We start from the raw sequence: 57,671 nt of genomic DNA, 5'->3' as shown, positions 1-57,671 counted from the left end.
GCATCCGCGCGGGCCATCCGCTGTTTGCACGCGTGCGCGCGGCCATCGGCGGGACGGACGACACGATTTACCATGCGCGGCGCTGCGTCTATCGCCGCCATCAAGGCCTGCTCCTGGTCACCGAGGTATTCTTGCCCGAGGTCTTGACTCTGCAGCCGGCCAAACCCAAACAGAACACGACATAATATGAACGTATTTTTTGAAGAGTCGGGCGACTTCAAGGTCGGCACCGTGCTGTCGCAGGCGGGCGAGGCCTACCAGGTGGAGCTGGCCAGCGGCAAGCGCAGCAAGGTCAAGGCCAAGGACGTGCTGATCCAGTTCGCCAATCCCGAGCCGGAAGCATTGATGAGCGCCGCGAAGGCCATCGCCGCCGAGGTCGACCTCGACTTCCTGTGGGAAGTCGCGGGCCAGGAGGAATTCGGCTTCGCGGAACTCGGCGCCGAATATTTCGGCCATGCGCCGCTGCCGTCCGAGGCGGCCGGCCTGGTGCTGGCCCTGCACGCGGCGCCGATCTACTTCCACAAGAAGGGCCGCGGACGCTACAAGGCCGCGCCCGAGCAGACTCTCAAGGCGGCCCTGGCCGGCATCGAGAAGAAGAAGCAGCAGGCCATCATCCAGGCCGGCTACGTCGAGGAGCTCAAGGCCGGCAAACTCCCCGCCTCGATGCAGTCGATCGTGCAGCAGCTGTTGTTCAAGCCGGACAAGAACACCATCGAGTACAAGGCGCTCGAAGCCGCCGCTTCCGACATGCAGACCACGGCCCCGCGCCTGATGCTGAACACCGGCGGCCTGGCTTCGCCCAAGGAACTGCACATGGCGCGCTTCCTGTTCGAGCATTTCCCGCGCGGCGCCGGTTTCCCGCAAGTGGAGGTGCCGAAGGCGCCGGCCGACCTGCCGCTGGCCGACGTCGCCGCCTTCTCGATCGACGACGTGACCACGACCGAGATCGACGACGCCTTCTCGGTGGTGAAGCTGGACGACGGCACCGTGCGAGTGGGCATCCACATCGCGGCGCCGGGCCTGGGCATCCGCCCGGACGACGCCATCGACAAGATCGCGCGCGCCCGCATGTCGACCGTCTACATGCCGGGCGATAAGATCACCATGCTGCCGGACGAGGTGGTGAACGCCTTCACCCTGGCCGAAGGGAACGACTGCCCGGCGCTGTCGCTGTACGCCGTGCTGAACCCGCAGGACTGGACCGTGGTCTCGACCACCACCCGCGCCGAGCGCGTGCCGGTGAAATCGAACCTGCGCCACAACGACCTCGATGACCTGGTCAACGAGGAAACCCTGAACAGCGGCGAGGGCGAATATCCGCACAAGGACGAACTGGGCTTCCTGTGGCAGTGGGCGCTGCAGCTGGAAGCGGGCCGCATGAAGAAGCGCGAAGCCTTCGGCCTGAAACCCGAGCAGGCCAACCGCGTCGACTTCAACTTCTACGTCGAAGACGACGTGGTCAGCATCGTGCGCCGCAAGCGCGGCGCGCCGCTCGACAAGATCGTGGCCGAGCTGATGATCTTCGCGAACAGCACCTGGGGCAAGCTGCTGCACGACTCGGGCGTGCCGGGCATCTACCGCTCGCAGGGTCCGGGCGCGGGTGGCTGGAATGCCAAGATCCAGGTCCGCATGGTGACCCACGCCGCCCCGCACCAGGGCCTGGGCGTGGACCAGTACGCGTGGAGCACGTCGCCACTGCGCCGCTACACCGACCTGGTGAACCAGTGGCAGATCCTGGCCTGCGCCGCCAATGGCGTGACCGCGCCGCTGGTGGCCCCGTTCAAGCACCGCGACGCGACGCTGTTCGCCATCGTCTCGAGCTTTGACGCGGCGTATGCGGCCTACAACGACTTCCAGCAGAACATGGAACGCTACTGGTGCCTGCGCTGGCTGGGCCAGGAACAGGCCAAGCAGGTCGATGCCGTGGTGCTGAAGGACGAGATCGTGCGCCTGGTCGAGATTCCGCTGGTGGTGCGCCTGACCGGCATGCCCTCGGCGCCCCGCGGTGCCCAGGTCAAGCTCGATATCGTGCGCTGGGACGAAGTCGACCTGTCGCTGGAAGCGCGCCTGCTTGAGGTGGCGGCGGTGGCGCCGGATGCCTCGCTCGAACTCGAGGAAGAGGAAGAGGGCGATACCGGGGAAGCGGCGCTGGCCGAAGTCGTGGAGGCGGAGGGTGTGGTTGCCGCCGTCACGACGGAAGATGGCGTCGAGGTGCCCGCCAACGCGGGAACAGCCTAATACGTAGGGTGGACGGCTCCGCCGTCCGCGCGTTCAAACCATGCATGAACGCGGGGCAAGGACCGCTCATTCTACGAACTGACTTCCTGCAGATCAACTGCAGGTCAGGTGCGGATCCGCCGGCAGCAGGGTAGCGCCGCAACTGGTTTTGTGTCCCTCGTATGCTGCGCGCACGCCGTCGATGGTGTGGCGTGCTTCCCCCTCGATGATGCTACCAGGGCCGTGGATCGGGCAACTGGTCTTGTCGCCGATCCGGGCGACAGCGACTCCTCTCACTGTGAAATGAGTCGCGGCAACCTCCACGACCTTTCCACCATGGCTAGTAGTGTCGTTCAGACGAATGATCTTGCGCATGGAGCCTCCAGGGCGTGATATCGGTTTACTGATAATTGCCGGGATCGATATTGGGCGTTCCGCGATGTGCGAACACGTCGCCGCCACGAGGGTGCCTCTGGTTCTTGCGCTGCTCGTCCGTGGGCGGGCTGATCAGGACGATGCTGGCCTCGTCTTCGCCGCGCAGATTGACGGCGGCACTCACGCCGCCGTCCCGGTAACTACCCATCACACCAATCGCCATCTGCACGAATAGGGTAGCGGCGCCGGTATCGCCCAGGCGCTTGTCGGTATCGATGAACCGGCTCGACTTGCTGCTGTCGATCTCGGGACCGCCAGCCGCAGCCTGGGCATCGAGTACGCCGTGCAGGGCGATTAGTTGAGCGGCCTTGCCGCCGGTGGCGACGACCACGCGCGCCGCGCCATCCTTGCGCCGGGCTTCGGGCAGGTTCTGGAGCGCGGCTTGCCAGCCGGCCTGCAGCAGCTTTTGCCGCTCGGCACGCCGGGTCACCGGCTTGCCATATTCGTCGGTAAATTTCACGAAGACCGGACGGTGCAGGTAGCCAAGCGTAGGGAGGCGGTCGAAGGTCTCGAGCTGCTCGCGGTTCCAGGGAATCGGGAACCAGGGAGTCGGCTTCCAGTCCTTTGGCGGGTAGTGTTTGAACGGATTGACCGTGGCCAGCATGCCGCTGACGCCGGTGCCGCGCAGATCGGGGCGCTGGGTAAAAGCGGCGGCGGCTTCGAGCCATTCGCTGATCAGGGGCTGGCGCTCGCCGTGGGGGTTGTACAGTTCCTGCCGAGTCATGTCGGCCCCGATTTGTGTCGGCGTCTGCAAGGCTTGCTTGCGCATCCAATTCGGAACAGACGCCCTCATGTTGCCGTACATCCAGCGGAACTCATTCTGTACGAAATCGTTTTCCGGATCGTCCCACACGAAGGGCCGCACCGGGTCGACGCGCTCGCGACGGGCCAGCACGAAGAGAGCGGAGGCATCCGGTTTTTCGGTCACGTAGTTGCCGTCCTTGAGCAGGCGCGGCGTACCTGGCGGCCGATTGCTGTCGCGCGTACCAAGACTATCTTCCGAATTCAACACGATGTAGGGCACGTCTGGGTTCGCATCGAAAAAATCGAACACGTCCTCGAGGATGCGATCGGGCTGCTCACCAAAGCGGCGTGGGCCCACTACGAACAGGTGCCAGGCCATGCCGGCGCCGATCGCACCGCCCGCGAGGCCAGGGGTAGGGCTTTCGGGAGTATCGGCGCGGCCTTCATTGTGCGCCTCGGGCTCGGCGTTGAAAACGGGGATCGCGAAATACATGGGTGTGAACGAAGCCCCGTTTTCGAGCGCATCGCCGCCGCGTTCGCCGCTCAGTCCACCCTTGTCACTCTCACTCCATGGGTACTTTTTAGGGTCCTGCTCGCGAATCGTGACATGTGGATTGCCGGCCTGCAGCGCTTCCCACAGCTTGCCCTGGCGGTACTTGTCTAGTGTGACACCAAGTCCGATGATTTCGAGTACGTATTCGCGCTTTTGCTGTTCGCTCAGGTTTGCTGCTTGGGCCTGGAGCGTCTCATTACGCTGCGCCGGACTCTCGCCTTTCGACATCTTCACCCAATATACGCCGAACAGTGTTACTACCAGCACAACCGGTCCCAGCACCCACCATAGAATTCGATTTCCCATCGTCTGCTCCCTTAGAGTTAAGCTTGCCGGCTCGATGACAGTCATTACGAAAGCAGTCCAGATCGGGATTAAGATAAAAAGCGCCAAAATAGCGCCGCTGAGGTATTTCCATGTCTTAACTCTACGGGTCAACTCCGTGGTCCTCATCGCGCCTCCCTTTTTACTCCTTGCGTCGCCGGTCGACTGACAGCAATCCGATTCCCTGCCACCGTTTCGCAGACGACAAGCTTTGGCAAGCCTAAATGCAGGGCAGGCACGCAGGTCGGCAGAATGCCGGACCCATAGTAGGCGGCGTTGCCCATGATTAGCTCCCGGCGCTCGGCCGGTTCGGCGGCCCAATATATGTTGAACTTTTCGACGAATTCATCCCAGCGCATAATAGAAGATCGCCTCTCGGACTTTTTGTCGGTTTGCAGCCGCCAATCCGCCACCGCGCACAGATAGGCGTAGAACGCCGGATCGCTCGACGCTCTCCCTCCGCCGATGGACAGGTCATAGGCCGTCACGTTCCGATGATTCTTCACGCTGCCAAAGATGGAGCCGTGAAAGGACTTCGGGCTGACTTCGTTCTGCCAGCGCCGGCGCGCCTCGTTCGGGCTTTCCTGGATCTGGGCCATGACCTTGCCATTGGTCTGGCGCGTGGCGCCGAGTACCCGGCATCGTGCGTTATCGCCGTCCTTGTCGAGCTTGCGTTCACGGTTGTAGCGTTCTTCAATGCGCTTGCATTCCGCCGGCGGCAGCACCTCGAACTGTTCCGGGTAGCGCGGTGCACCGGACGGGTCGGGTACCTCTTCGTACCGGGAATCAAGCCCCTTGCCACTGGTGATGGCGATCGCGGCGTCGATCGGATCGATCTCTTCGCACGGCCCCTGGTCCTCGGCCGACACCTTGGCCTGCTTCGAGCCCTTTGGGATATTCTTTGGATCGATCTGGCCGCTGCCGCGCAGATCCGCCGGTACCGGCGTGCGTAGGGGTTCGCCGTTGATCGTACGCAGGCCTTCGCGCTTGTCCGCCTCGGACTTCATGAAATCCAGCATGCCAGGCTTCGCGGGCCACGCCACCTCCGGGTGGTGCGTGCGCGCAGTCCGGTTGGCGTCCGCCACGTGCGCGTGGTCGTCTTCGTCCTCGAGGCGCAGGGCGAATTCATGAGGCGCCTGTCCGACCAGCACCGGGGCAACGGCCTTTCTGACCGGATCGTAGCGCTGCTTGGCGGTGAACACCCGCTGGAAAAAGCCTCGACCCAGTTCGGCCAGCGGCTTGCGCTCCTGCTGTTCGGTGGCGACCTGCCTGGTCGAGTTGCCCCAGCCGCCATGCACCTGGCTGTGCCCGTCCTTTGGCACCGCACTGCCGCGCATGAAGTCTGGCACGCCTTGCCAGCCGATCCCTTTCATATTGTCCAGCGCCACCGTCATGTCCTCGGGACAGAAGTAGAGATAAACCTTGCCACGGTTGTCGCGGTCGGCTCCCGCGCTCCACTTCGCGCCGACCATGCCATGGTGCTTCGCGTGATCGGATAACGCGGTGAAGGCGGGCGTCGTATGCTTGCGTGCGGCGACACCCTGCACGATGTTCGCCAGCGTACGCAGGCGCGCATCGAAGGTCTGGCGCGACTTGAGCGAGGCATACTGGCCTTCCATGGCGCGGTCGCTGCCGCTCTTGACGGTTTCCGCTATGCCCAAGAGGGCGGCATGCTCTTCCAGGCTATAAGGGGGATGGGTCAGTATCAGGGTGTCGGCTGGGCGCTTGCCCTCATCGAGCAGGAAGGCCTGGGCAAGAAGGCTGACCAGGCAGCCCTGGCTATGGGCGACGATGTTGACAGCCTCATTGGCGTCGTAGTCGCGGATCATGGCGACCAGGGCGGCCAGGCGCTTGGCGGCAAGCACCATGTACATGCGGCCGGGCGCACTGTAGACAGGGCGAACCGGATCGCCGCCGATATCCACCGGCGAACAGATGCCCCGGTTCCACATGTCCGGCAGGGTGCTGGTGGCGTTGGCAAAGGGACCGCCGCCTTTCGACAGGTCCTTGTCGAGCCGGTTGCCGTAGCGGTCGATACGCTGCCCGTTCTTCGTCCCTGCCTTGTTGAACTCTTCCCGGTAGCCCCAGTAGAACGGGATTACCGGGCTGTGGGTCGCCTCCTGAATGCTGCGTTTGAAGAACACCGCATCCGGATCCGGTTCGACGACGTTCTTGTCCGCCGCGGTCGGCATGCGGTAGCTTCCCGGCACGAAGCGTCCTGGTTTGCCATGCAGGCGATGATCGAGGCCGCCGCACAGTCCTTCCTCGACCGCATTGAAACTGGTCCCGACGTCGTTGACGCCGTGGATGACAATGACGTTGCAGGGAAGGTCGGGCCGCACGTCGACGGTCTTGTCGAACTTGCGGCCGCACTGCAGCACACTGGTGTCGTTTCCGATGCAGCTGGCCTGTCGTGGATAGCGCATGGAGTCTCCTCAGGATTCGTCGCTCAGGATGCGGATGCCGCATCGCGTTCCAGCAAGTCGGCTTTGCCGGCGGCGTCGCTGGTGCCGCTCGAGGACGGGTTCTACCGATAGCTGCCGGGATCGATCGCCGGCGTGCCGCGATGCGCGAACACGTCGCCGCCGCGCGGATGCCTCTGGCTTTTTCTCTGCTCGTCCGTGGGCGGACTGATCAGGACAATGCTGGCCTCGTCTTCGCCGCGCAGATTGACGGCGGCACTCACGCCGCCGTCCCGGTAACTACCCATCACACCAATCGCCATCTGCACGAATAAGGTAGCGGCGCCGGTATCGCCCAGGCGCTTGTCGGTATCGATGAACTGGCTCGACTTGCTGCTGTCGATCTCGGGACCGCCAGCCGCAGCCTGGGCATCGAGTACGCCGTGCAGGGCGATTAGTTGAGCGGCCTTGCCGCCGGTGGCGACGACCACGCGCGCCGCGCCATCCTTGCGCCGGGCTTCGGGCAGGTTCTGGAGCGCGGCTTGCCAGCCGGCCTGCAGCAGCTTTTGCCGCTCGGCACGCCGGGTCACCGGCTTGCCATGTTCGTCGGTAAATTTCACGAAGACCGGACGGTGCAGGTAGCCAAGCGTAGGGAGGCTGTCGAAAGTCTCGAGCTGCTCGCGGTTCCAGGGAATCGGGAACCAGGGCGTCGGTTTCCAGTCCTTGGGCGGGTAGTGTTTGAACGGATTGACCGTGGCCAGCATGCCGCTGACGCCGGTGCCGCGCAGGTCGGGGCGCTGGGTGAAGGCGGCGGCGGCTTCGAGCCATTCGCTGATGAGAGGCTGGCGCTCGAGCTCTCCATATAGCTGCTGGTGCGTCATGTCGGCGCCGACCTGGGCCGGGGTTTGCAGAGCGTGTTTGCGGATCGAATTGGGAACCGCGAACAGTAGCTGGCAGTACATCCAGCGAAATTCCTTTTGCACGAACTCATTGTCCGGATCGTCCCACACGAAAGGCCGCACCGGATCGACGCGCTCGCGCCGTGCCAGCACGAAGAGGGCAGATGCGTCCGGTCTTTCCGTGACATAGTTGCCATTCCTTAGCAGGGATGGCGAATTCGGAGGGCTATTGCTGTCGCGCGTGCCAAGACTGTCTTCCGAGTTCAACACGATGTAGGGCACGTCGGGGTGGGCGTCGAAAAAGGCGAACACGTCCTCAAGGATGCGGTCGGGCCGCTCGCCGAAGCGGCGTGGGCCTACTACGAACAGGTGCCAGGCCATGCCCGCTCCGATCGCGCCGCCGGCCAGGCCAGGCGTAGGGCTTTGGGGGGTATCAGCACGTCCTTCATTGTGTGCCTCTGATTCTGCGTTGAATACTGGCACCGCGAAATACATGGGCGTGAACGACGCCCCGTTCTCAAGAGTATCGCCACCACGTCCGCCACTCATTCCATCCTTGTCCAGCGCACTCCATGGATATTTGTTGGGATCTTGCTCGCGGATTGTGGAATGAGAATTTCCGGCCTGCAGCGCTTCCCAGAGTTTGCCCTGTCGATACTTGTCCAGGGTGACACCGAGTCCGATTACTTCCAGGACGTATTCGCGCTTCTGCTGTTCACTCAGACCTGCGGGCTGCAGCGCTTCACCGTTCTGTGCTGGACCTCCGCTTTTTGACGTCTTCGTCCAGTGCGTACCAAAAAGCGTTGCCACCAGCACGACCGGCCCAAGCACCCACCAGAAGATGCGATTGCCCATTGTCTGCTCCTCCATTGTTAAACTTTTTGGCTCGATGACCGTCATTACAAATACGGTCCAGATCGGAATGAGGACCGCAAGCGTAAGGCCGACGCTGATGAGGTATGCGACTGGCCTGGGCTGACTACGCACTTCTTTGCTTATCATTGTTTCTCCTTTTTTCCACTCTGCGTTCCAGATGGATTGGCCATGACGCGGTCTCCGGCCACGGTTTCGCAAATGACGAGCTTCGGCAGCCCGACATGTAGTGCAGGCACGCAGGACGGCAGATTCCCGGAGCTGTAATAGATCGAGTTCGCCTTGATGAGCTCCTTGCGCTCCGCAGATTCAGCCGACCAGTAGACGCCATGAAGCTTTTCAAACCGTTCCCAACGCAAGACAGATGACCGCTTTTCAGCTTTTTCGTCGGACTGCAGCCGCCAGTCCGCCACCGCGCACAGGTACGCATAAAACGCCGGATCGCTTGACGCCAGCCCGCCGCCGATCGCCAGGTCATATGCCGTTACATTCCGGTGATTCTTCACGCTGCCGAAGATCGATCCGTGAAATGATTTCGGGCTGACTTCGTTCTGCCAGCGTCTGCGCGCTTCATTCGGACTTTCCTGGATATGGGCTATGACCTTGCCGTTGGTCTGGCGTGTCGCGCCCAGTACCCGGCATCGTGCATTCTCACCGTCCTTGTCGAGCTTGCGGTCGCCGTTGTAGCGCTCCTCGATGCGCTTGCAGTCTGCCGGCGAAAGCACCTCGAACTGCTCCGGTTTGCGCGGCGCGCCGGACGGGTCAGGAACCTCCTCGTACCTGGAATCGAGCCCTTTGCCGCTGGTGACGGCGATTGCCGCGTCGATCGGATCGACCTCTTCGCACGGGCCCTGGTCCTTGGCGGCTACCTTGGCCTGCTTCGAACCCTTCGGGATATTCTTCGGATCGATCTGGCCACTGCCGCGCAGGTCCGCCGGCACTGGCGTACCTAAGGCTTCGCCGTTGATCGTGCGCATGCCCTCGCGCTTGTCCGTTGCAGACTTCATGAAGTCCAGCATGCCCGTCTTGGCCGGTTGTGCGGCCTCAGGGTGATGCGTGCGCAAGGTTCGGTTGGCGTCCGCCACGTGCGCATGGTCATCCTCGCCTTCGATGCGCAGGGCGAAGTCGTGGGGAGGTTGCCCGACAAGGACCGCACGGCCGTTGCGTTGCTTGGCAGTGAAGACCCGCTGGAAGAAGCCGCGCCCGAGTTCCGCCAGCGGCTTGCGCTCTTGCCGTTCGGTGGCGACCCGTCTGGTCGAGTTGCCCCAGCCGCCGCGCACCCGGGTGCTCCCGTCCTTCGGCACCGCTTGACCACTCATAAAATCGGGTACGCCTTGCCAGCCGATCCCTTTCATATTGTCCAGCGCCACCGTCATGTCCTCGGGGCAGAAGTAGAGGTAGACCTTGCCGCGGTTGTCGCGGTCGGCGCCGGCGCTCCACTTCGCACCTACCATGCCGTGGTGTTTCGCATGGTCGGATAAGGCAGTGAAGGCGGGAGCCGTGTGCTTGCGCGCGGCGACGCCCTGCACGATGTTAGCCAGCGTGCGCAGGCGCGCATCGAAGGTCTGGCGGGACCTGAGCGGCGCATAATGCCCTTCCATCGCGCGGTCGGAGCCGCTCTTGACGGTCTCCGCGATGCCGACCAGGACGCCGGCATCTTCTTCCAGGCTGTAGGGCGGATGGGTCAGGACGAGGGTATCGGCCGGGCGCTTGCCCTCGTCAAGCAGGAAGGCCTGGGCCAGCAGGCTGACCAGGCAGCCCTGGCTGTGGGCGACGATGTTGACCACCTCGTTAGCATCGTAGTCGCGGATCATGGCGACCAGGGCGGCCAGCCGTTTGGCGGCCAGCACCATGTACATGCGGCCGGGGGCGCTGTACACCGGACGTATCGGGTCGCCGCCCACGTCCGCCGGCGCGCAGATACCGCGGTTCCACATGTCCGGCAGGGTGCTGGTGGCGTTGGCGAAGGGGCCGCCTCCTTTCGAGAGGTCCTTGTCGAGGCGGTTGCCGAAGCGGTCGATGCGTTGCCCGTTCTTCGTTCCGGCTTCGCTGCGCAGTTCGCGATAGCCCCAGTAAAACGGAATCACTGGACTATGCGTCGCTTCCGCGATGCTGCGCTTGAAGAACACCGCATCCGGATCCGGTTCGACGACGTTCTTGTCCGCCGCGGTCGGCATGCGGTAGCTGCCCGGAACGAAGCGCCCCGGCGCGCCTTGCAGGCGAACATCGAGCCCGGCGCACAGCCCTTCCTCGACCGCGCCGAACCCGGTGCCAACGTCGTTGACGCCGTGGATGACGATCACATTGCAGGGAAGATCGGGCCGCACGTCGACGGTCTTGTCCGACTTGCGGCCGCATTGCAGCACGCTGGCGTCCTTTCCGATGCAGCTGGCCTCTCGCGGATAAGGCATGGAAGTCTCCTCAGGATTCGTCGCTCAGGATGCGGATGCGTGCGATGTGCATCGCATCGCGTTCCAGCAAGTCGGTTTTCCCGGCAGCGTCGCTGGTTCCCGTCAAGGTGCTGCCGTCGCTCAGTGCGATTTCGTAGCGGCGGTTGGCGGCGGCTACCGGGTCGTCGCCGTGCGCGCCGTACTTCAGTACGAATTTCTGGTCGGCCCCGCCCTTGTCGAAGACGGGCAGCTTGGTCGCCATCGTGGCCGGGCCATCGAAAGGAAAGTTGGCGCCGTGGTGCTTGATGTCGCCTTCGGTGCCGAGCGTGATGCCGCCGCCGATCTTGACGAAGGACCCGTCCTCGGCGATGAACTGGATCTCCTTCGCCATCACGACGACCTTGCCGTCCGTGGCCGTGATCCTGACGTTCTTCGCGGAGTTGAGTTCGGTGTCGTCGTGCTGGCTCTGGAGCAGGAATTTGCCCTGGTGGGCGATGGCCTTGATGCCCCCGGTGTGCGCGAACATGGAGACGCCCTGTCCGGCGTTCAGGTTGAAGCGCTGGCCGGCGGTGAGCTGGAGGTGCTGCTGGGCCACGCTGTCGAGATTGCTGCCGGCATAGCTGATCAGGGCCTTGGGCGTGGCGAAGCTGATGCCTTCCGGCGCACTCAGGCCGATGAGGGCGGCGCCGCCGTCCTTGCCATCGGGGGCGACATTGCTGCCGTTCTCCCATCCGTCCAGTTGCTCCTTTAGCTGCCCGAGTGGTTCGGCGTCGAGCGCCATTGCCTGGTGCTCGGCCGCGTACGTGCCGAGGTTCTGGCATTGCTCCAGGCATTGCGCCATCAGGGACAGGAATTCCGCGCGGGCCAGCTGGTTGCCGACGGCATTCAGGCGTTTCCATGCGCTGAGCAGGATGCCCTTGGCCGCGCGCACGGCCACGTGTTCGTCGCTGCGCAGTTCCGCACCTTCGCCGCGAGGCGTGGCCTTGCCGTCACGCCGCACATGGCGCAGCTCGCCGAGATTGAGCTGGCTATGGCCATGCTCGCTCGCCAGCTGGACGCTGATCTGGGACGGCGTGTCGTCCATGCGCAGCTGGTTGTAGCGGCGTCCGCCGATTTCGCGGCTCTTGATCCCCGACAGGAAGCGGTTGCCCGGCAGCGCGCCCTGGTGCGTAAAGTCCGGCGGCGGTGTGCGCGCCCCGTGTACGCGGCCGATGATGATCGGCTTGTCCGGGTCGCCCCCGAGGAAGTCCACCAGGCATTCGTCGCCGGCGCGGGGCAGCGAGATCGCGCCGCAATGGTCGCCGGCCCAGGAGCTCGCCACCCGTATCCAGGCCGAGTCGGTATCGCTGCCCGACGCCCCTGCGCCCTGGGCGTGTGCGTGGTCGTCCGGGCGGCAGGCCGGGAAGCGCACCTTGACCCGGCCATGCTGGTCGCAATGCACCTCCTCGTCCTTTGGGGCGACCACGATCACGCTTTGCAGCCGCACCTGAGGAAGGTCGACGCGCGGGTCGAATGCCGGCACGATGGGAATGCCGCGCCGCACGCAGCTGAAGCGGTTCGCGTATCGCCCACGCCTCTCGGTGCGCGTATTTTCGGAGCCTTCATTCGGCGAGTGCCAGCGGTTCAGCGCGAACAGGCGCGCGATCCGGTCGTTCAGGGTCTTCGGCAGGTTGTTTTCGGCTTCGACGTGCAACCCGGTCAGCACGAACTCGCGTTCGTCATGGGGGTGCGTATCGACTTCGGCGTGGCCTTCGATGGCGATCCATTGGCCGACGCACAGGTCGCGCACACCGCTCTCCGCTTCGAACATCTTGGAAGCGTATTCATGGTGCTCCATGCGCAGGGTCGCCAGGTCGCGGAAATCGCCGGCGCTGTCGCCGGCATGGGGGGCGAGGGCCATATAGTCGTCCAGGCTGGCGGCAAAGCGGTTGCCCAGCGCTCCCTGGTCGTAGCGGCCAGGCACCGTGAGGTCGAGCGCCGCGGACTGCTTGTAGTCCCAGCTGTGACGCGTGACCTGTCCGCAACCGAGCGAGCGCAGCGCATGCCATGCGGTGATGCTGTCCCGTTCCTCGGTCCCGTCATCCCGGTGATAGCGGACCGTGCCCGCGCTGCACTGCCCCAGCGTACGAGGATCGTCGAACAGCACCAGCCGGTGACCGCGCACCATGCCGTCCCCCACGGGGTCGCCAGCTTCGAAGAACCAGGCCAGGCCGCGTCTTTTCCACAAACGACGCAGGAAGGCGGCATCGGATTCGTTGCTTTGCATCGTGAACCCGCGGCGCGGGTAACTCTCCCTTGTCTGGAGGCGAAAATCGAATGCGCGCGCCAGTACCGGGTTATGCTGCAAGCATTCGCGCAGCAGGACGCGCGTGATGTCGATTTCGCTGGCATCGCGAAACACCCGTGTATTGGTGCGCGCCTCCAGCAGGGCCAGCGCATCGCGGATGACCAGTTGATAGGTGGCCAGGCCGCCGTCGCTCTCGCCTTCGGCCGCGTGGGCGACGATGCCGCAGACCGAATGCAGCCCGCCGCGGTCGGTGACGAACTGCAACTCCGCCGCCATCGCGTTGAACATCTTGAGCGGCAAGCCGGCCTGGCTGGCGACGCAGAACAGCCGATACTCGAATCCGCCACAGATCGTGGCTTGCCCTGTAACCTGCTGGACAAGCAGAAGGTTGGCAAGCACCTCCTGTTCTCCCGCAAGGCGCAGACGGAGCGGGCGGTTGGCGTCGCTCAGGGTTTCTGGCGACAGTTGCAGCGAAGTCAAGGGCATGGGCAGCTCCACCAGTCAAAACTGAAATGCTGCGGCAATACAGTAAAAAGCTATTGATTGCTGTCAACTATTCAATATCGATGGACGACATTTTTCCTGTCTGTGGCATGCACGCTCCGCAATCTCCCTGCACCCGCAGTTGCAGGTTAGAATGCCCAATCCTGATTTCCAAGCCCGTCCGGGCACCCTCAGCGCAGTGACGTATTTGCAGAACAACCGCCCCCTGATCATCGCCCTCGGCGTCTCCGTGCTCGCGCACGCAGGCCTGCTGGCGGTGCGTTTCGCCGCGCCGGACGCGTTCCGGCAGCAGCCCGCCGATCCGGGGCTCGAAGTCATCCTGGTGAACGCCAAGCACGCGAACGCGCCCACCAAGGCCGACGCGCTGGCCCAGGCCAACCTGGAAGGCGGCGGCACGGCGGATGCCGGCCGCTCCCGTTCCCCGCTGCCCGACCTGCGGAAAATCGAGAACGGCGAAAGCATCAAGGCCCTGCAGCGCCGCATCGCCGACCTCGAACAGCAACAGCAGAACGTCCTGACCCGCGTGCAGAAATCCACCTTCACCGCCCCGCCAAAAACGGAGCAGGACAAGCCCGACCCCACCCGCACCGGCAACGACGCTTTCGACACCAGCCGCGCCATCTCGCGCGCCGCGGCGGAGGTCATCGAGCGCATCGAGGACCAGAACAAGCGTCCCAAGCGCACCCAGATCACGCCCAGCACCCGCCAGGTCGGCTACGCGCTCTACTATAAGGAGATGCAGAAGCGGATCGAGGAAATCGGCACGCTCAACTTCCCCCAGCAGAACGGCAAAAAGCTCTACGGCGAGCTGGTGGTCTACATCCCGATCTTCCAGGACGGCAGCATCTATACGAAGGACGGCGGCCCGCGCGTCGAACGCAGCTCGGGCAACCCGGCGCTGGATGCGGCGGCCCTGCGCATCGTGCGCCAGGCCGCGCCCTTCGGCGCCTTCCCGGCGAATATGCGCACGCGCGGCAAGGACGACTTGTGGGAAGTGATCACGCGCTTCCGCTTCACGCGCGAAGAGAAGATGCAGGCCGAATTGGGAGGCAACTAAGGAGATGACCGATAAATACTGCGTGATCGGCAACCCGATCGCCCACAGCAAGTCGCCCGAGATCCATCCGGTCTATGCGGCGCAGACCGGCCAGGACCTGGTGTATGAACGCTGCCTCGCGCCGCTCGATGGTTTCGAGGCGACCGTCCACCGCCTGGTGGCGGAGGGCTACCGCGGCGCCAACGTCACGCTGCCGTTCAAGATCGAGGCGGCGCGCGTCTGCACCCGCCTGGAAGAGCGGGCGCGCGCGGCCGGCGCCGTCAACACGCTGATCTTCGCGAACGGCGAGATCGTCGGCGACAACACCGACGGCCCCGGCCTGGTGGCCGACATCACCCGCAATGCGGGTGTGGCCATCGAGGACAAGCGCGTGCTGCTGCTCGGCGCCGGCGGCGCCGCGCGCGGGGCGCTGCTGCCGCTCGTCGGGCAAGGTCCGCGCGAAATCGTCATCGCCAACCGCACCGTCGCCACCGCCGAAGCGCTGGCCCGCGATTTCAGCGGCCACGGCGTTCCGATCACGGCCAGCGGCTTCGGGGAGGTCGACGGCAGCTTCGACATCGTCATCAACGCCACCTCCAGCAGCATCGCCGGCGACCTGCCGCCGGTGGCCCCCACCGTATTCGGTCCGGACACCCTCGCCCTGGATATGATGTACGGAAACCAACCCACCGTCTTCATGGACTTCGCCACCCGCCACGGCGCCACCGTGCGCGACGGCCTCGGCATGCTGGTCGAGCAGGCCGCCGAGGCCTTCGCCATCTGGCGCGGCGTGCGTCCGGAGACGGCAACCGTCATGAAGAAGATGCGACCATGAGCACAGCGACCATCAGCATGTCCAGCACCAAAACGGCGGGGAAGAAGGGCGCGCGCCGCTGGCTCAAGTGGCTGATACTCGGGCCCATCCTGCTGGTGCTGCTGGTCCAGCTCTACTTCTTCGTCATGGTCTGCTGGTATTCGGTGTTCAATCCGGGGTCGACCAGCTTCATGCGCCAGCAGCTCTCGGAACTGCGCGAAAAGAATCCCAAGGCCCAGCTCAAGCACGAGTGGGTGCCCTACGAACGCATTTCGGTGAACCTCAAGCGCGCCGTGGTGGCCTCGGAGGATTCGCGTTTCGCCGAACATGGCGGCGTCGACTGGGAAGCGCTGGAAAAGGCCTACGAGCGCAACAACAAGCGCAGCAAGGTGGTCGGCGGCGGTTCGACCATCACCCAGCAGCTGGCCAAGAACCTCTTCCTGTCCGGCTCGCGCAGCTACCTGCGCAAGGGGCAGGAGATGATCATCGCCTTCATGCTGGAAACCGTGATGTCCAAGCGCCGCATCCTCGAGGTGTATCTGAACGTGGTCGAATACGGGCGCGGCGTGTTCGGCGCCGAAGCGGCGGCGCGCCACTATTACCGCACCTCGGCGGCCAACCTGAATGCCCAGCAGGCGGCGCGCCTGGCGGTGATGCTGCCCAATCCCCGCTACTACGACAAGCACCGCGCCACCAACTACCTGGTGCGCCGCACCGCCCTGATCCAGCGCCGGATGCGCTTCGCCGACCTGCCATAGGGGCAAACGCACGAAATTGTCGGTACGGGGTGGCCGCTTGCGCTGCCGGTCGGTTACACTTGCGGAAATTTTCGAATCCCGGCCGAGAAACAGCGCATGATCAACGTATTTGTCCTACAGAATGGCCGCCTGAACCAGGTCAGCGTCGAGTCGCGCGAGGACCTGGAGAACGTGACGCCGGTCTGGGTCGACCTGAACGAGCCCACCGACGAAGAGCGCATCCTGGTCAAGACGACCTATGGCGTGACCCTGCCGGGCGAGGACGAAGTCTCGGACATCGAAGCGTCGGCCCGCTACTACGAAGCCGAGAACGGCGACCTGCACCTGCGCACCGACTTCCTGCTGGAAGAAGAGGACGGCCCCTCGCGCGTGGTCACCGTCGCCTTCATCCTGTCCGGCAAAATCCTGTTCTCGGTCCATAACGACGACCTCCCGGTGTTCCGCCTGGTGCGCCTGCGCGCCCGCTCGCGTCCCGGCTCGATCGAAGACTATATGGACGTGCTGCTCGACCTCTACGCGACCGACGCCGAGTATTCGGCGGACGCGCTCGAGGGCATCTACGAGGCGCTGGAAGAAGTCTCGACCCGCGTGCTGCAGAAGGAATTCACCGACCAGGATGCGGCCGCCGCGCTGAACGCGATCGCGCACGAGGAAGACTTGAACGGACGGATCCGCCGCAACATGATGGACACGCGCCGCGCGGTCAGCTTCCTGATGCGCGGCCGGCTATTGAACAGCGACCAGTTCGAGGAAGCGCGCCAGATCCTGCGCGACATCGAATCGCTGGACGGCCACACCTCCTTCCTGTTCGACAAGGTGAACTTCCTGATGGACGCCACCGTCGGCTTCATCAACATCAACCAGAACAAGATCATCAAGATCTTCTCGGTGGCCTCGGTCGCCTTCCTGCCGCCGACCCTCATCGCGAGCATCTACGGCATGAACTTCCGCATCCTGCCCGAGATTGACTGGACCTTCGGCTACCCCTTCGCGCTGGGCCTGATGGTCACCTGCGGCATCGCGCCGCTGTGGTACTTCCGGCGCCGCGGCTGGCTACGCTGAAAGAATATTTCAAATTGATGCGCCCGGTGAAAGAATATTTCACCGGGCGTTTTCCTGTCCAATGATGCTCAGCCGATGCGCTTGAACACCCGGCGCGCCGCTTCGATGGTCTCGTCGATGACGGCGTCGGTATGCTGGGCCGAGACGAAGCCCGCCTCGAACATGGCGGGAGCAAAATACACACCCTCGTCCAGCATGCCGTGGAAGAAGCGGTTGAAGCGCTCCTTGTCGCCGGCCATCATCTGGCCATAGGTCGAGGGGATGTTGTGGCTGAAGTAGAAGCCGAACATGCCGCCCACCGCATCACCGCAGAAGGGAATGTCCGCTTCCTGCGCCGCCTCAATGAGGCCCTTGACCAGGCGCTCGGCGGCTGCGCCCAGCTTCTCGTAGAAGCCCGGCTCCTGGATCAGCTTCAGGGTGGTCATGCCCGCGGCCACCGCCACCGGGTTGCCCGACAGGGTGCCGGCCTGGTAGACCGGGCCGATCGGCGCCATCTTCTGCATCAGTTCCGCACGGCCGCCGAAGGCCGCCACCGGCAGGCCGCCGCCGATCACCTTGCCCAGCGCGGTCAGGTCGGGCGTGATGCCGTACATTCCCTGCGCCCCGCCCAGGCCGACGCGGAAGCCGCACATCACCTCGTCGAAGATCAGGACGGCGCCGTGCTCGGTACAGAGTTCGCGCATGCGGGTCAGGAATTCCGGCGTCGCGCGGATCAGGTTCATATTGCCGGCCACCGGCTCCACGATCACGCAGGCGATGGTGTCGCCCATCGAGGCAAAGGCGTCTTCCAGCTGCGGGACGTTGTTGTAGTCCAGGACCAGGGTGTGCTTGACGAAGTCTTCCGGCACGCCGGCCGAGGTCGGGTTGCCGAAGGTGAGCAGGCCGCTGCCGGCTTTCACCAGCAGGGAGTCGGCGTGGCCGTGGTAGCAGCCTTCGAACTTGACGATCTTGTCGCGGCCGGTGGCGCCGCGCGCCAGGCGCAGGGCGCTCATGGTCGCTTCCGTGCCCGAGGAGACCAGGCGCACCTGCTCGATCGACGGCACCAGGCGGCAGATCTCTTCGGCCATCTCGATCTCGCCCTCGGTCGGCGCGCCGAAGGACAGGCCGTTGGCGGCGGCATCCTGCACCGCCTTGATCACCTTCGGGTGGGCATGGCCGACGATGGCCGGGCCCCAGGAACCGATGTAGTCGATGTAGCGCTTGCCGTCCGCATCCCAGAAGTAAGGGCCTTCGGCGCGGGTGATGAAGCGCGGAGTGCCGCCCACCGAGCGGAAGGCGCGCACCGGCGAGTTCACGCCACCCGGCGTGGTCTGCTGGGCGCGGGCGAACAGCTGGTCGTTCTTTGACATGGAAGGTCGGTGTTCAGTCATGGTCTTGTGGGCCTGCTTAGCCCCGGTAGAATTTATTGGGAATGAATTTGCCCATGCCGAAGCGCTGGGCGTGTTCGAGGGCGCCGTTGGTGTAGTCCTGGGCCGAGAACAGCGCCTGGGGCGCTTCCATGCCGCAGGCCATCAGGGCCGTGAAGGCGGCCGAATAGGTGTTGCCGGCGCCGACGAACGGCCCCGGCAGATGCTTCCATTCGACCTTCGCGACCACACCGTCGGCGTCGAACAGGGTATTCGAACAGCCGCCCTGTTCATCGCGGGTGCCGGTGACGAGCACGTACTGGCAGCCGGCATTGGTCAGTTCCGCCACGTCTTCCAGCAGCGAGCCTTCGGTCCCGAGGTTGCTCCCGACATCGCGCCAGGTCTCGGCCATGCGGCCCAGTTCCGACTGCGACAACATCAGCACCGTGGTCTGGGGCGCGAGGATGGAGCGGATCGCCGACAGCATCTCCTCGTCGGCCAGGCCCGAGTCGGGCAGGGCGGTCAGGAAAGGGTCGAGGATGAGCGGCGCGTCCGGGTAGTCGGAGACGATTTCGGCGATCGCGGCCAGCTGAAGCACATTGGCGACGGCGCCGACCTTGAAGGCGGCCACCGGCATGTCCTCGAGCAGGACCCTGGCCTGGTCGGCCATCCAGTCGCTGTCGACTTCGTGCAGGTTTTCGACCTTGGCGCTGTCGGCCACCAGGATGCCGGCAACCACCGACAGGCCGTGGCATCCGTGCGCGGCGAAGGCCGCCAGGTCGGCCTGCACGCCAAGCGCGCCGACCGGGTCGGACACGCCAAATGTCAGGATGAGGGGTAACGGTTGGTTTTGCACGGCTGCTGCATTAAGATACGCGACTCTCCATTCTACTAGATACAAGGAAGCATATCGTGAGCACTGATTCGACGGCCCCATTCCAGACCTGGATGTGCCTGATCTGCGGCTGGGTCTATGACGAGGCCGCAGGCGCGCCGGACGACGGCATCGCCCCCGGCACCCGCTGGGCGGACGTCCCGATGAACTGGACCTGCCCGGAATGCGGCGCCCGCAAGGACGATTTCGAGATGACGGCTATCTGATGTAGGGTGGACGGCTCTGCCGTCCGCGCGTTCGACTCCCGGAAGCGCAGTCGCGACTCATGCTGGAGCTGAACGCGCGTTCGGCGAAGCCGAACACCCTACATTAAAGACAAGAAATATCGACAATTGCCTTGCATTTAAACCAAGTAGGTTTGCAGGATGCTACGTAAAAGTTGACTTGCTGCAACACTTTCCGCACAAGGCAAATCCCCTGTGCTATCGTGGCGTTTCATGCTGAAGTGAAACGAAAATGACGATATCGCCGCAATCGACGGGTCTGACCATCATGGTGATCGACGACAGCAGCACGATCCGCCGTTCCGCCGAAATCTTCCTGACGCAAGCAGGTTACCAGGTGGTGCTGGCCGACGACGGCTTCGATGCGCTCGCCAAGATCAACGACCACCACCCCGCGCTGGTGTTCTGCGACATCCTGATGCCGCGCCTGGACGGTTACCAGACCTGTGCCCTGATCAAGAAAAGCGCGCGCTTCCACGCGACGCCAGTGCTGATGCTGTCGTCCAAGGATGGCCTGTTCGACCGTGCGCGCGGCGCGATGGTCGGCGCCTCGGCCTATCTCACCAAACCGTTTTCCAAGGACAGCCTGCTGGCCGCGGTGCGCGAGCACACCGCCGGCAAGGCCTGACCCCGCATACTCAATATCGAACACCGGAGCCCAACGTGGCCATACACAAGATCCTGATCGTCGACGATTCCCCGACCGAGCGCTTTTATCTCACCGACATCCTGGCGCGGGCCGGCTATGCCGTCAGCACCGCCGTCAACGGCGAAGAGGCGATCGACAAGATCCGCGCCGAGCGCCCGCAACTCATCCTGATGGACGTGGTCATGCCCGGCGCGAACGGCTTCCAGGTGACCCGCGCGATCGCGCGCGATCCGGAACTGTCGAGCATCCCCGTCATCATCTGCAGCAGCAAGAACCAAGAGACCGACCGCATCTGGGGCATGCGCCAGGGCGCGCGCGACTACCTGATCAAGCCGGTCGACCCGGCGCTGCTTCTGGGCGCCATCGCCACACTCGACGCGCAAGCGCCGGCCGCCGCGGCATGAGCGAGGTCCAGGCACGGCCGGATGGCGCCGCGCGCCGCGCCCGCCTGCGCGAATACCAGGAGCAGCTCCTCGAACGCATGCAGGCCGCGAAGAGCGGCAGCGGCGCGCCGATCCAGCAGCTCGGCCTGCAGGTGGGAAGCACCCGCTACCTGCTCGATTTGCTGGAGGCCGGCGAGATCGTCTCCCCAGTGCCGCCCGCGCGCGTGCCCCTCACCGTGCCCTGGTACCTGGGCCTGGCCAATGTGCGCGGCACGCTCGTCGGCGTGATCGACCTGGCGCGCTACCTCGGCGAAGAGGGCGCGCCGCCCGCCGGCCCGTCCGTGCGCATGATCACCTTCGCCCCCGCGCTGGGCTGCAATTGCGCGCTGCTGGCCGACCGCGTCTACGGCCTGCGCCAGGCCGGCGCCATGAGGCGCGAGGGCGACGCCCTGGCCGATGCCGAAGGCCAGCTCTGGACGCCGCTCTCGCTGGCGGCCCTGGTGCGTGAAGAGCGCTTCCTCGACGTCGCCCAGAAAAACACAGCAGAACACCAATAACGAACCGCAGGACCAGGAGCCGGTATGGGATTCGCCTCGAAACTCAGCATGAACGTATTCTCGAAGGAAGACGCGGACGAGGACACCATCCTGTCTGCGCCCGACACGCAGTTCGGAAGCGGCCTGCTGCCGCAGCAGCCATCGAGCGACGACGGCCAGGTGCACGGCTCGGCCGAAGCCGCCGCGCGCCGCCTCGGCAACACCCGTCCGCGCAAGCCGCTGGCCGCAAGCGCGGAGGAAGAAGACCTGCGCCTGCCGCTGATCGGCCACCTGGCGCTGTCGCGCCAGCTGCGCCTGGTGCTGGCGGCCTTCGTGGCCGGCATCCTGCTCACCATCCTGTCGATGTGGCAGAACGCGGCGCGCACCGACGTGGTGTCGAACCAGGGCCAGCTGGCTGCGGACGCCCTGACGCACTCGCAGCGCGTGGCCAAGGCCGCGCCGGTCGCCCTGGGCGGCGACGCATCCGCTTTTGCCGAACTGGATGACAGCCGCGCCGAACTCGGACGCCTGCTCACCCTGCTGGCGCGCGGCGGCCAGTCGAACAACCTGACCATTCCGCCGGCTTCCGACCAGCTGGCCGGCCTGCTCGCCAAGGCGCGCTCGGGCTGGTCGGCTTCGAACGCGGCTGCCACCACCATCGTCGGCAACAAGCGCCACCTGGTGGGCTTCGGCGCCGCCGTCGACCGCCTGGACGCGCTCGCGCCGGAACTGCAGAACCTGGCCGACCGCCTGCGCGCGGGCACGCCGCGCGACGCGGCCGCGGGCGACCGCCTCGAGGCCATCGCCGACCGCCTGCCGGCGGCGGCCCATGCTTTTTCCGCCCCGGGCGCCGCCCACCGCGATACCGCCAAGGCCATCGCGCGCGACAGCGCCGAGCTGGGCGCCCTGTTGGAGAGCGCCGCGGCCCAGGTGGCCGACGTCGACCTGCGCGAGCGCCTGGGCGCCGCGCGCACCCTGTGGAAGGCCTGGCACGAAGGCCTGGCGCCGCTCTCGACCAATCTGACCAACTTCGCCGCCGCCCGCACCGCCGAGCAGGTGATTTCGCGCGACAACGAAGGCCTGCGTTCGACCCTGTCCCAGGTCCAGACCGAATACCGCAACGAACTGAACACCCGCAGCAGCTGGTTCTGGGTGCTGGTGGGCGCCTCGGTGTTCACCCTGCTCATGGGCGGCAGCTTGAGCCGCGTGATGCTGCAGGATTCGCGCAACCGCACCCGCGGCGCCGAGGCCCGCCGCCGCGAAGCCGAGGCGATGCGCCAGCTGGCCCAGGCCAAGGAAGAAGAGGCGAAGGCCACCAACGACCAGAACCAGGCCGCGATCCTGCGCCTGATGAACGAACTGCAGGAAGTCGCGGACGGCGACCTGACCGTGCACGCCACCGTCTCGGAAGACATCACCGGCGCGATCGCCGACTCGGTCAACTACACGGTCGAGGAGCTGCGCGCGCTGGTGCAGCGCGTCATCAAGACCACCGAGCAGGTGACCCAGGCATCGGGCGGCGCCCAGGCGGTGTCGACCGAGCTGCTGGGCGCGGCCGATGCGCAGTCGCGCGAGATCCAGGATGCCTCGAGCACCATCCTGCAGATGGCGACCCAGATCTCGAGTGTGTCGCGTTCGGCGACCGAATCGGCCGACGTGGCGCGCCAGTCGGTGGCGGCGGCGGAGCAGGGCGCGCAGGCCGTGCAGAACGCCATCCTCGGCATGAACGAGATCCGCGAGCAGATCCAGGAGACCTCGAAGCGCATCAAGCGCCTGGGCGAATCCTCGCAGGAGATCGGCGAGATCACCGACCTGATCTCGGACATCACCGAACAGACCAATGTGCTGGCGCTGAACGCTGCGATCCAGGCCGCGTCGGCCGGCGAGGCGGGGCGCGGCTTCTCGGTGGTGGCGGAAGAGGTGCAGCGCCTGGCGGAACGTTCGGCCGAAGCGACCAAGGGAATCGGCGCGCTGGTGCGCACCATCCAGGCCGACACCCACGACGCGGTGGCGGCGATGGAAAAGTCGACCCAGGGCGTGGTCGAGGGCGCCCGCCTGTCCGACGCGGCCGGCGCCGCCCTGTCTGACATCTCGCGCGTGTCGAACCGCCTGGCGGAGCTGATCCAGGGCATTTCGCTGGCGGCCGAGCAGCAGGCGACGTCCGCCAACGGCGTGGCCCATAATATGCAGCATATCCTGTCGGTGACCGAGCAGACCCAGGGCGGCACGCGCCAGACGGCGCAGTCGATCCGCGAACTGGCGCTGCTGGCGCAGGAGCTGAAAGATTCCGTGTCGCGCTTCCGCGTCACGGCCTGAACAAACGAATACGAGCCCCATGACCAAGCCATCCTCCCGCCTGCCCGCTTTCGATACCGGACCGCTGTCGTGGGTGATCGGCGAGATCCGCGACGCCCTCGGGCGTTCGGGCACGGCGCTGCGCGACGCGGCCGGCCGCAGCCAGGAGGCCCAGCCGACCCTGCTGCTGCATGCCAAGACCCACCTGCACCAGGCCCATGGCGCCCTGCAGATGGTCGATGTCGAGGGCGTCAACGTGCTGGGCGGGGCGGCCGAGAAGCTGATCGACCGCTTCAAGGATGGCCAGCTTCCCTGCAACCCGGATACCGTGAAGGTGGTGCAGGACGCCTACCAGGCCCTGGTCGAATACCTCGACGAACTGCTGGCGGGGGCGCCCCAGCAGCCGGCGCGCCTGTTCCCGTATTACCGCGACGTGCAGGACAAGCTCGGCGTCGAACGCATCCATCCCTCCGACCTGCTGCCGGCGAGCCTGGGGCAGGGCGTCGAGTTCCACGTGCCCGCCAGCAGCGCCCAGCCCGACATCGCGGCCTGCCGCGCGCGCTTCGAAAAGTCGCTGCTGCCCTACCTGAAGAGCGGCGAAGCCCAGCACGCGGCCGGCATGCGCGATGCGATCGAACCGATTGCCGCCAGCCAGGTGGAGCCGAGGGGCCGCCTGTTCTGGAGCGCGCTCCACGCCTTTGCCGGCGTGGTCGCCGATGGCCAGATCGAGAGCGACCTGTATGTAAAACAGCTGCTCGGCCAGGTCAACCTGCAGCTGCGCCGCCTGTCGCAGGGCCAGGGCGGCACGCCGGACGCGATGCTGCGCGACGCGCTGTTCTTCGTGGCGGCCGCCGCCCAGCCGAACGAGGACGCCCAGCGCCTGCGCGCGGCCTGCGGTCTCGACGGCCTGGTGCCGCACGACTACGCGGCGCGCCGCTACGGCCGCATCGACCAGGAAGCGCTGCAGGAGGCGCGCGAAGCGCTGGCGCGCACCAAGTCGGACTGGGACCGCATCGCCACCGAAGGGGCGGGCGAAGGCGAGGTCAAGGAAGATTTCAACGAGCAGCTCTCGCGCCTGGCCGGCGCCAGCGAAAAGCTGGGCGCGCCGGCCCTGGCGCAGCTGCTGCGCGAACTGGGCCGCGCCGCCACTGACGCCATCGCGGCCGGCCGCAGCGACGATTTCGGCCTGGAGATGGCCACCGCCATGCTGTTCGTCGAGAACGGCCTGGACCAGCTGCGCCAGCTGCCCGAGGATTTCTCCGAGAACGCGGAAGCGGTAGGCGCGCGCCTGCTGGCGCTGGCTGCTGGCGAAACCCCGCCGGACGCGCCGCAGTGGCAGGGCGAGCTGGCGCGCCAGATCCAGCAGGGCCAGACCGTGGCCGTGCTGGCGGGCGAGATCAAGGCCGGCCTGCGCCAGGTCGAGAAGCTGCTCGACGACTACTACGACAACCCGAACAAGCGCGCGGCGCTGGTCCAGGCCGAACCGGTGCTGCACCAGCTGCAGGGTGCGCTGGCCATCCTCGACCAGGACCAGGCGGTGCTGGCGGCGCGCCACGTGGCGGGCGAAGTGCGCACGCTTGCCCAGAGCGACGGCGTGGTGGACACGCAATCGGCCGTGCTGCACAACATCGCGCAGAACATCGGCGCGCTCGGCTTCTTCACCGACCTGCTGGCCCAGAACAGCGAGTCGGCCAAGGGGCGCTTCACCTTCGACATTGACAAGCGCCTGCTGCGCGAGCTGCCCTTCGAATTCGTCGAGGCGGCGCCTGAAGCGGCGCCTGTGCAGGAGCAAGCGCCCGAGGCGCAGGCGCAGGAAGCGACGATCGAATCCGAGCTGCTCGAGATCTTCATCCTCGAGGCGCAGGAAGTGCTGGGCTTCGTGGCCGAGACCCTGCCGCAGGCCGAGAACGATCCGGACAAGCAGGAAACCTTGACCCTGCTGCGCCGCTCCTTCCACACCCTGAAGGGCAGCAGCCGCATGGTGAACCTGGAGCGCTTCGCCGAAGGCGCGGCCGCGGTCGAGAAGACCATGAATCTGTGGCTGTCGGAGGCGCGCGGCGCCACCCCGGCCCTGCTCGCGCTGCTGCGCGAAGCGCATGCCCAGCTCTCGAGCTGGGTCGACGAGCTGGTGGCGCAGGGCGGCTCGCAGCGCGACAGCGCGGCGCTGGTGGCGCTGGCTAAGCGCGTGATGGAAGGCGGGGAACCGGAAGCCGCGCCAACCGCGGTGGAAGAAGCGGCCCCCGCGACCAGGCGCGTGGGCGAGCTCGAGATTCCGCTTGCCCTGTACACCATCTACCTCGACGAGACCGAGGCGCTGGTGGCGCAGCTGGAGCAGGATTTCGATGCCTGGCGCGCCGAGCCGGAGCGCCGCGCCACGGAGGACGCGGTCAAGGCCGCGCACACGCTGGCCGGGACCTCGTCCACGGTCGGCTTCACGGCCTTGCGCGACGTCGCCCACGCCCTGGAAGCGGTGCTGGAAAAACTGGCCGTGCCGGGCCCTGAACTCGATGGCGCCGGCCGCGAACTGCTGGAGGCGGCGCTGGCGCGCGCGCGCACCATGCTGCAGGTGTTCTCGCTGGGCGAACTGGCGCCAAACCAGCCGGACCTCGTCAGGCAGCTCGAGACCCTGCTCGAACGCCTGGCCAGCCAGCAGGCGGCCAGCGTCTACGGCGAGGCCGACCCGGCGCTGGCGGCCAGGCTCGACGCGCTGTTCGCCACCGCCTACGACGAACTGATGGCCGCGCCGCCGCCGGCGCCCGTGCCGGCCGCCGTGCGCGAAAAGGAAGAGAAGGCCGAAGCGGTCAGCGAGATCGACGACCTGTTCGACACCTTCCTCGAAGACCCCTTCGCCGCGCCGCCGCTGCTGCAGGCTGGGCCGACCGGTGCAGAACCGGCATTCGTCGCGGTCACGCCGGACGAGGCGGTGCTGGACGAAGCGGTGCTCGACGAGGCCGTGCCCGATGCCGTCGCGCCCCAGCCCGAGCCGGAAGCCGGGATCGAGGCCGGGATCGAGCCCGAGAGCGAGCCCGAGATCGAGCCCGAGATCGAGCCCGAGATCGAGCTGCAGCCGCTGCCCGAGCCTGCCGTGGTCCAGGACGACGGCGCGCTTCCCGTGACCCCGGTGTTCGCGGACGAACTCGATCCCGACCTGCTGCCGGTCTTCCTGGAAGAGGGCGCCGACCTGTTGCCGCAGATCGGCAACGGCCTGCGCCAATGGCAGCAGAATCCGCAGGACCACGGCGTGGCCCAGGGCCTGCAGCGCGCCCTCCACACGGTCAAGGGCAGCGCCCGCATGGCCGGCGCAATGCGCCTCGGCCAGCACACCCACGAGCTGGAAACCCAGATCGAGAACATGGTGCATGCCGGGACCACCACCCCGGCGGCGTTCGACGAACTGCTGGCCAACTACGACCAGGCCCTGCTGCTCTTCGAACAGCTGCAGCAGCCGGCGACGCAGGCGCCCGCCGCCGCGGCGCCCGCGCCGCTGCCGGCCGAACAGCCGGGCGCGCGTGCGCCGCTGGTGCGCGTACGCGCCGACATCCTCGACCGCGTCGTGAACCAGGCGGGCGAGGTGTCGATCACCCGTTCGCGCCTGGAGAACCAGGTCGGCGCGCTCAAGGGCGCGCTGTCCGACTTCACGGACAACCTCGACCGCCTGCGCCGCCAGATGCGCGAGATCGAGATGCAGGCCGAATCGCAGATCGCTTCCCGCCTGTCGATCGCGGGCGAGCGCGAATTCGATCCGCTCGAGTTCGACCGCTTCACCCGCCTGCAGGAACTGACGCGCATGATGGCCGAGAGCGTCAACGACGTGGAAGCCTTCCATGAGGGCCTGTCGCGCACGGTGGACAGCGCGCAAGAAGACCTGGCGGCCCAGCAGCGCATGACGCGCGACCTGCAGCGCGACCTGATGCGGGTGCGCATGGTGCCGTTTGCGAGCCTGTCGGAGCGCCTGTTCCGCGTGGCGCGCCAGACCGCCAAGGAAACCGACAAACGCGTCAACCTCGACATCCGCGGCGGCGCAGTCGAGATCGACCGCAGCGTGCTGGAGCAGATGGCCGCGCCGTTCGAACACCTGCTGCGCAACGCCATCGTGCACGGCATCGAGGCGAGAGCCAGCCGCGCCGGCGCCGGCAAACCGGAGACGGGCGAAGTGCTGGTGCAGGTCGCCCAGCATGGCAACGAAGTCGCGATCGGGTTCAGCGACGACGGCGCCGGCCTGGACCTGGACCGCATCCGCGCCAAGGCGCGTGCGCTGGGCCTGGTGGCGCAGGACGCCGTGATCTCAGACATTGAAGCGGCCGAACTGATTTTCGAACCGGGCTTCTCGACCGCCGACACGCTGACCGAACTGGCCGGCCGCGGCGTCGGCATGGACGTGGTGCGTTCCGAAGCCCATGCGCTGGGCGGCCGCGTGGCGGTCGAGACCGAGCCTGGCAAGGGCACGCGCTTCTCGATCCACCTGCCCCTGACCCTGGCGGTCGCGCAGGTGGTGCTGGTGGCCGCCGGTGGCCGCACCCATGCGCTGCCCTCGACCCTGGTCGAGCAGGTGCTGCAGGTGCGCGACACCGATCTGCTGGCTGCCCAGGCGGCCGGCACGATCGCGGTGTCCGGACAGCCGCATGCCCTGCACGCGCTCGACGCGCTGCTGGGCGAGCCTGCCGCCAATGGCGGCGCCCTGCAGAAACTGAGCCCGGTGCTGGTGGTGCACGGCGCGAGCGGCCGCATCGCCCTGCGCGTGGACGAGGTGCTGGGCAACCGCGAAGTCGTGGTCAAGAACATCGGCCCGCAGCTGGCCCGCGTGCCGGGCATTGCGGGCGCCACGGTGCTCGGAACCGGCGAGATCGTGCTGATCCTCGACCCGGTGGTGCTGGCCGAGCGGCCGGCGGCGCCAGCTGCACCTCCCTTCGAGAGCAGCGAGCCGGTCCAGCGCGCGACCATCATGGTGGTGGACGATTCGATCACCGTGCGCCGCGTGACCCAGCGCCTGCTGGAGCGCGAAGGCTATGGCGTGATGCTGGCCAAGGACGGCATCGACGCCCTCGAGCAGATCGAGCAGGCCCAGCCCGACCTGATGCTGGTCGATATCGAGATGCCGCGCATGGACGGTTTCGACCTGACCCGCGAGGTGCGCGAGAACGAGGCCACGAAGGCGATCCCGATCATCATGATCACCTCGCGTACGGCGGACAAGCACCGCAACTACGCGCTGGGGCTGGGGGTGAATGCCTATTTCGGCAAGCCCTACCAGGAGCCGGTCTTGCTGGCGGCGATCGAGAGCCTGCTGAACCGGGGTTGAACTTGTAGGGTGGACGGGTCCCCCGTCCGCGCGTTCAACTCCCAGTTAAATGGATGCGACGCGTGCAGTTCATGCACTGTTTGAACGCGCGGACGGCGAAGCCGTCCACCCTACGACTCCTCTTTCTTCACCACCGCGAAGCGCTCCAGCGTCCGCTTGCGCGCCGCATCGTGCTCGACCACGGGCAGCGGATAATCCCTCCCCAGCACCACCCCTTTCTCCGCCAGCACATCCTGCGCCACCAGCCACGGCGCATGGATCTCCTTCGCGCCCAGGCGCCCCAGTGCAGGCACCCACTCCCGGATGAACTCCCCATGCGCATCGAAACGCTGCGACTGCGCCACCGGATTGAAGATCCTGAACCAGGGCTGGGCATCGCAGCCGGTGGACGCCGCCCACTGCCAGCCGCCGTTGTTCGAGGCCAGCTCGTAGTCGTTCAGCTTGAGGGCGAAATAGCGTTCGCCGCGGCGCCAGTCGATGCCGAGGTCCTTGGTGAGAAAGCTGGCCGTCACCATGCGCAGGCGGTTGTGCATGAAGCCGGTCTGGTTCAGCTGGGCCATGGCGGCGTCGACCAGGGGAAAGCCTGTGCGTCCCTCGCACCAGGCGGCGAACAGCTCGTCGGCTTCATCCCCGCTTTCCCATGCGATGGCGTCGAAGGCCGGCTTGAAGGATTGCCGCACGACGTGCGGATTGCGGGCCAGGATCATCGAATAGAAATCGCGCCAGATGAGTTCCGACAGCCAGACCGAGGCGCCCGTGCCGCCGGCGCCGTTTTCCATCATCTGCCGGGCCGTGCGCACCAGGTGGCGGATCGAGGTGGTGCCGAAGCGCAGGTGGACGGACAGGCGCGAGGTGCCGTCCTCCGCAGGGAAATCGCGCGCGCGGCCGTAGTCGGCGATGCGCCCCACGAAATCCTCGAACATCGCCTCGGCGCCTTCCATCCCGGCCGGCAGCGGCGGCTCGCCCGGGACAAAGCCGATCTCTTCCAGCGAGGGCAGGGCAGGCGTGTTGGCGGGCGGCGGCGCGAAGGCGTGCGCGTACTGGTCGACCGGGTAGCTCGCCAGGGTCGCCGGCATGCCGGCCAGGCGCTTGAGCCAGGCGTTCTTGTAGGGCGTGAACACCGAGAACGGTCCCTTCGCCAGGGTCAATACCTCGTCTTTCTCGAAGATGACCTGGTCCTTCAGACTCAGAAATTTCCTACCGTCAGCCTCCAGGCGTTCCGCCATTTGTGCGTCACGTTCGACCGCCTCGGGTTCATAATCGGTACATACCAGCACCGCTTCGGCGCCGAGTTCGGCGGCCAGTGCGGGAACCACTTCAAGCGGGCGGCCCTGCCGCACGATCAGAAAACCGCCGAGCCGGCGCAGCTCGGCATCGAGGCTGGCAATGCTCGCGTGGATGAAGCGCACGCGCCGGTCGTCACGGGGCAGCGGGTCGAGAATGTCGCTGTCATACACGAAAACGCAGTGCACACGGTTGGATGAGGTCAAAGCCCGGTGCAGGGCTGCATGGTCGAATGCGCGCAGGTCGCGCCGGAACCAGACCAGGGAGTTGCTCATATTCATCATCGTGTGCGGGGTCAAGGTGGCGGCCGATTTTACTGGGTAGGATTCTTCCTAGCGGTACCGAAGAAGCAAGGCGGCGGGACAGTAGCGGGGCGCGGGGCGGATGTCGCAGGTCGTCCAAAAGAGGCGCATACGTGGCCGTTCAGCCAATTCAGTGTAAACTATCGAAAAGCGTGCTGTTGTTTTGTGGACACCACCCGGTCACGGACCTTGTCGATCCAGCGCTGTCGATAAACCAGAGTGAGCCCATGTGAGAGTAAGCGTATGAAGAAAAGCAAAGTTGGCAACACTCTACCGAAGCCCGGCATGCCACCGGAAGCTGAACAGACGCTCGGTAAGATCGGCCCCGCTTCTTCCGGACTGAATCTCGCCAACCATTTCCTGATCGCGATGCCGTCGATCCAGGACCCGATCTTCGGCGGCACCGTCGTCTATGTCTGCGAGCACAACGAGAAAGGCGTGCTCGGCGTGGTCATCAACAAGCCGACCGACATGACGATGGACGTGCTGTTCGACCGCGTCGACCTGAAGCTGGCCCCCGGCCTGCGTTCCTCGGTCACCGACCAGCCGATCATGTTCGGCGGCCCGGTCCAGGACGACCGCGGCTTCGTGCTGCACACACCGAGCGGACGCTACTCGTCCTCGCTGACCGTCACCGACGACGTCGCCTTCACCACCTCGATCGACGTGCTCGAAGCCGTCGCCAGCGGCGCCGGCCCGGCCCGCATGCTGGTCTCCATCGGCTATGCCGGCTGGAGTCCCGGCCAGCTCGAGGAAGAACTCTCTCGCAACGGCTGGCTGACGGTGGGCGCCGATGCGAAAGTGCTGTTCGACCTGCCGATCGAAGAACGTTATACCGCCGCCATCAAACTCCTCGGAATCGATCCGCTCATGTTAGCTACCGAAGCCGGCCATGCATAAGGGGTGCATGCCCTGATGGTCGACATCGTTCTAGGCTTCGACTTCGGGGTGAAGCGCATCGGCATTGCCATGGGCAACACCCTGACCGGGCAGGCGCAACCGTTGACTGTCATTAAGGCGGTCGACAACGCCACCCGTTTCCAGGTCATCGGCGACCTCATCAATGAATGGAAACCGGCTCGCCTCATCGTGGGCGAGCCGCGCCACCCCGACGGCGCCGAACACGACATGACGCAGCGCAGCCGGCGCTTCGCCAACCAGCTTCACGGCCGCTTCAACCTGCCCGTCGAACTCGTCGACGAGCGCTACTCTTCCGCCGTCATCCCGCAAAAACGCGGCGAGGTCATCGACGCCAAGGCGGCCGCCATCATTTTGCAACAATACTTTGACTCCAATGCCAACATCTAATCAAGCGTACGACGCGGAGGCGCTGTACCGCGAGCTGCTGGGCCAGGTCCGCGCGGGCCTGGATGGCGTGCCGGATCCCGCCATCGTCGGTATCCACTCGGGCGGCGCCTGGCTGGCCGAACGGCTGGCGAAAGACCTCGACCTGACTGGCCGCCTGGGTTCGATCGACGTCTCCTTCTACCGCGACGACTACGCCAAGAAGGGCCTGCACCCGGACGTGAAGCCGACCCACATCCGCTTCCCGGTCGATGGCGCGACCGTGGTGCTGGTGGACGACGTGCTGCAGACCGGCCGCACCGTGCGCGCCGCGATCAACGTGCTGTTCGACTACGGCCGCCCGGCCTGCATCCGCCTGGCGGCCCTGGCCGACCGCGGCGGACGCGAGCTGCCGGTGGCGCCAGACTACGTCGGCACCCGTGCTACCCTCGCGCCGAACCAGTCGCTCTGCCTGCAGCGCGACGACGCCGGCCAACTCTCGCTGACCATTGAAGTTGAACACACCGACAATGTCCAAGATCTTTCTTAACCCGCAACTGAACAAGAACGGCGAGCTGCAGCACCTGCTCTCGATCGAGGGCCTGCCGAAGTCCATCCTGAACCACATCCTCGACACCGCATCGAGCTTTGTCTCCATCTCGGACCGCGAGGTCAAGAAGGTGCCGCTCATGCGGGGAAAAAGCGTGTTCAATCTCTTCTTCGAGAACAGCACCCGCACCCGCACCACCTTCGAGATCGCGGCCAAGCGCCTGTCGGCCGACGTCATCAACCTGAACATCCAGGCCTCCTCGGCCAGCAAGGGCGAATCGCTGCTGGACACCATCGACAACCTGTCGGCCATGCACGCCGACATGTTCGTGGTGCGCCACTCTCAGTCGGGCGCGCCCTACCTGATCGCCAAGCACCTGATCGAGACCAACCAGTCGCACGTGCACGTCGTGAACGCCGGCGACGGCCGCCACGCGCACCCGACCCAGGGCCTGCTCGACATGTACACGATCCGCCACTACAAGCAGGATTTCACCAACCTGCGCGTGGCCATCGTCGGCGACATCCTGCACAGCCGCGTGGCGCGTTCGGACATCCACGCACTGACGACCCTCGGCGTGCCGGAAGTGCGCGCCATCGGCCCGCACACCCTGCTGCCGGGCGGACTGGAGCAGATGGGCGTACGCACCTTCACCAACATGGATGAGGGACTGAAGGACGTCGACGTCATCATCATGCTGCGCCTGCAGAACGAACGCATGAGCGGCGCGCTGCTGCCTTCGGCCCAGGAATACTTCAAGAGCTACGGCCTGACCCCGGAGCGCCTCGCGCTGGCCAAGCCGGACGCGATCGTGATGCACCCGGGCCCGATGAACCGCGGTGTCGAGATCGACTCGGCGGTAGCCGACGGCAGCCAGGCGGTGATCCTGCCGCAGGTGACCTTCGGTATTGCGGTACGCATGGCGGTGATGAGCATTTTGGCAGGAGGCAGGGCGTGAAACTCGCACGGATGAAACTACATATCAAGAACGGGCGTGTGATCGACCCGGCGAACAACATCGATACTGTCCAGGACCTGTACATCGCCGACGGCGTCATCGCCGCCCTCGGCAACGCGCCCGCCGGCTTCGCTGCGGACCAGACCCTGGATGCGAGCGGCCTCGTGGTCGCTCCCGGCCTGGTCGACCTCTCGGCGCGCCTGCGCGAGCCGGGCTACGAATACAAGGCGACGCTGGAATCGGAAATGCAGGCGGCGGTGCAGGGCGGCGTGACCACCCTGGTGTGCCCGCCCGACACCGACCCGGTGCTCGACGAGCCGGGCCTGGTGGAAATGCTCAAGCACCGCGCGCGCATCCTGGACCAGGCCAATGTGCACCCGCTGGGTGCGCTCACCATGGGCCTCAAGGGCCAGGCCCTGACCGAGATGGCCGAGCTGACCGAAGCCGGCTGCATCGGCTTCTCGCAGGCCGAGGAACCGATCCTCGACACCACCGTGCTGCTGCGCGCCATGCAGTACGCGAAAACCTTCGGCTACACGGTCTGGCTGCGTCCCCAGGACGCCCACATCGGCCGCGGCGGCGTCGCCCACAGCGGCCCGCTGGCCTCGCGCCTGGGCCTGTCCGGCGTGCCGGTGATGGCCGAGACCATCGCCCTGCACACCATTTTCGAGCTGATGCGCGCCAGCGGCGCGCGCGTGCACCTGTGCCGCATTTCTTCCGCCGCCGGCCTGGCGCTGATTGCCAGCGCCAAGAAGGAAGGCCTGCCGGTCACCTGCGACGTCGGCGCCCACCACCTGCACCTGACGGACGCCGACATCGGCTTCTTCGACTCCAACGCCCGCTTCAACCCGCCGCTGCGCAGCCAGCGCGACCGCGACGCGATCAGGGCAAGCCTGGGCGACGGCACCATCGACGCCATCTGTTCCGACCACACCCCGGTGGACGACGACGAGAAGCTGCTGCCCTTCGCCGAAGCCTCGCCGGGCGCGACCGGCCTGGAGCTGCTGCTCTCGCTGGTGCTGAAGTGGACCGAGGACGAGCATGGCAGTGACGCCCTGCCGCGTGCGCTCGCCAAGGTGACGTCGAGCGCCGCCCGTATCGCCGGGCTGCCGGCCGGTACGCTGGCCGTCGGCGCCGCCGCCGACGTGGTGCTGTTCGACCCGAACGCGCGCTGGAAGGTCGAGCGCCGTGCGCTGGCCAGCCAGGGCAAGCACACGCCCTTCCTCGGCTACGAGCTGGCAGGGCAGGTGCGCGCGACCGTCGTGCGCGGCCGCGTGGCGTTCCAGCGCTGATCCGCAAGGGCGGCCTCCGCGCCGCCCCTTGTCCCGACTCGTGAAGATCCGGCTCGCTCTGCGCCTCGCGCGCGTCATGGTCCACCTGGTGGCGGGCCTGGCGACCTGCGCGCTGGTGTTTCCGCTCGCGTCCCATGGCTTGCGCGAACGGCTGACGCGGCGCTGGTCGCGCAAACTGCTGGGCATCTGCCGCGTCACGGTCGAGCAGGCCGAAGGCGCGCCCGTCCTCGAGCATGCGCTGATCGTCGCCAACCACGTCTCGTGGCTCGACATCTTTGTCATCAACGCCCTCCATCCCTGCCGCTTCGTGGCCAAGGCCGAGATCCGCGCCTGGCCGGTGCTGGGCTGGCTGGCGGCCGGCGCCGGCACCGTCTTCATCGCGCGCGGCAACCGGCGCGAGCTGCGCCACATCTTCAAGGGCCTGGTCACGGTGCTGGAAGAGGGCCAGCGCGTCGCCTTCTTCCCGGAAGGGACGACCTCGAGCCAGGGCGAGGTGCTGCCCTTCCACGCCAACCTGTTCGAAGCCGCCATCGATGCGAAGGTGGCGGTGCAGCCCTATGCGCTGGCCTACCTGGACCTTGGTGGCCGCTATCACCCCTCGGTCGATTACGTCGGCGACACGAACTTCGTCGACAGCATGTTCGCCATCCTCGAAGGCCCGCCGGTGCGTGCGCGCCTGCAGGCCCTGCCGCCGATCGACGCCATCGGCGCCCATCGCCGCGAACTGGCCGAACAGGCGCATACTGCGGTGGCCCAGGCCCTCCGCTCTGATTCGTAAAAAGAATCACAGAGCAATAAATCATATATTGGACAAATCACCGCCGGCTTGGCACGCTGGTGCTTTGCTACGCCCGTATTCCAGGAGACCGCTATGCCGACTTACCGTTCCCGTACCACCACCCAGGGCCGCAACATGGCCGGCGCCCGTGCCCTGTGGCGCGCCACCGGCATGAAGGACGGCGACTTCGAGAAACCGATCGTCGCCGTCGTGAATTCCTTCACCCAGTTCGTGCCCGGCCACGTGCACCTGAAGGACCTGGGCCAGCTAGTCGCGCGCGAAATCGAGGCCAGCGGCGGCGTGGCCAAGGAATTCAACACCATTGCCGTCGACGACGGCATCGCCATGGGCCACGGCGGCATGCTGTACTCGCTGCCCTCGCGCGACCTGATCGCGGACTCGGTCGAGTACATGGTCAACGCCCACTGCGCGGACGCCATGGTCTGCATCTCGAACTGCGACAAGATCACCCCCGGCATGCTGATGGCCGCGATGCGCCTGAACATCCCGGTGGTCTTCGTCTCGGGCGGTCCGATGGAGGCGGGCAAGGTGGTCAAGGTGGTCGACAACACCCGCAAGGTGATCAAGCTCGACCTGATCGACGCCATGATCAAGGCCGGCGACAGCAGCGTGTCGGACGCCGACGTGGCGGAAGTGGAACGCTCGGCCTGTCCGACCTGCGGCTCCTGCTCGGGCATGTTCACGGCGAACTCGATGAACTGCCTGACCGAGGCGCTCGGCCTGTCGCTGCCGGGGAACGGGACGATCGTCGCCACCCATGCCGACCGCAAGGAGCTCTTCCTGCGCGCCGGCCGCCTGATCGTCGAGCTGGCCAAGCGCCATTACGAAGGCGACGACTACTCCGTGCTGCCGCGTTCGATCGCCACGAAGGCGGCGTTCGAGAACGCCATGGCGCTGGACGTGTCGATGGGCGGCTCGACCAACACCGTGCTGCACCTGCTGGCGGCCGCCCACGAGGCGCAGGTGGAATTCACCATGGCCGACATCGACCGCATCTCGCGCAAGGTGCCTTGCCTCTGTAAAGTCGCGCCGATGACGGACAAGTACCACATCGAGGACGTGCACCGCGCCGGCGGCATCGTCTCGATCCTGGGCGAACTGGCGCGCGCCGGCCTGCTGGATACCTCGCTGCCGACCGTGCACAGCCCGACCATGGGGGAAGCGATCGAGAAGTACGACATCAAGCGCAGCGATGACCAGGCAGTGCACCAGCTGTTCCGTGCGGCCCCGGGCGGCGTGCCGACCCAGGTGGCGTTTTCCCAATCCGAGCGCTACGACGAGAACGACCTGGACCGCGCCACGGGCTGCATCCGCGACCGCGAGCACGCCTATTCGCAGGACGGCGGCCTGGCGGTCCTGTACGGGAACATCGCCGAGAAGGGCTGCATCGTGAAGACGGCCGGGGTGGACGAGAGCATCCTGACCTTCTCCGGCAAGGCGCGCGTGTTCGAGAGCCAGGACGCGGCGGTGGAGGCGATCCTGGGCGATACCGTGCACGCGGGCGACGTCGTCATCATCCGCTACGAAGGGCCGAAGGGCGGGCCGGGCATGCAGGAGATGCTGTATCCGACCTCGTACATCAAGTCCAAGGGTCTTGGCAAAGCCTGCGCGCTGTTCACGGACGGGCGCTTCTCGGGCGGCTCATCCGGCCTGGTGATCGGCCATGCCTCGCCGGAAGCGGCCGAGGGCGGCGCGATCGGCCTGGTGGAAGAGGGCGACACGATCGACATCGACATCCCGGCGCGCACGATCAACCTGCGCGTGAGCTTCGAGGAGCTGGCGCATCGCCGCGCGAAGATGGAAGAGCGTGGCGTTGACGCGTGGCAGCCGGTGGGACGCGAGCGCTATGTCTCGCAGGCCCTGCAGGCCTATGCGGCCCTGACGACGTCGGCCGACCGCGGCGCAGTGCGCGATCTCAGCCAGCTGCACCGCTAACCGTAGGGTGGGCAAGTTTCTTGCCCACGCGTTCAACCAGCGGTAGAGCAGCCGAGCGGGCAGCATTCATGTGATTTGAACGCGTGGGCGGAGGACCGCCCACCCTACTTTTTACCGGCGTGTTCCTGATACTCCGGACAATCCACCTGAAGCAGCGAGCGGTCGTCCAGGCATACCGCCGTCAGCTTCCCGCCCCACACACAGCCGCTGTCCAGCCCCACCAGGTTCGGCCGCAGGATCAGGCCCAGCGCCGACCAGTGCCCGAACACGACGGTGACGTCCTGGGTACGCCGCTGCGGCAGGTCGAACCACGGCACCAGTCCCGAGCCTACCGGCCCCCGCTCGCTTTCCTTGTGCAGGAAATCCATGCGCCCATCCGGCGTGCACAGGCGCATGCGGGTCAGCGCATTGACGATGCAGCGCAGCCGCGCCATGCCGGTGAGATCGTCGCTCCACTGGTCCGGCTCGTTGCCGTACATCGCCCCGAGAAAATCGATCCAGCCCTCTCCACGCAGCACGGTCTCGACCTCGTGCGCCAGCGCCATCGTCTGCGCCGCGTCCCACTGCGCCGCCACGCCCGCATGCACCAGCAGGTGCGCATCGACGAACATCGCGAGCGGGCGATGGCGCAGCCACCCGATCAATTCGTCGCGGTCGGGCGCGGCGAGGATCTCGTCGAGGGTATCGCTGCGGCTGGTGCGCTGGGCGCCGACGGCGACCGCGATCAGGTGCAGGTCGTGGTTGCCGAGCAGGGCCTCGACGCGGCCGGGATTGTCGTCGGTGAGCGCCTTCATGCGGCGCAGCGCGGTGAGTGAATCGGGGCCGCGGTTGATCAGGTCACCGACGAAGAGAATGCGTGATTGGGTTTGTCCGTGGCGGCGCGCATCGTCGTGAATGCAGTCGATCAGGAGTCGCGCTTCGTGGGCACAGCCCTGCAGGTCGCCGATGGCGTAGGTTCTCATGTTCTTCTTATCTGGTGTGGCAAGCATGGTTGGATACTAAATGATTTTGCGGCCAGGCGCAGGGGGCATTTGATCCAATCGAAGCCTGCTTCACACGATCGATTTTGTCGCCGGAGCCCCTCATCTATTCCGGTACAATGAACTCATATCGATCCATAAGAGTGCCGCGGGTTTTCCGCAGGGCCGCGCGGAAACGGCCTGCCTAATTGCACCGAAAGAATAATAATGTTCTCCTTTTTCGTCAGTTTCGTATCCTGTGCGCTGCTGACACTGCTAGTGATTAAGTATGCGAAGCGCAATGGTACGGCGCTGGACAACAATTATGGCGGCGTACAGAAGTTCCATTCCCATTCGGTCGCGCGTATCGGCGGCGTGCCGATCTATCTCGCGGTCCTGATCACCGGCGCCATTTCGTCAATGCGCGAAGCGCACTATGGCGGATGGATCGCGCCTTTGCTCGGATGCGGATGTATTGCGATGGCGGGCGGTATCGTCGAAGACTATACCGGCCGCGTATCGCCGGCGCGCCGGCTCTTCCTCACCATGGTCGCCGCGCTCATCGCGTATTACCTGCTCGATGCGAAAGTCGCGCGTCTCGATTTTCCCGGCGGTGTGCTGCCGCTGAATCTCGTGTGGATCGTGCTGCCGCTGACCGTGCTTGCGGTGGCGGGCATTGCGAACGCGGTGAACATCATCGACGGCTTCAACGGACTGGCGAGCGTGGTCAGCATTTGCATGCTGCTGTCGCTGGCCTACGTGGCGCTGCAGGTGGGCGATACCTTCGTGCTGGTGACGGCGATGGTGGTGGCCGGCGCGACGGCCGGGTTCCTGATCTGGAATTATCCGGTGGGCCTGATTTTCCTCGGCGATGGCGGCGCCTACTTCATCGGTTTCATGCTCGGCGAACTCGCGCTGCTGCTCGTGATGCGCAATCCCGAAGTCTCGACGTGGTATGCCGCGCTGCTGCTGATTTATCCCGCTTTCGAAACGATATTCTCCGCTTACCGCCGCATGTTCGTGCGCGGTAAATCACCTGCGCTGCCGGACGGAATTCATCTGCATAGCTTGATATTCCGGCGTATCGTGCAATGGACGGTCGGCCCGCGCGAAGCACGCGCTTTGATGAAACGGAACGCACGCACCTCGCCTTATTTATGGCTGTTTTCGCTGATGGCGGTGATTCCCGCGACGGTGTTCTGGAAAAACACCAGTGTGCTGATCTTCTTCAGTTTGTTGTTTATAATCAGTTACCTGTGGTTATATGCGCGTATTGTTCGATTTAAGTCGCCCCGCTGGCTCTTTTGGAACAGGAAAGACTAGAATTCGGATATTAATGTTAGTATATTGCGACAATTGGTGATTTTCTCACCTTGGCTGTTTCAACCTTAACTATCGAGGGAACGAAGATGGATCTGTCCAATATGTCCGTAGGTGATTTGCGCAACCTGCAGGAACAAATCAAGCAGGAGATGAAGAAGCGCGAAGTCCAGGAAGTGCAAAAAGCGCGCGAACAAATCCTGGCGATCGCACAGAGCGTTGGCGTGCCCCTCAAGGACCTGCTGGCCACCGGTGGCCGCAGCAGCTCGTCCAAGGGCAATACGGTTGCGGTGCGTTATCGCCACCCGGACAATGCTTCGCAGCAGTGGACCGGCCGCGGCCGCCAGCCGAAGTGGGTCAAGGAATGGGTCGAAGGCGGCAAGTCGCTCGACAAGCTGCGCGTCTGATTCCGTCTCCAGCCGCACCCGCGTTCGGGCGCTTGCCAAGCGCCTGAACCGCCCCGCACGCGGTCCCGTCCAATTCCCATGGGACGCCGCTTGCCGCTACAATAGCGATCATTTTGTCATTCCTCTAAGTTGTTATTCTCATAATTTGCGCAGACGCCTTGTCGTCCGGGCCGTCGTGCCTGTTCGCGCCCCAGCTTTCCAAGGAAACCATGGTTGCTCTCTCCAAAACGATCTTCAAGGCCTATGACATCCGCGGCGTCATCGACAAGACGCTCGACGAGGGCATTGCCCGCCACATCGGCCGCGCATTCGGCGCCGCCGCCCTGGCGAAGGGAGAGAAGAAAGTCGTGATCGGCCGCGACGGCCGCCTGTCGGGTCCCGGCCTCACTGCCGCCCTGGGCGAAGGCCTGCGCGACGCGGGCGTCGACGTCATCGACCTGGGCATGGTCGCCACCCCGATGGTTTATTTCGCCACCAATGTGCTGGACACCCGCTCGGGCATCATGGTCACCGTCAGCCACAATCCGCCGGACTACAACGGCTTCAAAATGGTGATGGCGGGCGAGGCGATCTATGGCGACGCGATCACCGCCCTGCACGACAGCATCGCCGCCTACGACGGCAAGGTCGCCGACAAACGCGGCGAATACGGCACCCACGATATCCGCGCCGCCTACCTCGAGCGCATCGTTGGCGACGTCAAGATCGCCCGCCCGATCAAGATCGCGGTCGACTGCGGCAACGGCGTGGCCGGCGCCTTCGCCCCCGCTTTGTTCCGCGGCATGGGCTGCGAGGTGGTCGAGCTGTTCTGCGAAGTCGACGGCCACTTCCCGAACCACCACCCGGACCCGGCCCACCCGGAAAACCTGCAGGACCTCATCAAGGCGCTGCAGGACACCGACGCCGAGATCGGCCTCGCTTTTGATGGCGACGGCGACCGCCTCGGCATCGTCACCAAGGATGGCCAGATCATCTTCCCGGACCGCCAGATGATGCTGTTCGCCAGCGACGTCCTGTCGCGCAACCCGGGCGCCGAGATCCTCTACGACGTCAAGTGCACCCGCCACCTCGCACCCTGGATCGAGAAGGCCGGCGGCCGTCCGCTGATGTGGAAGACCGGCCACTCGCTGGTGAAAGCCAAGCTGAAGGAAACCGGTTCGCCGCTGGGCGGCGAGATGAGCGGCCACATCTTCTTCAAGGACCGCTGGTACGGCTTCGACGACGGCCTGTACGCCGGCGCGCGCATGCTCGAGATCCTGACGAAAGAAGCCGATCCGTCGAAGCTGCTGAACAGCCTGCCGATCGCGTCGAGCACTCCGGAACTGCACCTGCACCTGAAGGAGGGCGAGAACTTCGCCCTGATCGACAGCCTGCGCGCCAATGCGACCTTCCCCACCTCCGAAAAGATCAACCCGATCGACGGCCTGCGCGTGGAATACCCGGACGGTTTCGGCCTGGCGCGTTCCTCGAACACGACCCCGGTCGTGGTGCTGCGCTTCGAAGGCGAGAATCCGGAGGCGCTGGCGCGCATCCAGGGCGAATTCAAGCAGGTGATCCTGGCCGCCAAGCCGGACGCCGAACTGCCATTCTGAGGACGCGCATTTGAAGATCCTGCTGGTGCGCGTGTCGTCGCTGGGCGACGTGCTGCACAACCTGCCGATGGTGGCCGACATCCTGCGCCACCATCCGGGCGCCACCATCGACTGGGTGGTGGAAGAGGGCTATACGAGCCTGGTGCGCCTGAACCCGCACGTACGGAAGATCATCCCCTGGGCCCTGCGCCGCTGGCGCAAGAGCCTCGGCAAGGCGGAAACGCGGGCCGAGATCAAGGCCTTCTTCAAGACCCTGCGCGAGGAAGAATACGACGTCGTGTTCGACACCCAGGGCCTGCTCAAGACCGGCATCATCATGGGCGCGGCGCGCACCCGCAAGGGCGGGCGCAAGGTGGGCCTGGCCAACGGCAGCGAAGGCTCGGGCTACGAGGGCATTTCGCGCATCTTCCACACCAACAGCATTCCCCTGAGCCCGCGCACCCACGCGGTGGCGCGCGGCCGGCTGGTGGCCGGCGTGGCGCTGGGCTATGCGGTCGACCAGCCGCCCGACTTCGGGCTGCCGGCGCCGCAGGCGTCGACGCGGCCATCCTTCCTGCCGCCTGAGGACTATGCCGTGTTCTTCCACGGCACCGCGCGCGATGCCAAGAAGTGGTCGCGCGAGAACTGGATCGCGCTCGGCCAGGCGCTGGCGCCGATGCCGGTGCTGCTGCCCTGGGGCTCGCCGCAGGAGCAGGGCGAGGCGGAATCGCTGGCGGCCCAGTTGCCGAACGCACGCGTGCTGCCCAGACTGTCGATGATGGATGCGGTGTCCGTGGCCCAGCATGCGCGCCTGGCGGTCGGCGTCGACACGGGCCTGACCCACATCGCCGCCGCCTTTGTCCGCCCCACCGTCGAGATCTATGCCGATTCGCCGAAGTGGAAGACCGAGGGCAACTGGTCGGATCGGATCGTTAACCTCGGCGACATGAAAAGCCCGCCCTCGGCCGAGGAGGTCATCGCCGCGGCGCGCAGCCTCCTGGGGCGCGCGTGAGCCGTCTGCTGTATTCGCTGGCTTGGTACCTGGCCCTGCCGCTGGTGCTGGCCAGGCTGTGGTGGCGCGGGCGCAAGGAGCCCGGCTACCGCGCCCACTGGGCCGAACGCCTCGGCTTTCCGGACGCTGTAGCGTCGAACCGCCTGACCCTGTGGGTGCACGCGGTCTCGGTCGGCGAAACCCGCGCGGCCGAGCCGCTGGTCGAAGCGCTGCTGAAGGAATACCCCGACAGCCGCATCCTGCTCACCCACATGACCCCGACCGGCCGCGCCACCGGCAAGTCGCTGTTCGGCCACCATGGCGAGCGCGTGGTCCAGTCCTACCTGCCTTACGACACCGGCTTGATGGTCGGACGCTTCTTGAAGCGCTTCCGGCCGCGCGTGTGCATCCTGATGGAGACCGAGGTCTGGCCCAACCTGATCGCCGGCTGCGCGCGCGCAAATGTGCCGGTGGCGCTGGTGAATGCGCGCCTGTCGGAGCGCTCGCTGCGCCGTGGGCGGAAGATGGGCGCCCTGATGCTGGATGCGGCGTCCGCGATCCCGCTGGTGGCCGCTCAGACCGGGCTTGATGCCGAACGCATCCGCTCGCTCGGCGCGCCGAAGGTGGCGGTCACGGGCAGCATCAAGTTCGACGTGGTGCCGCCGGCTGCCGCGCTCGAGAAGGGCGCCTGGCTGCGCGCCCAGGCGGCCGGTCGCCCCACTTTTCTTTGCGCCAGCACGCGCGAGGGCGAGGAAGCCTTGATCCTCGATGCCTGGCAGCGCGTGGACGCCAAGCCGCAAGGCGCGCTGCTCGTCATCGTGCCGCGCCATCCGCAGCGTTTCGACGAAGTGGAAAAGCTGGTCACGTCGCGCGGCCTGACGCTGCAACGCCGCTCGCGCCTGGAGTCCGGCCTGGGCAAGGTCGACGTGCTGCTGGGCGACTCGATGGGCGAGATGTTCGCCTACTACGCCGCCTGCGACTGCGCCTTCATCGGCGGCAGCCTGATGCCGCTGGGCGGCCAGAACCTGATCGAAGCCTGCGCCCTCGGCAAACCGGTGCTGGTGGGCGAGCATACCTTCAACTTCGCCGACGCGACCGAGGAAGCGGTGGGCGATGGCGCCGCGCTGCGCGTGCCCGATGCCGACGCGCTCATGGCCGCTGCCGTGCGCCTGCTGGACGACGACGCGGCGCGCAGCAGCATGGGTGCTCATGCGCTGGCCTTCGCCGGCCGTCACCGCGGCGCGACCCTGCGCACTGTTGAACTCCTGCGACAGCTGATTCGCTGAGATTTGCTACCATTCTCTCTTGGAGCTCGGATAAATACAGGGGATGCGCAATGTTGTCGTTTAATCACCCGAGACCGGTCAACAGCAACAAGCCCGTCGCCGTGCTGGTGCAACAGCAGGACGACGACAAGGTGCTGCACGTGCCGGTCGGGACTGCCCCGGCGGAACCGCCGCTCGCGGCCGCCGCACCGGTTCCCCTGTCCGAACTGCACTTCTTCGTGCGCTACACCCTGGGCGAATACATCAGCTTCATGTGGCAGCACGGCGGCTACCTGATCCGCCGCCGCCGCATCCGCTTCCCGGCCAGCCTCTACCTTCGCCTCAAGAGCACCCTCGGCGCGGCCACGCACTTCGTCCTGCTCGGCCGCGGCCGCCGCACCTACGAATTCACCATCGACCAGCATGGCATCGTGCGCACCAGCGGCGGCGTGACCCTGATCGGCTGGGAAGACGTGACCGCCGTGCGCAGCTACACGCGCGGCTTCATGATGATCCTGAAGCGCGGCACCCTGCCGATCCCGTATCGCGCCCTGTCGGATGCCCAGATGGGCGCAATGAAGCAGCTTGCCGCCGCCAGAAGAGACGCATTGTTGTAGGGTGGGCCTGGGCGGCCCCGCGGTCCTCCGCCCACGCGTTCAACCAGCCCGGGATTAATCCGGGAGCGACGATTCGTCCGTGAGTTGAACGCGTGGGCGGGACCCGCCCACCCTACGGATCATGGCAATTCGTATTAATCGGGGAATAAGACCGGCATCTCGTGCGAGCGCGTGCGCAGCGCCAGGCGCGCACCGTCGTAATCCGGATACACCTCACCCACCGCCGCCCAGAACGCCGGGCTGTGGTTCATCTCGCGCAGGTGCGCCAGCTCGTGGGCCACGACGTAGTCCACCAGCGCGGGCGGATAGTGCACCAGGCGCCAGTTCAGGCGGATATTCCCTTCCACCGTGCAGGAACCCCAGCGCGTTCCCGCCGAGGACAGCGCGAAAGCCTGGTAGCTCACGCCCAACAGCGGCGCATAGTGGTCAAGACGCTCCTTGAACAGCTTCCTGGCCTCGGCCTGGAACCACAGCTTGACGCGCTCCTTGAGCTGCCATTCCGACAGGCCCGGCACCACGCCGATCCACAGTTCGCCATTGGGCGCATCGAACTGGCAGTGGCTGCGCGATGCTTCTTCCAGGCGCAGGGTGATCTCGCCGCCCAGGTAGGGCAGGCGGGCGCCGTCCTTCCATTCGATTGGCGGACGTTCGAGTCGCTGGGCGCGGCGCTCGCCGCGTTCGAGCAGCTTGCCGAGGATCCAGCGCTGCTTGGCGCGGATCGCGTTGTCGATGTCCGCTTGGGCGCAGCGGCGCGGAGCGGTCACGCGCAGGCCGTCGTCGTCGATCATGAAGCCGATCGAGCGGCGCGAGGAGCGGCGCAGGGCGTAATCGACGGTATAGGCGCCGAGCAGGATGCGCTTGAGAGGCGGATCGCCTTCGGCGACTGGCGGAGAAGGGAGGAGGTTGCGAGGCGCCGGAGGCGGCGCCTTGAAGAGGGGCTGCGACGGCGCCGCCGGCTTATCCGAGGGCTTGAGCGCCGCGAAGAAGTCCTGTGCGAACAGTTCCAGCTGATGCCCGTCGATCCTGGAAGAAGTCATATCGTGCTGCGGTCTTGAATTCCTGATCTGGGCGCTGACGTCGCTCAGCCACCTCTGTAAGCGTGGGGCGAAATGACGCGCATTTCCGATTCTATCCAATTTTCGACCTCTTGCATCATGCTGTCGGGAGTGTGACCTGCTGGCGAAATCGGCTTGCCGATCGAGACCGTCACCAGGCCGGGGCGCTTGATGAAGGAATTCTTCGGCCAGCATTCGCCTGAATTATGCGCGATCGGCACGACCACGCTTTGGGTTTCGACAGCCAGGCGCGTGCCGCCGCTCTTGTACTTGCCCTTCTGGCCGACGGGGATGCGGGTCCCTTCCGGGAACATGATGATCCACTGGCCATCGGCCAGGCGGCGCTTGCCGTGGCGGACCACGTGCGAGAACGCGTTCTTGCCCTGCTTGCGGTCGATCGGAATCATGCGCAAGAGGCCCATCGCCCAACCGAAGAAGGGGATGTAGAGGATCTCCTTCTTGAAGACGAAGACCAGCGGGCGGGTGAGGTTCGGCAGCAGGAAGATGGTCTCCCAGGCCGACTGGTGCTTCGACAGGACGATGGCCGGCGCGTCCGGCAGGTTCTCATAGCCCTTGAACTCGTAGCGGATCCCGCAGATGACCTTCGCACACCAGATCATGAAGACGTTCCAGCGCGAGGTCACCCAGAAGCGCTTGTTGTAGGGCAGGGGCGCGGCCAGGAAGCAGACGCAGGCCCAGACCACGGTGGCGACGATCATGATGACCGTGAAGAGCAGGGAACGCAGGAACAGACTGAGGGTGTGCAAAGGGGCTCCGGACGAATTTCTGGTTTGGACGCAGGTAGCTTGTTATGTCTTGCTTATTCGGGCCGCTGTGTCGCGGCCTTCAGGAAGGACTGTACCATCGAAGCGAGGTCGGGGAAAACCTGGGTGCCGGGCGGCAGGCCACCGGTCTGTTGCGTTTTTTCCCCTTTGCCGGTCAGGACCAGGTAGGGCACGCAGCCCATCTTGAACCCGGCCTGCAGGTCGCGCAGCGAGTCGCCGACCGTCGGTACGCCCTTCAGGCTCACCTTGAAGCGCTTGCTGATCTCCTCGAACATGCCGGCCTTGGGCTTGCGGCAGTCGCAGTTGTCGATCGCCGCGTGCGGGCAGAAGAAGATGGCGTCGATGTCGGCGCCCACCAGCTGGGCGCTGGCGTGCAGTTTCTGGTGGATCGCGTTCAGGGTCGTCATGTCGAACAGTTCGCGCGCGATGCCCGACTGGTTCGAGGCGATGACGACCCGGTAGCCCGCCTGGTTCAGGCGGGCGATCGCTTCCAGCGAGCCGGGGATGGGAATCCACTCCGCCGGCGACTTGATGAAGTCCGGCGAATCGTGGTTGATGACCCCATCCCGGTCGAGGATGATGAGTTTCATGGCACTACCTTTACAACTTAGGCTGCGAGTTTCGAGATGTCGGCGACGCGGTTCATCATGCGGTGCAGTTTCGACAGCAGCGCCAGGCGGTTGTTGCGCAGGGCGATATCGTCGGCCATCACCATCACGTCGTTGAAGAAGGCGTCGACTTCATCCTTCATCAGCGCCAGAGTCTTCAGGGCGCCGGTGAAATCGCTGCCGGCGAAGGCGCTGTCGACGTCACCTTCGAGCTGCTGCATGCGGGCAGCCAGCGCCTTCTCGGCCGCTTCGACCAGCAGCTCCTGCCTGATCGAGGCATCCGCCGGCATCGCATCCTCGTTCTTCTTGAGGATGTTGGTGATGCGCTTGTTGGCGGCGGCGAGCGAGCTCGATTCCGGCAGGGCGGCAAAGGCCTGCACCGCTTCCAGGCGCTGGACGACGTCGTCGACGCGGTCCGGATTCTGGGCCAGCACGGCCTCGACTTCGTTCGGCGAGAAACCGCGCTCGCGCAGCATGCCGCGCAGGCGGTCCAGCATGAAGTCCTTCACTTCGCCGGTCGGATCCTTGAATGCGGCCTGGCCTGCGAAGACAGCCACGGCATCGCCCAGCAGTTCCGAGAGGGACAGCGGCAGGCGCTTCTCGACCAGCATGCGCATCACGCCCAGGGCGTGGCGGCGCAGCGCGAACGGATCCTTCTCGCCGGTCGGCTGCAGGCCGATGGCCCAGATGCCGACCAGGGTTTCCAGCTTGTCGGCCAGCGCGACGGCCAGGCCGGTATTCGTCGACGGCAGGGCGTCGCCGGCGAAACGCGGCTGGTAGTGCTCGGAGGCGGCCTTGGCCACTTCCTCGTGCTCGCCGTCGTGGCGGGCGTAATAGGTGCCCATGATGCCCTGCAGCTCGGGGAACTCGCCCACCATGTCGGTCAGCAGGTCGGCCTTCGAGAGGCGCGCGCCGCGCTCGGCGAGCGCCACGTCGAAGACGAGGCGCGTGGCGATGCTGGTGGCCAGCTTCGTCACGCGCTCGCTGCGCTCGGCCTGGGTGCCCAGCTTGTTGTGGTAGACGACGTTCGAGAGCTGCGGCAGGCGCGATTCCAGGGTCTTCTTCTTGTCCTGCTCGAAGAAGAACTTGGCGTCCGACAGGCGCGGGCGCACCACGCGCTCGTTGCCGCCGACGATGGCGGTCGGATCATCGGTCGCGATGTTCGACACGATCAGGAAGCGCGAACGCAGCTTGCCCGCGCTATCCGTCAGCGCGAAGTACTTCTGGTTCGTCTGCATGGTCAGGATCAGGCATTCCTGCGGCACCGAGAGGAATTCGTCCTCGAAGCGGCACTCGTAGACGACCGGCCATTCGACCAGCGCGGCCACTTCATCGAGCAGGGACTCGGGCATCAGGACCTGGTCGCCGCCGGCTTTGGCGAGCAGCTGGGTGCGGATGCTTTCCTTGCGCGCTTCGGCGGAGGACAGCACCTTGCCTTCGGATTCCAGCACGGCGGCGTAGTTGTCCGCGTGCGGCACGGTGATCTCGCCGCCGTGCGACAGGAAGCGGTGGCCCATGGTCTGGCGGCCGGCCGCGAGACCCAGCAAGGTGAGCGGCAGCACCTGCTCGCCGTGCAGGGCGATCAGGAGATGCACCGGGCGCACGAACTGCACCGTGGCGCCATCCGGGCGCTGGTAGCTCATGACCTTCGGGATCGGCAGCTTGGCGACCGTCTCGGCCAGCACGTCCTGCAGGGCGCCGGCCAGCGCGCTGCCGCTCGCGGTGTAGGTGTAGAAGAAGGATTCGGCCTTGCCGTCCTGGGCGCGTTCGAGGTCGCTGATTTGCAGGTCGGGGAAGCCGAGGGCCGCCAGCTTCTTGGCCAGCGGCGCCGACGGGTTGCCTTCCTTGTCCAGCGCGACCGACACCGGCAGGACCTTTTCGCGGATGGTCTTGTCGGGCGAGGTGCCGCGCACATTGGTGATGGTGACGGCCAGGCGGCGCGGGGTGGCGTGGGCGGTGGCGACGCTGTCGCCTTCCAAAAAGTCGCGCGCCTTCAGGCCATTGGCGATGCCGTTCGCGAAAGCGGCGCCCAGCTTGACGAGGGCTTTCGGCGGCAGTTCTTCGGTCTGGATTTCGACGAGGAGAGTCTGGTTCATATTCTGTTCTTTGTTCAAGCTGCTGCCTTGTCGGCGCCAGGAAGCATCGGGAAGCCAAGCTTCTCGCGCGAGTCGTAATAGGCCTGCGCCACGAGGCGCGACAGGGTGCGCACGCGGCCGATGTAGGCAGCGCGCTCGGTCACGGAGATGGCGCCGCGCGCGTCCAGCATGTTGAAGCTGTGCGAGGCCTTCATGATCTGCTCGTAGGCGGGCAAGGTCAGCTGCAGCTCGACCAGGCGCTTGGCTTCCGCCTCGTGGTTCGAGAAGGCCTGGAACAGCAGTTCGGTATTGGCGTGCTCGAAGTTGTAGGTCGACTGCTCGACCTCGTTCTGGTGGAACACGTCGCCATACGACAGCGTCTTCCTGACACCGTTTTCTTCCCACTCGGTCCAGACCAGGTCGTAGACGTTCTCGACGCCCTGCAGGTACATGGCCAGGCGCTCGATGCCGTAGGTGATCTCGCCCAGCACCGGCTTGCAATCGAGGCCGCCGACCTGCTGGAAGTAGGTGAACTGGGTGACTTCCATGCCGTTGAGCCAGACTTCCCAGCCCAGGCCCCAGGCGCCCAGGGTCGGGCTTTCCCAGTCGTCTTCCACGAAGCGCACGTCGTTCTTCTTCAGGTCCAGGCCCAGGGCTTCCAGCGAACCGAGGTAGAGGTCGAGGATGTTCTCGGGCGCGGGCTTGAGGACCACCTGGTACTGGTAGTAGTGCTGCAGGCGGTTCGGGTTCTCGCCGTAGCGGCCATCCTTCGGGCGGCGCGAAGGCTGCACATAGGCGGCGCGCCACGGTTCCGGGCCGATCGCACGCAGGAAGGTGCCGGTGTGGAAGGTACCCGCGCCGACTTCCATGTCGTAGGGCTGCAGCAGGGCGCAACCCTGCTTGTCCCAGTAGTTCTGCAGGGTGAGGATGATTTGTTGGAATGTGAGCATGTCGTGGGCGCCGCGGGGTTTGTGCCGCGGTCGCGGTAAATTTGCCAAATGACCAATTCTACTGAATTTTGGCGGGGGGCTGGGGAGCGATTCGACTCATCAGTATGAATTTGTAGGGTGGGCGGTCCTCCGCCCACGCGTTCAACTCACGGATGCACTGTGGCGACGCGTCCGATGGTTGAACGCATTGCCCACCCTACGAAACCCGGTGACGGTACTGGCGGCCGGCGAACCAGGCGCAGAGCAGCATCAGACCGCCGAGCAGCAGGAAGGCATGGTTACCGAAGCGGACATAGGGAGTAAAGCCCTCTGTGCCACGCACGGTCGCCTCGAGCACGCCGCGTCCATAGAAAGGCAGGGCGTGGGTGATCTTGCCTCGTCCGTCGATCACGGCCGTCGCGCCGTTGTTCGTCGAGCGCAGCATCGGGCGGCCGGTTTCGATGGCGCGCATCTGCGAGATCTGCAGGTGCTGCGGAATCGCCACCGATTCGCCATACCAGGCCAGGTTCGACACGTTCAGCAGCAGGGTCGCGGGACGCGGCGCATTGCGCAGCTGGGCCGCGATCTCCTCGCCGAAGGCATCCTCGTAGCAGATATTCGGCAGCACCAGCTGGTCCTTCACGGGGAAGGGCGCCTGCAGCGGCTGGCCGCGGGTCTGGTCGCCGAGCGGGATGCTCATCAGGTCGGTGAACCAGCGGAAGCCCGGCGGGATGAATTCGCCGAAGGGCACGAGGTGGAATTTGTCGTAGCGGTAGGGCGCCGTGTCCGGGCCAAGGGCGATCACGCTGTTGGCGTAGCGGGTCTCGCTGTCGCGCATCGGGATGCCGATCATCAGGTGGCTGCGGGTCTCGGCGGCGAAGCGCTGCAGGCCGGCCAGGTACTCGGGCGGCAGCTGCTGCGGCGTGACGGGAATCGCCGTCTCCGGCGTGGCGATCAGGTCGGCCGGGCTTGCCGTGATCAGGCCCTGATAACGGCCAATGATCTCGACCAGGTAGGCCATGTCGAATTTCTGGTCCTGGCGCACGTCGCCCTGCAGCAGGCGCACCGTGACGGGCTGGCCGACTTCCTGGGTCCAGTCGATGAACTTGAGCGTGAAGCCGCCCATCATCACGGCCGCGAACAGACTGAGGGCCGGCCAGCGCGCGCGCTGGGTCAGCATCACGATGCAGCCCGAGCACAGGGCCGCCAGCACGCCGACGCCGTAGACGCCGAGGATGGGCGCGTAGCCGCCGAGCGGCGACACATTGTGCGCATAGCCCGAGGCGGCCCAGGGGAAGCCGGTGAAGACCCAGCCGCGCATCCATTCCGACACGCCCCACGCCGCGGGCAGCACCAGCAGCACGAAGGCGGCGACCGGCAGCGACCACTTGCGGCGCAGCCAGCTGGCGACGCCGCCGGCGAAGGCGCCGAACAGGCCCATATAGAGGCCGAGCAGGGCGATCGCGATCGCGCCCAGGATGGCCGGCAGGCCGCCGAAGCGGGTGACGGCGATGTAGAGCCAGTGCATGCCGGCCACCGACCAGCCGAAGCCGAAGGCCCAGCCGAGCCAGACGCCGCGCTTCGCTTGCGTCCCCATGCCGACCTGGTAGAAGAAATAAGCCAGCGCGAGGAACTGCACCGGCCACCAGCCGAAGGGCTCGAAGGACAGAAGCGAGGCGGCGCCCGCGAGCGCCATCATCACCAGACTCTTCGGGGAAGGCCTGGTGCTGTTGGCTGCTGGGTCAGGAGCGGTCTTGGCTTCGGTACGGCGGCGCAGCATCAGTCGTGGTCGGACTCGAGCTCGGGCAGCTTCTCGACCAGCAGCACGTGGATCTGGCGGGCATCGGCGCGCAGCACCTCGAAGCGCAGGTTCTCGAGGTCGAAGACCTCGCCCTTGTGCGGCATGCGGCCGAGGTGGCTGGCCACCAGGCCGCCGATGGTGTCGGCATCGTCTTCGGGCAGGTCGACGCCGACTTCTTCGTTGAACTGCTCGATTTCGGTGAGCGCCTTGACGCGCCAGCGCGGGCCCAGCTGGCCTTCCTTGATCGACAGGACGTTGTCTTCTTCCTCGTCGAAGTCGTACTCGTCCTCGATGTCGCCGACGATCTGCTCGAGCACGTCCTCGATGGTGATCAGGCCGGCCACGCCGCTGTACTCGTCGACGACGATGGCCATGTGGTTGTGGTTGGCGCGGAAGTCGCGCAGCAGCACGTTCAGGCGCTTCGACTCCGGGATGAAGATCGCCGGGCGCAGCATCTTGCGCACGTCGAAGGATTCCTCGGCGTAGTAGCGCAGCAGGTCCTTCGCCAGCAGGATGCCGACCACCTTGTCGCGCTCGCCCTCGATGGCGGGGAAACGGGAGTGTTGCGTCTCCAGCACGATCGGCAGCCAGTCCTCGATGGGCTTGGAGATGTCGATCACGTCCATTTGCGAGCGCGGCACCATGATGTCGCGCACGGACAGGTCGGAGACCTGGAACACGCCCTCGATCATCGAGAGTGCGTCGGCGTCGATCAGGTTGCGTTCGTGGGCTTCGTGCAGGACTTCGAGAAGTTCCGCGCGGTTTTCAGGCTCAGGGGAAATCAGTGCGGTCAGCCGTTCGAACAGCGACCGGTGGGGTTTGGCGTCCGATCGGACGTCACTGGGATACTCGGGCATAGTTGGCGTGAAGCCGTTGTTGCGATGGGTATAGGATACACGAAAAGGGCAGATGCCCCAATTTTGCATGCAGTTACTATCGGGAATAGGGTTGCAGGGTGGACGGGGGCGCCTAGCCGGCTCCGCCGTCCGCGCGCTCAACGAGATGGTGCCTTGACGCGAATCTCATCGGAGGCACGGTTTGAACGCGCGGACGTTCGTCATTCCGGGCATTGCCCGGAATGACCCCGTCCACCCTACGGAAACTATTCCGAATACGGATCCGGATAGCCCAGCACTTCCATGATGTCGCGCTCGAACTGCTCCATTTCCTCGGCCTCTTCGTCGTGCTCGTGGTCGTAGCCCTGGGCGTGCAGCACGCCGTGCACCACCAGGTGGGCCGCGTGCTCCTCGACGGTCTTCTTCTGCTCCTCGGCCTCGCGCATCAGGACGTCGGTGCACAGGATGATGTCGGCCTGGGTCGGGTCGTCGTCACCGAGTTCCTCGCCCTCGTTGTAGGCGAAGGTCAGCACGTTGGTGGCGTAGTCCTTGCCGCGGTACTGGCGGTTCAGGGCCTGGCCTTCCTCGGCATCGACGAAGCGGATCGCCAGTTCGGCCGGGCCCAGCAGGGCGGCTTCCACCCAGCGCTGCAGCATGGCTTCCGTGATCTCCTGTTCCAGGCGGGTGTCGGCGTACTGGACGTCGAGATCGAGCTTATGTTTTTTTTCTTGCATTTTTAACGGGTGTGGGTTTGGGTAGGGCGGCCAGTTCCTCGACCGAGGAATGGGTTTCGTAGGCATCGATGATGCGCGCCACCAGCGGATGGCGCACCACGTCGACGCTGGAGAACTGGGTGAAGCCGATGCCGCGCACGTTCTTCAGCACGTGCATGGCGTCGACCAGGCCCGAACGCTGGGTCTTGTGCAGGTCGACCTGGGTCACGTCGCCGGTGATCACGGCCTTGCTGCCGAAGCCGATGCGGGTCAGGAACATCTTCATCTGCTCGACCGTCGTGTTCTGGGCTTCGTCCAGGATCACGAAAGCGTGGTTCAAGGTGCGGCCGCGCATATAGGCCAGCGGCGCGATCTCGATCACCTGCTTCTCGAACAGCTTCTGGGTGCGGTCGAAACCCAGCAGGTCGTACAGCGCGTCGTACAGCGGGCGCAGGTAGGGGTCGACCTTCTGGTTCAGGTCACCGGGCAGGAAGCCGAGGCGCTCGCCCGCTTCCACGGCCGGGCGGGTCAGGATGATGCGCTTGACGGCGTCGCGCTCCAGCGCGTCCACTGCGCAGGCCACGGCCAGGTAGGTCTTGCCGGTGCCGGCCGGGCCGATGCCGAAGCTGATGTCGTGCTCGAGCGCGGACTTCAGGTACTGGATCTGGTGTACGGTGCGGCCGCGCAGGTCGGTGCGGCGGGTCTTGAGGGTGGGGCTGACCAGCTCGGACGCTTCCCCTTCCTCGCTGTCCTCGGCGGCGTCCTTCACTTCCTTCGCGGCAAGGGCGTCAAGCGCTTCCTCGCCAGGTGCGCGCGGCTTCAGGCCGGAGCGCTGCTCCACCAGGGCCAGCTGCACTTCCTCGATCGGCACGACCTTGTTGGCCACCGCATAGAAACGTTCGAGCAGTTCGACGGCGCGCTTGGCATTGCTGCCGCTGACGATGAACTTCTCGCCGCGCCGGAAGATGGTGACGTCGAGTGCGGCCGAGATCTGGCGCAGGTTCTCGTCCAGTGGACCGCACAGGTGGGCGAGCCGCGTGTTGTCGAGCGGCTCAGGGATGAAGTACGAAGGCTGTTGGGGTGTGTTTTTCAACTGGCTTTTGCAATCGTGTCGAGGTTGGCGACGAGTTCGCCGCGTAGGAAATAATCGTGGCTGGCGGTGATGCGCACGTCGACCAGCTGGCCGACCAGGCTGGCCATCTCGCTGGCGCCAAAGAGCACCACGCGGTTGTTTTCGGTACGGCCCTGCAGCTGCGCCGGATCCTTCTTGGCCGGTCCTTCGACCAGCACGCGCTGCACGCTGCCGACCATCGCAGCACTATATTTGCGCGTATTCGCGTCGATCGAGGCCTGCAGGCGCTGCAGGCGCGCAAGTTTCACCTCGTGCGGGGTGTCGTCCTCGAGGTTGGCGGCCGGGGTGCCGGGGCGCTTGCTGAAGATGAAGCTGAAGCTGTTGTCGAAGCCGACGTCTTCCACCAGCTTCATCATGGCCTCGAAGTCGGCATCGGTTTCGCCGGGGAAGCCGACGATGAAGTCGGACGAGAACGTCATCGAAGGGCGCACCGCGCGGATGCGGCGGATGATGGACTTGTATTCCAGCGCCGTGTAGCCGCGCTTCATCGCGCCGAGCACGCGGTCGGCGCCGTGCTGCACCGGCAGGTAGATGTGGTTGACCAGCTGCGGGATCTTCGCGTAGGCGTCGATCAGGCGCTGGGTGAATTCCTTCGGGTGGCTGGTGACGTAGCGCAGGCGCTCCACGCCGGGAATGTCGGCGACGTATTCTAGCAGCAGCGCGAAGTCGGCAATGTCGCCGCTCTCCATGGCGCCGCGGTAGGCGTTCACGTTCTGGCCCAGCAGCATGATTTCCTTCACGCCCTGGGCGGCCAGGCCGGCGCACTCGGTCAGCACGTCCTCGAAGGGACGCGAGACTTCCTCGCCACGGGTATAGGGCACCACGCAGTAGCTGCAATACTTGCTGCAGCCTTCCATGATCGAGACATAGGCGACCGGCCCCTCGACCTTGGCGGGAGGCAGGTGGTCGAACTTTTCGATTTCCGGGAAGCTGATGTCGACCTGGGCGGCACCGGTATGGCGGCGCTCGCGGATCATTTGGGGCAGGCGGTGCAGGGTCTGGGGGCCGAACACCACGTCCACGTGCGGCGCGCGCCTGACGATGGCCTGTCCTTCCTGGGACGCCACGCAGCCGCCCACGCCGATCACCAGGTCCGGCTTGTCGCGTTTGAGCGCCTTGAAGCGGCCCAGGTCGGAAAACACTTTCTCTTGCGCCTTTTCGCGCACGGAGCAGGTGTTCAGCAGGATGACGTCGGCGTCTTCGGGCGAATCGGTGCGGACCAGGCCGTCGGTGGAGCCGAGCAGGTCGGCCATCTTGTCCGAGTCGTACTCGTTCATCTGGCAGCCGAAGGTCTTGATGAATACTTTTTTCTGCATGGAAAGCTGTGTTGAAAGGAAGGGCGGACGCCCTGGCAATGCCGGCATCCAGTTTATCGTAAATCACTCCATAGGCCGGAAGTCGGCCCGTGCGCTCCCATTTTCTATGCCTCTGGGAACGATAAGTTTCTTAACCTAAAGTAGTTGTTGTACTGCTCAGATTGTTAAATGTGAGTTCGCTAACCGAACAGCAGGGCAATATCGGTGAGTATGTCGACAGCAAACTCTTTCTTCTTGTAAATCAATAGGTTCCGATCAACTTCTTATTAGGAAAATTTATTGCAGAAATCTCTTGCGTGCGCCACAAATAATCCCCATGTGCTGAAATGCCTATGTGACAAGCTTTCCACACGATAGCTTGATTTCTGACAATGAGTCACATGCGTAGCTCGGGTGTACTGAGGGCGTATGAGCCTGATAATTTGTTTGAAAGACAAGTGCGCATGTGGGAGGAAGTACGCGGGGGCATGCGGTCCGGTACGTTTCTTTAAGGAGATTTTCAGGTTCTACCTGTTTAATGTCCTCGAGGTAGCCGGGAACTTTCGTTGAAGAGTGGCTTTTAACAAAAGTTCGTAAGGGAACTATTTTAACCAACTTAAGAGGTAAACATCATGGCACAACAACATCATGCTTTGTCTTCGCAAGAAAGCTACAACCCCAACCATCTGCTGGACATCCTGCTCGGCAAGATGCAGCTGAAGAACGATGCCGCGCTGTCGCGCATGCTCGAAGTGGCGCCGCCAGTCATCAGCAAGATCCGCCACCACCGCCTGCCGGTCGGCGCCTCGCTGCTGATCCGCATGCACGAAGTGACCGGCATGAGCATCCGTGACCTGCGCGACCTGATGGGCGACCGCCGTACCAAATACCGCCTGTCCGATGCACAAGGCCGCCCGAAGCCAGAAGAGAAGGCAGCCCAGGCAGCCCAGGCCGCAGCGGCAGCCGCCCAGCAGCAACCGCAGCAACAGCAACAGCAATCGACCAACGAGAACCAGTCGTCCTCGTCCGGCAATTATGCTCACTGACGCCGTGGGCATGACGGCCGCGCCTGTCATGCCTTCGGTACCAGCGGGCTGCGGCGCCGCGCCCTGAAGGGCGGTGCCGCAGCGGTATCACATATATAAGACGCACCATGCGTCTTTTTAGGCCAGCCTTGGCCAGCACGTCATCCGGGCCGTTCAGTCGGCCGTTCTTTTTTCAGGCCATCAGGATGGCCGCGATCTCCTCGACCTGCAGCTCCGTCTCGTGGAAGGCCTGCAGCCACGCTTCTTCCGACATGCCCAGGGCCGTCCAGGCCACCGCCGATACGCGCGGCACCAACTCGTCCCGATTGCCTGCCAGATCCAGCGCATGCACGACCGCACTTGCCACATGCACGATGGTCGCGAGAAAACCCGCACCCGGCGCTTCCGGCATGCGGTAGAAGGCGATCGCCTGGCGCATCGTGCCTGAAAACTGCCAGTGCTCGGCCAGCGCCACGCCGGCGTCGACGTGGTCGATGCCCAGCAGGGCGCGCTCCGCTTCCGCCAGTTCGCAGTCGCGCTTGTCGCGCAGCGAGAGCACGGCCTGGTAGCGCTCCGGGAAACGGGTCACCAGCACCAGGCGGCCGATGCCGTGCAGCAGGCCGGCCGTGAAGGCGTAGTCCGGATTGAAGCGCACGCGCCGCGCCAGCACCCGCGCGCAGGCGGCGGTGGCGATCGAGTGGCGCCAGAAAGCACGGTCATTGAAACCGGGGCAGCGTCCCGCCGGAAAGCAGCCGGTCAGGGCGGCAGCCGTGATCAGCTGGCGCATGGTCTGGAAGCCCAGGAAGGTCATGGCCTGCTGGATCGTGGTCGCCTTCACCTGCAGCCCATAGGCCGAGGAATTGGCCAGGCGCAGGGTCTTGGCCATCAGGGCCGGATCGCTCGCGACCTTTTTCGCCAGCACGGCAATGTCGCTGTCTTCCTGCTCGATGCTGCCCAG

47 protein-coding genes (2 of these 47 running past the window's edge) are annotated in these 57,671 nt (G+C 65.5%); 26 read left to right on the top strand and 21 right to left on the bottom strand.

Annotated elements, in window-relative coordinates; genetic code table 11:
- A protein-coding gene (locus ACQ7JA_RS07925; protein WP_430896335.1) for a chorismate--pyruvate lyase family protein crosses the window boundary here: on the top strand, positions 1-185 show its 3' portion. The gene continues 397 nt to the left of window position 1, outside the view; the window shows 185 of its 582 coding nt (coding positions 398-582); its start codon lies beyond the left edge, outside the window; its stop codon occupies positions 183-185.
- Position 186: 1 nt separating this feature from the next.
- A complete protein-coding gene (locus ACQ7JA_RS07920; protein WP_430896333.1) occupies positions 187-2,238 on the top strand; it encodes a ribonuclease catalytic domain-containing protein in 2,052 nt (683 codons plus the stop codon).
- A 93-nt stretch (positions 2,239-2,331) separates the two neighbouring features.
- Here ACQ7JA_RS07920 and ACQ7JA_RS07915 read toward each other — a convergent pair whose 3' ends face one another.
- The 6 genes from ACQ7JA_RS07915 to ACQ7JA_RS07890 all read right to left on the bottom strand — a co-directional run bounded on the left by ACQ7JA_RS07915 (position 2,332) and on the right by ACQ7JA_RS07890 (position 13,610).
- Positions 2,332-2,592: a PAAR domain-containing protein gene (locus tag ACQ7JA_RS07915; protein ID WP_430896331.1), complete on the bottom strand. Its 261-nt coding sequence runs from the start codon at positions 2,590-2,592 to the stop codon at positions 2,332-2,334.
- Between the two features lie 25 nt (positions 2,593-2,617).
- Positions 2,618-4,300: a type VI lipase adapter Tla3 domain-containing protein gene (locus ACQ7JA_RS07910; RefSeq protein WP_430896329.1), complete on the bottom strand. Its 1,683-nt coding sequence runs from the start codon at positions 4,298-4,300 to the stop codon at positions 2,618-2,620.
- A 98-nt stretch (positions 4,301-4,398) separates the two neighbouring features.
- Entirely contained in the window at positions 4,399-6,699 is a 2,301-nt protein-coding gene (locus tag ACQ7JA_RS07905; RefSeq protein WP_430896327.1) for a T6SS effector phospholipase Tle3 domain-containing protein, read from the bottom strand.
- A 101-nt stretch (positions 6,700-6,800) separates the two neighbouring features.
- Positions 6,801-8,429 (bottom strand): type VI lipase adapter Tla3 domain-containing protein, encoded by a 1,629-nt coding sequence (locus ACQ7JA_RS07900; protein WP_430896325.1) that lies wholly within the window; start codon positions 8,427-8,429, stop codon positions 6,801-6,803.
- Between the two features lie 143 nt (positions 8,430-8,572).
- The gene (locus tag ACQ7JA_RS07895) at positions 8,573-10,858 is read right to left on the bottom strand and encodes a T6SS effector phospholipase Tle3 domain-containing protein (protein WP_430896323.1); all 2,286 of its coding nucleotides are present in this window, start codon (positions 10,856-10,858) and stop codon (positions 8,573-8,575) included.
- Between the two features lie 10 nt (positions 10,859-10,868).
- Complete coding sequence (locus tag ACQ7JA_RS07890; protein WP_430896321.1) at positions 10,869-13,610, bottom strand: type VI secretion system Vgr family protein; 2,742 nt, start codon at positions 13,608-13,610, stop codon at positions 10,869-10,871.
- A 151-nt stretch (positions 13,611-13,761) separates the two neighbouring features.
- Between ACQ7JA_RS07890 and ACQ7JA_RS07885 the strand changes: the two genes are divergently transcribed.
- The 4 genes from ACQ7JA_RS07885 (at position 13,762) to corA (ending at position 17,298) form a co-directional block, all read left to right on the top strand.
- On the top strand, positions 13,762-14,685 hold the full coding sequence (locus ACQ7JA_RS07885) for a TonB family protein (protein WP_430896319.1): 924 nt from the start codon (positions 13,762-13,764) through the stop codon (positions 14,683-14,685).
- Between the two features lie 4 nt (positions 14,686-14,689).
- Positions 14,690-15,499: a shikimate dehydrogenase gene (aroE, locus tag ACQ7JA_RS07880; protein ID WP_430896317.1), complete on the top strand. Its 810-nt coding sequence runs from the start codon at positions 14,690-14,692 to the stop codon at positions 15,497-15,499.
- Complete coding sequence (gene mtgA, locus ACQ7JA_RS07875; protein WP_430896315.1) at positions 15,496-16,236, top strand: monofunctional biosynthetic peptidoglycan transglycosylase; 741 nt, start codon at positions 15,496-15,498, stop codon at positions 16,234-16,236. Before aroE ends, mtgA begins: the two co-directional genes overlap by 4 nt.
- Before the next feature lie 96 nt (positions 16,237-16,332).
- On the top strand, positions 16,333-17,298 hold the full coding sequence (corA, locus tag ACQ7JA_RS07870) for a magnesium/cobalt transporter CorA (RefSeq protein ID WP_430896313.1): 966 nt from the start codon (positions 16,333-16,335) through the stop codon (positions 17,296-17,298).
- A 68-nt stretch (positions 17,299-17,366) separates the two neighbouring features.
- On the opposite strand, the gene hemL is transcribed toward corA, so the two are convergent.
- Together hemL and thiD are read right to left on the bottom strand one after the other, a co-directional pair.
- Positions 17,367-18,668: a glutamate-1-semialdehyde 2,1-aminomutase gene (gene hemL, locus ACQ7JA_RS07865; protein ID WP_430896310.1), complete on the bottom strand. Its 1,302-nt coding sequence runs from the start codon at positions 18,666-18,668 to the stop codon at positions 17,367-17,369.
- 16 nt (positions 18,669-18,684) lie between these two features.
- Positions 18,685-19,500, bottom strand: a complete 816-nt coding sequence (thiD, locus tag ACQ7JA_RS07860; RefSeq protein ID WP_430896308.1) for a bifunctional hydroxymethylpyrimidine kinase/phosphomethylpyrimidine kinase — start codon at positions 19,498-19,500, stop codon at positions 18,685-18,687.
- Positions 19,501-19,592: 92 nt separating this feature from the next.
- Here thiD and ACQ7JA_RS07855 point away from each other — a divergent pair, with 92 nt between their 5' ends.
- From ACQ7JA_RS07855 to ACQ7JA_RS07830, 6 genes are all read left to right on the top strand, one after another.
- A complete protein-coding gene (locus tag ACQ7JA_RS07855; protein WP_029755924.1) occupies positions 19,593-19,745 on the top strand; it encodes a rubredoxin in 153 nt (50 codons plus the stop codon).
- Between the two features lie 250 nt (positions 19,746-19,995).
- A complete protein-coding gene (locus tag ACQ7JA_RS07850) occupies positions 19,996-20,391 on the top strand; it encodes a response regulator (RefSeq protein ID WP_430896306.1) in 396 nt (131 codons plus the stop codon).
- Positions 20,392-20,426: 35 nt separating this feature from the next.
- Positions 20,427-20,816, top strand: coding sequence for a response regulator (locus ACQ7JA_RS07845; RefSeq protein WP_430896304.1), 390 nt, complete (start codon positions 20,427-20,429; stop codon positions 20,814-20,816).
- Entirely contained in the window at positions 20,813-21,352 is a 540-nt protein-coding gene (locus tag ACQ7JA_RS07840) for a chemotaxis protein CheW (protein WP_430896302.1), read from the top strand. The genes ACQ7JA_RS07845 and ACQ7JA_RS07840 overlap by 4 nt, the downstream gene beginning before the upstream one ends.
- 48 nt (positions 21,353-21,400) lie before the next feature.
- Positions 21,401-23,647, top strand: coding sequence for a methyl-accepting chemotaxis protein (locus ACQ7JA_RS07835; protein WP_430896300.1), 2,247 nt, complete (start codon positions 21,401-21,403; stop codon positions 23,645-23,647).
- A 19-nt stretch (positions 23,648-23,666) separates the two neighbouring features.
- Positions 23,667-28,925, top strand: a complete 5,259-nt coding sequence (locus ACQ7JA_RS07830) for an Hpt domain-containing protein (protein WP_430896298.1) — start codon at positions 23,667-23,669, stop codon at positions 28,923-28,925.
- A 110-nt stretch (positions 28,926-29,035) separates the two neighbouring features.
- On the opposite strand, the gene ACQ7JA_RS07825 is transcribed toward ACQ7JA_RS07830, so the two are convergent.
- Positions 29,036-30,490, bottom strand: a complete 1,455-nt coding sequence (locus ACQ7JA_RS07825) for a cryptochrome/photolyase family protein (RefSeq protein WP_430896827.1) — start codon at positions 30,488-30,490, stop codon at positions 29,036-29,038.
- A 306-nt stretch (positions 30,491-30,796) separates the two neighbouring features.
- Between ACQ7JA_RS07825 and ACQ7JA_RS07820 the strand changes: the two genes are divergently transcribed.
- The 7 genes from ACQ7JA_RS07820 to ilvD all read left to right on the top strand — a co-directional run bounded on the left by ACQ7JA_RS07820 (position 30,797) and on the right by ilvD (position 37,329).
- Positions 30,797-31,411: a YqgE/AlgH family protein gene (locus ACQ7JA_RS07820; protein WP_430896296.1), complete on the top strand. Its 615-nt coding sequence runs from the start codon at positions 30,797-30,799 to the stop codon at positions 31,409-31,411.
- Positions 31,412-31,426: 15 nt separating this feature from the next.
- The gene (gene ruvX / locus ACQ7JA_RS07815) at positions 31,427-31,819 is read left to right on the top strand and encodes a Holliday junction resolvase RuvX (protein WP_430896294.1); all 393 of its coding nucleotides are present in this window, start codon (positions 31,427-31,429) and stop codon (positions 31,817-31,819) included.
- Positions 31,806-32,345: a bifunctional pyr operon transcriptional regulator/uracil phosphoribosyltransferase PyrR gene (pyrR, locus tag ACQ7JA_RS07810; protein WP_430896292.1), complete on the top strand. Its 540-nt coding sequence runs from the start codon at positions 31,806-31,808 to the stop codon at positions 32,343-32,345. Before ruvX ends, pyrR begins: the two co-directional genes overlap by 14 nt.
- Positions 32,326-33,303, top strand: coding sequence for an aspartate carbamoyltransferase catalytic subunit (locus tag ACQ7JA_RS07805; RefSeq protein ID WP_258826773.1), 978 nt, complete (start codon positions 32,326-32,328; stop codon positions 33,301-33,303). The genes pyrR and ACQ7JA_RS07805 overlap by 20 nt, the downstream gene beginning before the upstream one ends.
- Before the next feature lie 11 nt (positions 33,304-33,314).
- A complete protein-coding gene (locus ACQ7JA_RS07800; protein ID WP_430896825.1) occupies positions 33,315-34,595 on the top strand; it encodes a dihydroorotase in 1,281 nt (426 codons plus the stop codon).
- A gap of 40 nt (positions 34,596-34,635) precedes the next feature.
- Positions 34,636-35,373 (top strand): lysophospholipid acyltransferase family protein, encoded by a 738-nt coding sequence (locus ACQ7JA_RS07795; RefSeq protein ID WP_430896823.1) that lies wholly within the window; start codon positions 34,636-34,638, stop codon positions 35,371-35,373.
- Positions 35,374-35,466: 93 nt separating this feature from the next.
- On the top strand, positions 35,467-37,329 hold the full coding sequence (gene ilvD, locus ACQ7JA_RS07790; protein WP_430896289.1) for a dihydroxy-acid dehydratase: 1,863 nt from the start codon (positions 35,467-35,469) through the stop codon (positions 37,327-37,329).
- Positions 37,330-37,433: 104 nt separating this feature from the next.
- Here ilvD and ACQ7JA_RS07785 read toward each other — a convergent pair whose 3' ends face one another.
- Entirely contained in the window at positions 37,434-38,291 is an 858-nt protein-coding gene (locus tag ACQ7JA_RS07785; RefSeq protein WP_430896286.1) for a symmetrical bis(5'-nucleosyl)-tetraphosphatase, read from the bottom strand.
- Between the two features lie 225 nt (positions 38,292-38,516).
- Here ACQ7JA_RS07785 and ACQ7JA_RS07780 point away from each other — a divergent pair, with 225 nt between their 5' ends.
- From ACQ7JA_RS07780 to ACQ7JA_RS07755, 6 genes are all read left to right on the top strand, one after another.
- Positions 38,517-39,611 carry a glycosyltransferase family 4 protein gene (locus tag ACQ7JA_RS07780; protein ID WP_430896284.1) on the top strand — a complete coding sequence of 365 codons (1,095 nt, stop codon included), beginning with the start codon at positions 38,517-38,519 and terminating at the stop codon, positions 39,609-39,611.
- A gap of 86 nt (positions 39,612-39,697) precedes the next feature.
- Positions 39,698-40,015, top strand: a complete 318-nt coding sequence (locus ACQ7JA_RS07775; RefSeq protein WP_430896281.1) for an H-NS family nucleoid-associated regulatory protein — start codon at positions 39,698-39,700, stop codon at positions 40,013-40,015.
- 209 nt (positions 40,016-40,224) lie between these two features.
- On the top strand, positions 40,225-41,607 hold the full coding sequence (locus tag ACQ7JA_RS07770; RefSeq protein WP_430896278.1) for a phosphomannomutase/phosphoglucomutase: 1,383 nt from the start codon (positions 40,225-40,227) through the stop codon (positions 41,605-41,607).
- A 10-nt stretch (positions 41,608-41,617) separates the two neighbouring features.
- The gene (gene waaC / locus ACQ7JA_RS07765; RefSeq protein WP_430896275.1) at positions 41,618-42,598 is read left to right on the top strand and encodes a lipopolysaccharide heptosyltransferase I; all 981 of its coding nucleotides are present in this window, start codon (positions 41,618-41,620) and stop codon (positions 42,596-42,598) included.
- Entirely contained in the window at positions 42,595-43,863 is a 1,269-nt protein-coding gene (gene waaA, locus ACQ7JA_RS07760) for a lipid IV(A) 3-deoxy-D-manno-octulosonic acid transferase (RefSeq protein ID WP_430896272.1), read from the top strand. The genes waaC and waaA overlap by 4 nt, the downstream gene beginning before the upstream one ends.
- A 50-nt stretch (positions 43,864-43,913) precedes the next feature.
- Positions 43,914-44,459: a YcxB family protein gene (locus tag ACQ7JA_RS07755; protein ID WP_430896269.1), complete on the top strand. Its 546-nt coding sequence runs from the start codon at positions 43,914-43,916 to the stop codon at positions 44,457-44,459.
- 134 nt (positions 44,460-44,593) lie between these two features.
- Here the strand turns inward: ACQ7JA_RS07755 and ACQ7JA_RS07750 are convergent, their stop codons facing one another.
- The 10 genes from ACQ7JA_RS07750 to miaB form a co-directional block, all read right to left on the bottom strand.
- Entirely contained in the window at positions 44,594-45,496 is a 903-nt protein-coding gene (locus tag ACQ7JA_RS07750; RefSeq protein ID WP_430896266.1) for a M48 family metallopeptidase, read from the bottom strand.
- Positions 45,497-45,540: 44 nt separating this feature from the next.
- The gene (locus ACQ7JA_RS07745; RefSeq protein WP_430896264.1) at positions 45,541-46,281 is read right to left on the bottom strand and encodes a lysophospholipid acyltransferase family protein; all 741 of its coding nucleotides are present in this window, start codon (positions 46,279-46,281) and stop codon (positions 45,541-45,543) included.
- A 53-nt stretch (positions 46,282-46,334) separates the two neighbouring features.
- The gene (gene gmhB, locus ACQ7JA_RS07740; RefSeq protein WP_430896261.1) at positions 46,335-46,889 is read right to left on the bottom strand and encodes a D-glycero-beta-D-manno-heptose 1,7-bisphosphate 7-phosphatase; all 555 of its coding nucleotides are present in this window, start codon (positions 46,887-46,889) and stop codon (positions 46,335-46,337) included.
- A 17-nt stretch (positions 46,890-46,906) separates the two neighbouring features.
- A complete protein-coding gene (gene glyS, locus ACQ7JA_RS07735; RefSeq protein WP_430896259.1) occupies positions 46,907-49,003 on the bottom strand; it encodes a glycine--tRNA ligase subunit beta in 2,097 nt (698 codons plus the stop codon).
- A gap of 14 nt (positions 49,004-49,017) precedes the next feature.
- Positions 49,018-49,932: a glycine--tRNA ligase subunit alpha gene (gene glyQ / locus ACQ7JA_RS07730; RefSeq protein ID WP_430896258.1), complete on the bottom strand. Its 915-nt coding sequence runs from the start codon at positions 49,930-49,932 to the stop codon at positions 49,018-49,020.
- A 196-nt stretch (positions 49,933-50,128) separates the two neighbouring features.
- On the bottom strand, positions 50,129-51,691 hold the full coding sequence (gene lnt, locus ACQ7JA_RS07725) for an apolipoprotein N-acyltransferase (protein ID WP_430896257.1): 1,563 nt from the start codon (positions 51,689-51,691) through the stop codon (positions 50,129-50,131).
- On the bottom strand, positions 51,691-52,569 hold the full coding sequence (locus ACQ7JA_RS07720) for an HlyC/CorC family transporter (protein WP_430896255.1): 879 nt from the start codon (positions 52,567-52,569) through the stop codon (positions 51,691-51,693). The genes lnt and ACQ7JA_RS07720 overlap by 1 nt, the downstream gene beginning before the upstream one ends.
- Before the next feature lie 245 nt (positions 52,570-52,814).
- Entirely contained in the window at positions 52,815-53,282 is a 468-nt protein-coding gene (gene ybeY, locus ACQ7JA_RS07715) for an rRNA maturation RNase YbeY (protein WP_430896253.1), read from the bottom strand.
- Entirely contained in the window at positions 53,263-54,354 is a 1,092-nt protein-coding gene (locus tag ACQ7JA_RS07710) for a PhoH family protein (RefSeq protein WP_430896252.1), read from the bottom strand. The genes ybeY and ACQ7JA_RS07710 overlap by 20 nt, the downstream gene beginning before the upstream one ends.
- Positions 54,351-55,709: a tRNA (N6-isopentenyl adenosine(37)-C2)-methylthiotransferase MiaB gene (gene miaB / locus ACQ7JA_RS07705; protein WP_430896250.1), complete on the bottom strand. Its 1,359-nt coding sequence runs from the start codon at positions 55,707-55,709 to the stop codon at positions 54,351-54,353. Before miaB ends, ACQ7JA_RS07710 begins: the two co-directional genes overlap by 4 nt.
- 611 nt (positions 55,710-56,320) lie before the next feature.
- Here miaB and ACQ7JA_RS07700 point away from each other — a divergent pair.
- Positions 56,321-56,734 carry a hypothetical protein gene (locus ACQ7JA_RS07700; protein ID WP_430896248.1) on the top strand — a complete coding sequence of 138 codons (414 nt, stop codon included), beginning with the start codon at positions 56,321-56,323 and terminating at the stop codon, positions 56,732-56,734.
- Between the two features lie 172 nt (positions 56,735-56,906).
- Here the strand turns inward: ACQ7JA_RS07700 and ACQ7JA_RS07695 are convergent, their stop codons facing one another.
- Positions 56,907-57,671: the 3' portion of an HDOD domain-containing protein gene (locus ACQ7JA_RS07695; RefSeq protein WP_430896247.1), read on the bottom strand. 99 nt of this gene lie beyond the right edge of the window; the window shows 765 of its 864 coding nt (coding positions 100-864); its start codon lies off the right edge, out of view; the stop codon is at positions 56,907-56,909.

Source organism: Massilia sp. BKSP1R2A-1 (genome assembly GCF_050586525.1).
GTDB lineage: Bacteria > Pseudomonadota > Gammaproteobacteria > Burkholderiales > Burkholderiaceae_D > Telluria.
Note: the sequence above shows the minus strand (reverse complement) of the source record. Positions and strands in the feature narration are given on the sequence as shown.

Coding starts and splice junctions, on each gene's coding strand:
- miaB (WP_430896250.1), bottom strand. CDS start 55,709: ATGCAGAAAAAAGTATTCATCAAGACCTTCGGCTGCCAGATGAACGAG.
- ACQ7JA_RS07855 (WP_029755924.1), top strand. CDS start 19,593: ATGTGCCTGATCTGCGGCTGGGTCTATGACGAGGCCGCAGGCGCGCCG.
- ruvX (WP_430896294.1), top strand. CDS start 31,427: ATGGTCGACATCGTTCTAGGCTTCGACTTCGGGGTGAAGCGCATCGGC.
- ACQ7JA_RS07840 (WP_430896302.1), top strand. CDS start 20,813: ATGAGCGAGGTCCAGGCACGGCCGGATGGCGCCGCGCGCCGCGCCCGC.
- ACQ7JA_RS07905 (WP_430896327.1), bottom strand. CDS start 6,699: ATGCGCTATCCACGACAGGCCAGCTGCATCGGAAACGACACCAGTGTG.
- ACQ7JA_RS07720 (WP_430896255.1), bottom strand. CDS start 52,569: ATGCCCGAGTATCCCAGTGACGTCCGATCGGACGCCAAACCCCACCGG.
- ACQ7JA_RS07895 (WP_430896323.1), bottom strand. CDS start 10,858: ATGCCTTATCCGCGAGAGGCCAGCTGCATCGGAAAGGACGCCAGCGTG.
- ACQ7JA_RS07770 (WP_430896278.1), top strand. CDS start 40,225: ATGGTTGCTCTCTCCAAAACGATCTTCAAGGCCTATGACATCCGCGGC.
- ACQ7JA_RS07700 (WP_430896248.1), top strand. CDS start 56,321: ATGGCACAACAACATCATGCTTTGTCTTCGCAAGAAAGCTACAACCCC.
- ACQ7JA_RS07835 (WP_430896300.1), top strand. CDS start 21,401: ATGAACGTATTCTCGAAGGAAGACGCGGACGAGGACACCATCCTGTCT.
- ACQ7JA_RS07910 (WP_430896329.1), bottom strand. CDS start 4,300: ATGACTGTCATCGAGCCGGCAAGCTTAACTCTAAGGGAGCAGACGATG.
- ACQ7JA_RS07885 (WP_430896319.1), top strand. CDS start 13,762: ATGCCCAATCCTGATTTCCAAGCCCGTCCGGGCACCCTCAGCGCAGTG.
- ACQ7JA_RS07785 (WP_430896286.1), bottom strand. CDS start 38,291: ATGAGAACCTACGCCATCGGCGACCTGCAGGGCTGTGCCCACGAAGCG.
- ACQ7JA_RS07920 (WP_430896333.1), top strand. CDS start 187: ATGAACGTATTTTTTGAAGAGTCGGGCGACTTCAAGGTCGGCACCGTG.
- ACQ7JA_RS07755 (WP_430896269.1), top strand. CDS start 43,914: ATGTTGTCGTTTAATCACCCGAGACCGGTCAACAGCAACAAGCCCGTC.
- ACQ7JA_RS07805 (WP_258826773.1), top strand. CDS start 32,326: ATGTCCAAGATCTTTCTTAACCCGCAACTGAACAAGAACGGCGAGCTG.
- ACQ7JA_RS07915 (WP_430896331.1), bottom strand. CDS start 2,592: ATGCGCAAGATCATTCGTCTGAACGACACTACTAGCCATGGTGGAAAG.
- ACQ7JA_RS07830 (WP_430896298.1), top strand. CDS start 23,667: ATGACCAAGCCATCCTCCCGCCTGCCCGCTTTCGATACCGGACCGCTG.
- ACQ7JA_RS07800 (WP_430896825.1), top strand. CDS start 33,315: ATGAAACTACATATCAAGAACGGGCGTGTGATCGACCCGGCGAACAAC.
- ACQ7JA_RS07820 (WP_430896296.1), top strand. CDS start 30,797: ATGCCACCGGAAGCTGAACAGACGCTCGGTAAGATCGGCCCCGCTTCT.
- ACQ7JA_RS07780 (WP_430896284.1), top strand. CDS start 38,517: ATGTTCTCCTTTTTCGTCAGTTTCGTATCCTGTGCGCTGCTGACACTG.
- ACQ7JA_RS07775 (WP_430896281.1), top strand. CDS start 39,698: ATGGATCTGTCCAATATGTCCGTAGGTGATTTGCGCAACCTGCAGGAA.
- aroE (WP_430896317.1), top strand. CDS start 14,690: ATGACCGATAAATACTGCGTGATCGGCAACCCGATCGCCCACAGCAAG.
- gmhB (WP_430896261.1), bottom strand. CDS start 46,889: ATGAAACTCATCATCCTCGACCGGGATGGGGTCATCAACCACGATTCG.
- hemL (WP_430896310.1), bottom strand. CDS start 18,668: ATGACTGAACACCGACCTTCCATGTCAAAGAACGACCAGCTGTTCGCC.
- glyS (WP_430896259.1), bottom strand. CDS start 49,003: ATGAACCAGACTCTCCTCGTCGAAATCCAGACCGAAGAACTGCCGCCG.
- ACQ7JA_RS07850 (WP_430896306.1), top strand. CDS start 19,996: ATGACGATATCGCCGCAATCGACGGGTCTGACCATCATGGTGATCGAC.
- lnt (WP_430896257.1), bottom strand. CDS start 51,691: ATGCTGCGCCGCCGTACCGAAGCCAAGACCGCTCCTGACCCAGCAGCC.
- ilvD (WP_430896289.1), top strand. CDS start 35,467: ATGCCGACTTACCGTTCCCGTACCACCACCCAGGGCCGCAACATGGCC.
- ACQ7JA_RS07750 (WP_430896266.1), bottom strand. CDS start 45,496: ATGACTTCTTCCAGGATCGACGGGCATCAGCTGGAACTGTTCGCACAG.
- ybeY (WP_430896253.1), bottom strand. CDS start 53,282: ATGCAAGAAAAAAAACATAAGCTCGATCTCGACGTCCAGTACGCCGAC.
- glyQ (WP_430896258.1), bottom strand. CDS start 49,932: ATGCTCACATTCCAACAAATCATCCTCACCCTGCAGAACTACTGGGAC.
- ACQ7JA_RS07900 (WP_430896325.1), bottom strand. CDS start 8,429: ATGGGCAATCGCATCTTCTGGTGGGTGCTTGGGCCGGTCGTGCTGGTG.
- mtgA (WP_430896315.1), top strand. CDS start 15,496: ATGAGCACAGCGACCATCAGCATGTCCAGCACCAAAACGGCGGGGAAG.
- pyrR (WP_430896292.1), top strand. CDS start 31,806: ATGCCAACATCTAATCAAGCGTACGACGCGGAGGCGCTGTACCGCGAG.
- corA (WP_430896313.1), top strand. CDS start 16,333: ATGATCAACGTATTTGTCCTACAGAATGGCCGCCTGAACCAGGTCAGC.
- ACQ7JA_RS07825 (WP_430896827.1), bottom strand. CDS start 30,490: ATGAATATGAGCAACTCCCTGGTCTGGTTCCGGCGCGACCTGCGCGCA.
- ACQ7JA_RS07890 (WP_430896321.1), bottom strand. CDS start 13,610: ATGCCCTTGACTTCGCTGCAACTGTCGCCAGAAACCCTGAGCGACGCC.